The organism is Psychrobacter sp. AOP22-C1-C5, from assembly GCF_052378885.1.
Lineage (GTDB): Bacteria > Pseudomonadota > Gammaproteobacteria > Pseudomonadales > Moraxellaceae > Psychrobacter.
In genome coordinates this window covers 57,672-115,342 of the sequence record NZ_JBQSYC010000002.1, presented here as the reverse complement: position 1 = coordinate 115,342, position 57,671 = coordinate 57,672, and the positions used below count along the sequence as shown (strand labels likewise).

Sequence of the window (57,671 nt, the reverse complement as noted above, 5' to 3'; positions counted from 1 at the left end):
CCGAAGTAGCCTTTAGCAAGTTCATGAACGCTAAGAGCAGTAGTGTGATAAGTAGGTAGCGTGATTAAGTGATGGAATACACCTGCTTCACGTGATGCATCACGTTGGAAGTTTCTAGCCGCTTCGTCAGCTGCTGTATCAAGTTCAGTGCCATCGTAATCAGCACTCATCAAGTCATCTTTATTGTATGCAGAGATGTCTTTGCCTTCTTCTTCCCACTGGGCAATGACTTGCTTACGGAAGTTGAGCGTCCAGTTGAATGATGGGCTGTTGTTGTATACAAGCTTAGCTTTAGGCTGTTGATCTTTGATACGGTCAACCATCATTTTGATGTGTTCTACGTCTGGAGTTGGTGTTTCGATCCATAGTAGATCAGCACCGTTTTCTAGAGCAGTGACACAGTCAAGGACAACGCGGTCGATGTTCGTTTCTTCACGGAACTGATATAGACCGTTTGGTAAGCGAACTGGACGTACTAGTTTGCCGTTGTGCTTAAGTAAGCTGTCGTTTTCTTTCGCGTTTTCTAAAGTCACTTCTTCCATTTCGATGAAGTCGATGTATTTAGAAGCAAGGTCGCCTGGCTCATTTGATACTGGGATTTTCTGAGTCAATGACGCGCCTTCAGAATCCGTACGAGCAACGATAATGCCGTCTTCAACACCAAGTTCTAAGAATGCATAACGAATGGCATTTAGTTTAGAGATGAAGTCTTCATGTGGTACGGTAACTTTACCAGCTTGGTGACCACATTGCTTGGCATCAGATACTTGGTTTTCAACCTGAATGGCACAAGCACCCGCTTCAATCATTTGCTTGGTCAATAGATAAGTGGCTTCTTCGTTACCAAAACCTGCGTCGATGTCAGCGATGATTGGCACAACGTGCGAGTCAAAGTTTTCGATTTTTTCTAAAATAGCTGAGGTATCTTGACCAGCTTCTTCAGCAGCATTTAGCTCACGGAAGTAATCATTTAGTACTTTGGCATCTGCTTGACGTAAGAAAGTGTAGATCTCTTCGATTAGCTTAGGCACTGACGTTTTTTCGTGCATAGATTGGTCAGGAAGTGGACCAAATTCAGAACGTAGAGCAGCAACCATCCAACCTGACAAGTAGATATACGTTTTAGACGTTGTACCAAAATATTTTTTCTTAGCATACATGGTTTGCTGAGCCACAAAACCATGCCATGCACCTAAAGACTGTGTGTATTGAGACGTATCATTGTCATAGTCTTCCATGTCTTGACGCATGATTTTTGCAGTATATTTTGCAATATCCAAACCCGTTTTGAAACGGTTTTGTGACATCATACGTGCTGCATCGATTTCGCTGATATTTTGCCAGTTACCGTGCTTTTGCTTTAATTCACGTACTAAGTCGATCGCTGATTTATATGCAGTTGACATCTATAGTCTCCTTGGTGGGTATAAAAAACAAATAAATTAAATGCTAAAATAATGACGATTGGGCATGACTAAAAATTTCGCATTTCTAAAAAATTGCTTCTAAAAAAGTGTTGCTAAAAAACTGATTAACGTCTTATTTACTCTAAACAAACCTATCCACGAATACAAAATAATTGCTGAACTCGATAGTTAAAAATAATTTGTGCTATATGAAGGATTATTGAGCTTGTTCATATATTCTAAGGCGCACGCGGTATTTATCATTCTATAAAGACATAACTGGCAATAGGAGATGTTACAATGACAAGCGACTTAGGTAGTAAATGGCTTATTACTTTTAATACATCTAGTGTACTTAGACCTTAAATCAACAAAATTTCGCTGTAGATTAAAGCCACTAATATATTAGATAATTACGTAATCTAAATGATTACAATCGCTCAATACTTTTGAGCTTTATCGTCTGTGTTACAAATTACCCTTGAGACTTACTATAACTGGCTCACTAAGATTTATCTAATTTATGATAGTTATCTTTGGTATTTTTAATAATTATAATCTATATAAAACAATATCTTGCGTTGGGTAAAATGCGTTATAATTGATGGTAATCGTATAAATCTGAACGAAAAATAGAAAAATATTGCTGTGATAAACCATAAGCGATTAAAACAGCATCAAAAATACCAAGCTTATAATGGTATTTATTCAAAAGGCTAAGAGAACTGAATATGAATTTGCAGCGGGTAGATTTAAACTTACTGGTACATTTAGATGTGCTGCTACGAGAAAAAAACGTCACTCGTGCGGCTGAGCAGCTTGGTATTACCCAACCTGCGATGAGTAATATTTTGCGTCGTCTTCGAAAATTGTTTAACGACCCATTATTGGTACGTTCTTCTGAAGGTATGACACCGACCGAGCGGGCTTTAGAGTTACAGCCTCGTATCCGTGAGATACTTGCTGACCTGACGCAAGTATTAGAGCCACGTACTGAGTTCCGTCCTTATAGTACCTCACGCGTCTTTCGTATTATGACGTCAGATTATGCGGAAGCGACATTAGTACCCAAATTGGTCAAAGCATTACGCTCAGAAGCGCCCAACGTCATTTTGGACTTCTTGACACCATCGGACGTCTCCTATCGCGACATGGAACAAGGCCGTGTGGATTTGGCTATTAATCGTTTTAACGAGATCCCTCAAAGCTTTCATCAGGTCTTGGTATGGCGCGATACTTTTAGTTGTTTGTTATCTTCAGAAAGCCCGTATGCCAATCGTTTTAATTTAAAAAACTATCTAAAAGCTCAGCACGTTTGGGTGTCCAAAACAGGTATGGGAGTAGGGTTTGGGGTCAATCCAGAAAAATCTGGTGGCCTCGGTTCTATCGATCAAGCTTTACAACGTTTGGGTCAAAAGCGCCAAATCAGTGTCTTTACTCGTCATTACCAAATGCCTGCCATGCTCGCCGCAAACAAAGACTTGATTGCAACCTTGCCCACTCGTGTAGCGAAAATGCAGGCTAATAACGACAGTATTAAGATGGAAGAGCCGCCATTTTTTATTCCTGAATTTGAGCTAACAATGGCATGGTCTCCTCTATTACAGCATCATCCAGCGCATCGATGGTTACGCCAACTCATCATGCACGTGGCACGTCAAATTGTTGATGAAGAAGAGAATCCACCGCAGGATATTCCTGTGATGAATCATTTATTTTAGTAGGGGTTGTTTCTTTACTACAGGTAATCACATATTCTGAGCCACTTATCTCAAATTTTGGATTTATGATCTACCAAACCAGCCTCCCAGCTGGTTTTTTGTTGGGCAAAGCTTATTAAGAGTTGTATGCTATTTCGGACAGTGCTTAATAAGACAGTCACATTATTAACATCTTACGCACACTTCTTCATAACTTGTAAAACTACTTCTCGAACAGTTTGCTATGATGATTGCACATTAAGAAAAAAGATAATTAGAAGGTCCATTGTTAAGCTAAAAGACACTATCGGTATTTAGAGAAATGCCACTAGGCTCTAACAATGTAAGATCCAACTATATACCTTTTCTAAATTATAACGCTCAAAACCAATAAAATACTCCAATAACTAAGGACCATCCTCATGGCAGATATTACCACTGTAAACCCAGCGACGGGCGAAGACATCCAAGAATACAATTATATGAGTAAAGATGAAGTCAATAAGATCGTTGACGCATCACATGAAGCATTTTTAGAATGGCGCAAGACTAGCCACGAAGAGCGTGCAAAGGTCATCAGTTCTATTGGTGAAACTTTGATGAAGTATAAAGAAGAGCTGTCTAAATTGATGACAGAAGAGCGCGGTAAGCTCTATAGCCAAAGTCTACAAGAAGTAGATTTATGTAAAGCCATCTGTGACTACACTGCTGAAAACGGTATAGCTGCATTGGCTGATGATGAGCGCGATATTGAAAAAATGAAAAAAGGCCTCGTAACTTATCAGCCCATCGGTGTGATCTACGGAATGCAGCCTTGGAACTTCCCAGCATATCAAGTGTTCCGCTACACGATTGCCAACTTAATGGCAGGTAACAGCATTTTGCTTAAGCACGCAGCAAACGTGACTGGCTCTGGCTTATTGATTGAAAAAATCTTCCATGAATCTGATCTACCTAATGACTTGTTCCGTACGATACTAATCGATCACGATCAGTCAGAAGAATTGATTGCCAATGACAAAGTACGCGGTGTAACGCTTACAGGTAGTGACGGCGCAGGTAGCATCGTCGGTCAGCAAGCAGCCAAAGCGATTAAAAAAGCTGTGCTAGAGTTGGGTTCAAATGATGCGTTTATCGTATTAGAAGACGCAGATCTAGACGTAGCAGTAGAAACTTGTGCTCAAGCCCGTCTCATTAATAACGGTGAAACTTGTGTTGCAGCGAAACGCTTTATCGTCGTTGACAGCTTATATGACGAGTTCCGTGAGCGTATTGTTAGTAAGTTTAAGAGCCAAAAATCAGGCGATCCAATGGACGACAGCTCTGACATCGGTCCATTAGCGCGTAAAGATTTGCAAGAAAAATTGCATGAGCAAGTAGAAGAAAGCGTGAATAAAGGCGCTACTATCGCCGTTGGTGGTAAATTGCCAGAAGGTAAAGGCAGTTTCTATCCAGCGACCATCTTAGAGAACGTCGAAAAAGGTCAGCCTGCTTATGATGATGAGCTGTTTGGACCAGTTGCGTCACTGATCCGTGCAAAAGATCAAGACGATGCACTACGTATCGCCAATGATAGCCGTTATGGTTTGGGCGGTGCGATCTTCTCGAAAGATGAAGAAAAAGCCATTCGCCTAGCTCGTGAAGAGTTTGATACTGGTATGGTCTATATCAATGGTTACGGTCTTGCCAATCCAGCATTGCCATTTGGCGGCGTAAAAAACTCAGGCCACGGCCGTGAGCATGGTGGATTTGGTATCAAAGAATTTGTAAACATCAAAGCAGTACATGTGTTTGATGGTAAGTAATATTTAAAAGCGATAGAGCTAAGACTCTTTGAGTAATTTCTAAATAGTAGATAACAAAAAGCCCAGTCATAAGTGACTGGGCTTTTTTATACACAATGATTTATTAGCATTTACTTATAACTGATGACTAATGGTTTTGCTATGACATTAACTGTCTACATATAGCTTTAAAGGGAGTAATGGCATACAAGTTTTTTGCTGAGTGCCAAGTTGATCTTGCTCCAAAGACAATACGCCCTTTGCCAACAATAAAACCGTCCAAGGTAGCAGCTGATGCTCAAGCTTTTGCACACGTTTTTGCAAACCATCAGCCGTATCTTTTTGATTCACCTCTAACACTGCTTGGGTTAAAACAGCACCAGCGTCAAGCTCAGCGGTGACAATATGAATACTACAGCCATGATGCCGCTCACCTGCCTGTATGGCGCGTTGATGGGTATCAAGACCTTTGTAAGCAGGTAGAAGAGAGGGATGCAAATTAATCATCGGTGCTGGCGAGCTATTGATAAATGAGCCGCTCAGTACTCGCATAAAACCCGCTAGGACGATAAGATCTGGCTGCCATGCTTGCAACTGATCGTTGGCATGTTGCTCGAACGTCTTGATACCCATGCGTTTGCCACTGGCAACGTGTGACAAGATCGCAACTGGAATAGCGGCGGCGTTAGCACGAGTAACGGCATAAGCGTCTTCACGATTGCTGATCACACCGACGATTTCGATAGGTAGCGTGCCTGCTTGCATGGCATCAATCAGCACTTGCAAGTTGCTGCCACTACCAGATACCAAAACGGCCACTCGTAGCGGTTTGTTAGGGAGACTCACATTATCGACTGATTGGGTTTTAATCGATATAGTATCAACAGACATTAACGGTATACCACCGCATCCGCCTCGCGTTTGACCATCTCACCCAGTTGCCAAGCGTTCTCGCCAGCATTCTTTAACGTGTTGATTGCGATCTCAGCTTTGTCTTTAGGAACGACAATGACAAAACCAACGCCGCAGTTAAAGGTGCGGTACATCTCGCTTTGTGCAATATTGCCTTGCGTTTGCAACCATGTGAACAGCTCTGAGAACTGCCAGCTGTTGGTATCGATGCTGGCTGCCAAATTCTCTGGCAACACGCGAGGTAGGTTATCGGTCAAACCACCACCTGTAATATGTGACATCGCATGTAATGCTGAGCTACCGAGAGTATCTTGCAATGCTTTAACTGCTTTTACATAGATGCGAGTAGGGGCCATCAATGTATCTTGAATCGGTTGACCGTCTAGTTGCTTATCACTGTTAGTCACATCAACACCGCTTACTTCGATGACTTTTCGTACCAATGAATAACCGTTAGAATGCGCACCACTTGAGCCAAGCGCAATCAATACATCACCTTCAGCGACGTTTTCGCCAGTGATGACTTCGCTTTCTTCAACTACGCCGACACAAAAGCCAGCCAAATCATAGTCATCATCTTGGTACATACCTGGCATCTCAGCAGTTTCGCCACCGATCAGGGCACAGTTTGACAGCTTACAGCCTTCGCCAATACCGGTTACAACGGTCGCTGCTGTATCGACATCGAGCTTACCCGTTGCATAGTAATCTAAAAAGAAGAGTGGCTCTGCACCGCACACCAACAAGTCGTTTACGCACATAGCGACTAAATCAATGCCGATTGTATCATGACGATTTAGTTGTAATGCCAGCTTGAGCTTAGTACCGACGCCGTCAGTACCTGATACCAATAAAGGTGAGGTATAACCCGTTGGGATACGACAGAGCGCGCCAAAACCGCCAAGTCCACCTACGACCTCAGGACGAGAGGTGGCTTTTGCCACTGATTTAATACGTTGAACCAACGCATCGCCAGCATCAATATCAACGCCAGCATCTTTGTAGCTTAAAGAAGGCTTGTTACTCATGGTCATCTCACAAATTTTATAAGGAATGAAGGTCAGTAGAAAAGCTAGTCGGTCATGTTAATTTTGCAGATAGTGCGCGCATTATACCCAAAAATGACCCGCACTCGCAAAGCAACTTACCGATATTTGGCTGATATTTGATTGATATTCGAATAGCATTCGCTTTAAGGCATAAATAATGAGTTAAGAAACAAAAAAATGACTGAATTGTTGTTGGACTCTGCGATAATGAGACGCTAAATTTATTACCAATAACGGTTCGTTATTGTGATGGTATTGCCTAACAGATATACGATCAATCCAATCACGCCATTATTTTAAATCAGCCCAATCATAGGATTGCTTATCATGATAAACCAACGAATAGATCCCTTTTTTCGGCGCTTATTTATAGTCGTTGGTTTGGTAGTTGCTGTTTTTTTATTATATTTGATGTTGCCTGTCATTGTACCGTTTGTCTTTGCGTTCGTACTCGCTTATTTATTCAATCCGTTGGTCAGACGCTTATCAAAGTATCTTAAACGTTGGGTGGCGATTATCATCGTTTACTCTACCATCACCTTTGGTATGGTAATGCTACTTTGGTGGTTGATACCGACACTGTGGTATCAGCTGCAAGCCGCTTGGGAGTACTTGCCCAAAGTATTAAATTGGTACAATCAAGTGGTACGTGAATGGTTTGTGAACAATAGCGCCATTCGTCTGCCAAGGCTTGAATCCAAAGAGTTCTCCGATACTTTGCTAGATTACATGCAAACGAATTATAAGTTTTCAGATGCCAGCACATTGATGAGTCAAGTTATTGCGTCCAGTATGAGCTTCATTAACAACGCAGGCCTCATTGTGCTTGTGCCAATTCTAACATTCTATTTCTTGTTCAATTGGGATAAGCGCTTGCACACATGGAAAATGGCGATTCCTGCCACTTATTGTGAGAGAGTCATTAATATTGCCCAAGAATGCGATCGTGCGCTGATGGCGTTTATTAAAGGTCAATTATTGGTGATGGTGTTATTGGGAGCTATTTATGCGGTGCAGCTACAACTGATTGGCCTTGAGCTTGGACTAATCATTGGTATGGTTGCAGGTATCGCAAGCTTCGTACCTTACTTGGGTTTTGGTATTGGTTTTATCGCTGCCATTATTGCGTGTTTATTCCAGTTTGGATTAAATTGGACATATCTGTCATTAGTTGTTGGGGCATTCTTAGTTGGACAAGCGGCAGAAGGCTATATTCTTCAGCCGTTGCTGTTGGGTGATAAGATTGGCCTGTCACCGCTATGGGTCATCTTTGCGGTACTGGCAGGAGCAAGCCTATTAGGCTTCGTTGGTATGCTAATCGCGCTGCCTGTCTCGGCGGTTCTCAATGTGTTGTTCCGTCATTTATACAATTACTACCAGTCCACCGATTTTTATAAAGGTCGTAAACAATTGGTATTGTTTGAAAAGAAGTAGATGATTCTCTATTAAATCAATCGAGTAGTTAGCAATTGACTGATGGTGACTAAAAGGGCAGACATTACTTGCTGTACCTTAATCAGTAAAAGACTTGTCAGTCATTTTGCAAATATGTTATATATAGGCGCAGTATCGACAGTATTAATCTTTATTAGATGGGTCACTTACAAGAGTCATTTTAATAACACATTCTTATCATTTAGATGTGGTAAGAAAGACAATCTACCAAGAGAGTATTTTATATCAGGTAGTTTGTATTAAGCTGTTAGTATGTATGAAGTGATCTAAGAACACATCAAAGAAAGTTGTTGATAATTTACCCTTTTTTTATATTGCATTACGCAAAACGAGTTGATGATTCATGGCAGAAGCACAGCTAAGTCTCAATCTGGACATTAAGCATGATGCAAGTTTAAGCGACTTTGCCGGTCCTGGTTGGATGTCGATTATTGATGCAGTACGGCAATTACATGTTGGCCTGATCGGCCAGCTATATCTTTTCGGCAGTCCTGCTACTGGTAAGTCCCACTTACTCTCCGCCATTTGTGAATCATTTATCGAGATGGACAAGTCCGCGATTTGTTTGTCACTTAATGAGTTGATTCACACGGACGTTCATGTGCTTTCTTCTCTAGAAAATTTTGATCTGATTGCAATTGATGATCTAGAAGTACTTGAGCAAAGCAGTCAGTGGCAAGAGGCATTGTTTCACCTTATTAATCGTAGTCGTGAAGGGCAGCGTCAGTTATTGTTTGCAGCCAATACGCCTGCGGGTGATTTGCCGTTTCAGCTTAGGGATTTGATGACACGTCTGGCTCAAGCGCCTACGTTTAAAGTACCAAATGGTCATGATCTGGCTGACCGCCAAGCATTGTTACAGTCTATTTTACGCAGGCGAGGTTGGCAGTTTGATGATCGAATCATTGATCATTTGCTAACCGAAGGGCCACATCGTATCGGCGCTATGATGGAAGTGCTTAATTATATCCAGCCCATGTTCTCTAACCTTGGGCGTAGTAACATATCCAAAGCAGTCATCAGTGACGCTCTACGTACTATTGATGAGCAAACGCTAGCAGCAGAATTGGCTGACATTGCTCAAGAAACACAAGTAGATAATGAAGTGGCTGATCAAGAACAACACACGATGCCACTCGATTTTTAGCACTAAAAACTCAACCCTTTCTATTCAAAACGCTTTTACTACTAATGGAATGACTTATGAAACCCAATGCTTCTTTGCTAAAAAAAATGACCCTCAGCACGTTGCTTATTGGTGCTGCCACTATTCCTATGCTGTCACAGGCAGCCGTAAATTTGGTGGTAGGTGACCATATGAAAGTAACGGCTATTAATGGTCAGGAATTGCAGCAGAGTCTTTTTCAAGAATCGGCCAAAGAATTCACACTTGAGCCTGGTCGTCATGCTATTACGGCTAAATATGATCGCTTGTACGACTTGAGCCGCGATGAACATGACTATTTACGCTCAGGTAATGTAAGCGTAGTAGCGGACTTGGCTGACAATCAGACTTATCGTCTCACTATGCTTAATCAACCAGAAGAGTATGCAGCTGCAAAAGAGTATGCTAAGCGTCCAACATTGGCCATACAGCAGGGCAATACAGTAGTCGCTAGTCAACAAGGAATGGGAGGCAATCAAGGTGGGTTGTTGTCAGGTCTAGGTCGCGCCTTGGGCGGTGTGTTTGATGGTGGAAATGATGCGGAACAACAAAACCAAAGAGTAATTGCTTCATTGAATCAACCATCTACAACTGCTTACAATGCAACTGGTGTAGCAACTACAGTCAACCAAACTGCAAGCGTTGGTTCATCTGCTGATGCTCTCGATCAATTTATGCAAATTTGGTTAAAAGCAACGCCTGCTGAACGTGAAAAAATGCGTCAATGGATACAGAAATAAGTCATCATTTTTATAAAAGTTCAAAGCAAAAAAAAGCACCTATTTAGGTGCTTTTTTTATTTCAAACAACGGGTTCTTTATTTTAATCTATTAATGATTAGCCTAAAAACGCGTTATACATCCAAACGTGTTTTTCTTGTTGTTGTACGTACTCATCTACCAAGTCAGCAGTACCTTGATCGTCAGCATCTTGTGCAGTAGCTGATACTTCACGCTGCTCTTCAATCAGTGCTTGTAAACCAGTTACGATTCCTTTTACGCAAGCATTGCCATCTTTGACGTTTTTATCTTCTTTGATGCTGGTGTGTTGCGCAAAGTCACTATAGGCGTGAAGCGGTGTGCCACCTAACGTTAAGATACGTTCTGCAAGTTCGTCAATTTGAAGTTGTAGCTCAGTATAAAGCTCTTCAAACTTAGGATGTAGCGAAAAAAAGTGCTCTCCTTTCACATTCCAGTGATAACCACGTACATTGATATAGAACGTATGATAGCTTGATAATAGACCGTTAAGCTTTGTGATTATAGCGCTCATATCTGCTTTTTCTAGGCCGATCTGATTAGTGTCATTATTAGTATTACTCATAATATTATCCTTATAGTGTGAGTGTTAGTATAAAAATTCAAAGAAGGTTAAAAGTGTAGCAACTCATGTGCTGCTTTACTATACTCGTTAATATATTAAAGCCTTTTAGACTTAAAAATTAACAGTGTAATACAGCGAGGTAAAGTTAAATCTAGTTAAAACAAATCATATCAACTCTGTTAAAGTTTACTAAGACTCTTATGTTGCTTCTCTTGATGTTCATTATAATAACAAATGACAAATGATAAGTTAAATTAAATAAATACAATAATACGATTGGTTATACAAAACTATATATATTTAGTCAGCATACTTTTAAACGACAACAGGTTCTCAATAATAAAGCCAGCCTCCTTAATTTCAAATGAATGAAAGATAAAGAGGCGGTTGCTTTTTAAGCAGATGGTTTTAAGTTTTCAGGGTTCAAGCCTTTGACAGCAACCACTTCTTGCAGATGCTGACGCACGGTATCAATCGGGAATTTTTGTGCTTGCAGGCGTTTTGGCAAGATTTGGCTGCCTTGCTGACCCTTCATTTCAAACATCATAAAGATATAGTCATCTGTCTCATCCCAGCTTTTAATCGCCGTCCAAGGAATGACGGCTTGCTGAGTTGAGCCTGCACGCATCTGCATACCGCGCATTTGATTGCTCTTAATCATATCAGGCTGATTGACGGGCATCGCCATAACCAAACCGTGCTTTTGTACACCAAGTTTCATTTGACGCATCTCATCTGGCATTTCTTGATCCGCCACTTGTTTTTCAAATTCTCTTTTGACATACCATTTAAAACCAAGGGTACGAACCAGTAGATAAATCACGACCGCTACCAGCATTAACCAAAAAATAATGGTCGAATAACCGGTAACAAAGGCAAGTCCTGCAATCGCTAAGACCACAACCACCGCCATAATGGCCCATTCCTTTGTCTTAATGCTTTTTAAACCAAAAGAGGGACTGGCACTGGCAAACAGTTCGTACTGTGCTTGATGAAATTCGGCCTCGGTTATGTTTAAGGCGACAGGTTGCAGCGTGTAGGGGTACAAGGCCATAAAGGTTTCTCAAATACTTGTATTAAAAGCGTTGGGTTTAAATCGCCGAGTGAAGGCATTAATGCCATACTTGGCTAAAGACGGAAAAACAGTATGCGCTTATCTTACCGAAAAGTACTCCTAAATGAAACAGATAAGCCGTCCTGTTCACGGATAGAGACCACATTATTGCTATTAACTCAGTGAGATGGTGCTGATTGAGAATAAGCGTAGGTGTAAGCATGCCTTATTGTTAAAAATGGTTTGTGGTGAATTTAGAACGTTAAGTGTGATAGCTTAGCTGAAAACGAGCAAAACCTATTCAAAACATGGTCAAATCTTCTGGGTCTTGGTATGATAGCGGCTACCGTGTACTCTGATAAAAGATAGGGCAGCAATATAAGATAGGCATTGGGCTATCAAGCTTAATGAAAAATATCAGCTGACCAATGATTATCTTCATAGTATTTAACATGGTATTTAACCTTCTTATTCACTCTCAGCGTTACAGGCAACTATTATGATTGATCCGAAACTCTTACGTGGCGATTTAAGCGATTTACAGCAACAACTGGCCTCTCGTGGCTACGCGCTTGATATGGAGTTTTGGCAATCGGTTGAATCCGAGCGTAAATCCTTGCAAGTCAAGACCGAAGAGCTACAAGCGAAGCGTAATGCAGGTGCCAAGCAAGTCGGCGCGCTAAAAAAATCTGGTGCAGATGCCACTGACCTGTTAGCTGAAATGCAAAATGTTAGCAGCGAAATGAAGACAGCTGAAGAGGATCTGCGTACCTTACAAGATCGTATCACACAAGCGGCACTACAAATTCCGAATATCCCAGCAGCCGATGTGCCAGTAGGTACTTCAGAAGACGATAATGTAGAAGTACGCACATGGGGGACGCCGCGCACGTTTGATTTTGAGATAAAAGATCACACGCATATTGGTGAAACGCTTGGGATGCTGGATTTTGAAGCAGCGACTAAGCTGACGGGCAGTCGTTTTAATGTGCTTAAAGGGCAATTGGCGCAAATGCATCGCGCGCTCATTCAATTTATGCTAAACACGCACACCGTCAAGTATGGTTACACTGAAATGTACGTGCCTTATATTGTCAATTCAGAAAGCTTAAAAGGTACAGGTCAGTTGCCAAAGTTCGAAGATGATTTGTTTAAATTGACCAATCATACGAACAATGACGACATGGATTTTTATCTTATTCCGACAGCGGAAGTGCCAATGACCAACTTGGTGCGCGGCGAGCGTTTGGATATCAAAGAGTTGCCATTAAAATTCACAGCGCATACGCCTTGTTTCCGTAGTGAGGCAGGCTCCCATGGTCGTGATACGCGTGGTCTGATTCGTCAGCATCAGTTTGAAAAAGTTGAGATGGTCAATATTGGCACTGCGGAGCAATCTGATGAATTGCTAGAGGCCATGACTGGACAAGCAGAATATGTCTTGCAGCAGCTTGAATTGCCACATCGTGTGGTGCAATTGTGTACTGGAGATATGGGTTTTGCTGCACAAAAAACGTATGACATCGAAGTGTGGTTGCCAAGCCAAGACACATATCGTGAAATCTCTAGTTGTTCAAACTGCGGCGACTTCCAAGCGCGCCGTATGGGCACGCGCATTAAAGATGGCAAGCAAACCAGTCTGGCTCACACGCTAAATGGTTCAGGTCTGGCGGTTGGACGTGCGCTACTTGCCGTTATGGAAAACCATCAAAACGCAGATGGTAGCATCACCGTTCCAAAAGTGCTGCGTCCATTTATGGGCGGTGTTGAGCGTATTTCAATTTAATAAGTATTTAATTGTATAAACTGCGGGTCACTAACGTCACTCGCAGTTTTCTACTTTTAGCTTGTTACTTTTTTCTGTATCACTACATATTGTTGTGAACGCTATCTCAGCATTAGTCGTTTAACAAAACTGATATGAGTCATTGCTAAATACAAACGGTCCTGTGACGGCATTTTTGCCGTGGCCCATAGCAAATATGTTAATATTGGACTTTAATTTTATAGCTTATCTATCAATAACACCTATTGCGTTTTTGATGGATTTTATTCTGAGCCAATCCTCCTCTTATCCTCCATACTTCTTATTCGAATATTAGGACACGCTATGCCAACCCCAATTAACGAACGTAAATTAGCCAATGCCATCCGCGTACTGTCGTTTGACGCGGTGCAAAAAGCCAACTCTGGACATCCGGGTGCGCCGATGGGTATGGCTGATATTGCCGAAGTTTTATGGCGCAAATTTTTGAAGCACAACCCAGCTGACCCTAGCTGGCACAACCGTGACCGTTTTGTCTTATCGAATGGTCATGGTTCGATGCTGATTTACTCACTACTGCATTTATCAGGCTATGATGTCAGCGTTGATGACTTGAAAGGCTTTCGTCAGTTGCATTCAAAAACTCCAGGCCATCCTGAACTTGGTTATACTCCAGGTGTTGAGACGACCACTGGCCCACTAGGTCAGGGTATTGCGAATGCGGTTGGTTTTGCGATTGCTGAAAAAACACTTGCGGCGCAGTTCAATCGTGACGGTCATAATGTGGTCGATCACCATACTTATGCGTTCTTAGGCGATGGTTGCTTGATGGAAGGCATCAGCCATGAAGTATGCTCATTGGCTGGCACATTAGGTCTTGGCAAGCTGGTATTCTTCTATGATGACAACGGCATCTCAATTGATGGCAATGTTGAGGGCTGGTTCACTGACGATACTCAAGCGCGTTTTGAATCGTATGGCTGGCAAGTCATCAAGGTCGATGGTCATGATACTGACGAAATTACTCAAGCGACTGAGCAGGCCATTGCCGAGACGACTAAGCCAAGTCTAATCATTTGTAAAACCACGATTGGTGCTGGTAGCCCGAACAAGCAAGGTCTAGCGGCCAGTCATGGTGCGCCATTAGGGGATGACGAAATCATATTGACTCGTGATGCATTGTCTTGGACGCATGCGCCATTTGAATTAGATGATGAAATCTATGAAGCGTGGGATGCCAAACCAAAAGGCGACGTACAACAAAAGAACTGGGAAGCAGATTTTGCCGCTTATGAAAAAGCCTATCCAGAACTTGCCGCCGAACTGTCACGTCGTCTAAATGGCGAGTTGCCAGCGGACTTTGCAGACCAAGCACAAGCGTATATCCAGCAAACGCAAGAAGCGGGCGGTGATGTTGCCAGCCGTAAAGCCAGTCAAAACGCGATCAATAGCTTACAGCCATTATTACCAGAATTGCTTGGCGGTTCAGCAGATCTAGCAGGTTCAAACCTTACGTTATTTAAAGGCGCGAAAGGTATTGAGACTGATGCTGATGGTAACTATATCTATTATGGTGTGCGTGAGTTTGGTATGACCGCGATTGCCAATGGTATCGCATTGCATGGTGGTTTTATCCCTTACGTAGCGACGTTCCTCATGTTTATGGAATACGCGCGTAACGCGGTACGCATGGGCGCATTGATGAAGCAGCGCGTCATCCATGTCTATACCCATGACTCCATCGGTCTGGGTGAAGATGGCCCAACGCATCAGCCCGTTGAGCAATTGACTAGCCTACGTACTACGCCAAACCTACGTACATGGCGTCCTTGTGATGCGACCGAATCTGCTAGTGCTTGGGTTGAAGCAATCAAATCAGAAAACAATCCATCAGCACTGATCTTTAGCCGTCAAAGCTTGCCACATCAGCAGCGTGACAGCGAGCAAGTGGCGAACATCACCAAAGGTGGCTATGTCTTAGCGAAAGAGCAGGGTGAGCTACAAGCTATTATAATTGCAACAGGTTCAGAAGTCGGCCTTGCGATGGAAGCGTACGACACGTTGAGCGCAAATGGTGTGGGTGTCCGTGTGGTCTCTATGCCATGTGCTGAGATTTTCGTAGAGCAAGAGGCTAGCTATCGCGAAGCCGTATTACCTGCCAATATCCGTGCTCGCGTGGCAGTAGAAGCGGCACACGTGGATTACTGGTACAAGTTCGTTGGCTTAGATGGCAAAGTCATTGGCATGACCACTTATGGTGAGTCAGCGCCAGCAGATGAGCTGTATAAAGAGTTTGGTATCACGACTGACGCTGTGGTTGATGCGGTGAATAGCTTGGTATAATAAACTTGAGTTAGTTAGCGTTTAAAAAAGAGCCACTAGAGAAATCTAGTGGCTCTTTTTTATGTGCATAATATTAGTTTCGGAGCTATTCCTGCTTTTCGCTACTATCTACCCGTTTGAGTGAAGCAATGGCTAAGGTTTGGCGTATCTCTTGCTCCGCGTAGCCTCGCCAAAACCAAGTGCTCGCAACTCATTCAACCATTCAGCATAACCACTGCAATCAGGGTTAAACTACATCTCAAGGCAACGATTGTGTGATAACTAAGCTAGAATTGACTTGGATTTCGAGGTAGAGTGTACTCTGCGTGCCTTTCGTGAGTTATGTTTTATCGCTACGAATTGTACTTCTAATGCTTTTATCAAAAATCATAGAGCGGGGTAGGTTGTTGTCGAGGCACAAGACCAAACATGACGGTTTAGTTTGATATTAATTGTTGGGCTTAATCCTTCAACCAAATCAACACGCCTGTATCTCTTTTTTAATTTAAAATAAAAGGGTTTATTGAATGGAAGATAATGACGTAATATCGAATATGACATGGTTGCAGCAAGTAGGTATAAGCGAGGGCTTAGCAGCAGCTTTTATTATTGGATTATTAGGGTTGTGCGGTGTTTTAATAACTCAATATTTTGATCGGAAAAAAGAACGCCGAGCCTTTCTCAGAGAAAAATTTGAGGAGTTAGTTCTCAGACTTGCAGATTTTGCTACGCTTGTAAAAGAGAATGAAACTCAGCGTTTTCAAGGTAAGGATAGTACAAGCTTTGACCTTAGTAAATTTGCTAATGAAGGAGGAAAAATTGAAATATTAACAATATTATATTTCTCTGAGCTTGAGTCTAAATGCAAAAAATTCTTGCAAGCTGGATTGGACTTATGTGTCGCTCAGCGAGCACATGAGATGAATCCTAACGATGAAAATTTTAATAAACTTAAGAATCGTCAAACGTCTTTCGAGGATGTTTACGATAGCTTTTATGGCGATATAAAGAGGTGCATTCCAAAATATACTTAAGTATTAAGGCTCGTTTAATTGTTTTTGCTATTGGGATAAGTTGATAGTTAAAAGTCCAAACTCTATGCCTCTTTATTAATAGAGATTTACTTCATCGGCAGGCACATTAAATCTTATAACCACTCAATACTAATCTCCGAAATAATAAGCCGAGTCAATGAGCCCTGATAAAATCTTCGGATACATAATGTAAAAGCGCGAAGGCGTAATTCTAAAAGCAAGCTAAGGTGAGATTATCAATGTTAAGCAAGATTTTAGTCAATTGAATGTGCTGAATAGCTATCAATAAACCTTTATCAGATTCATTTACTAAAATAGTTGAGCACATTCAAGAAAGCTACGATAGAGCAGTGCTCAATTATGCTAAGAAGAAAAAGACGATTGAGTATAATAAATTGCTTTTGCCGTTATCTGACTGAGCTTATTAGCTTATAAAATACTGAAAACTAAAAGGCTTATTGAAATGATTACTGTATAATAAATCCAACTAAATTTGAGTAAAGCAGCTCTACTCAAACGCATTATATACCTTGATTCTTAGAGAGCCTTATGAATAAACGTCCAACATCAGTAACTATCATTAGTTGGTTTCTAATAGTCACTAGCCTAATTACCGTTATAACTTCAGTAGTAAATATTAGCAATCCAGATGTAAAAGCAATAATGCAGTTAAGCGTGATCCCATTAGAGGTTCAATATTTAATAATGGCTATTGGGCTGATTATCTCTATTAGCTGTGGCTTGTTGATGCTTGCAGGAAAAAGTTTTGGTAGAAAATTATATGTTGGTTGGACTATCCTATCCATCGCTATTTCTCTGTTCACCTCACCTCTAAAAACCCTACTTATCCCAGGTATTATATTCTTTATTGTAATTGCATTTTTTCTTTATAGACCAAAAGCTAATCAGTATTTCTCAGACTCAAAGGCAGTTACCAAGTGATACGTAACGTGCTGGGCATACTTATGCTATGCATTTCTGGGTTTTCTATGGTCACAATACAAATTATAAGTTTTATAAGTTTGGCTGATGTCGCCTCGCAAAAACTTATGATGATGAGTGTATACGTTTTAATTATGCTATTGTTTCATTTATTAGGCATAACTTTATATAAAGTAGTAAATTGGAAAATATCGACTTATCTTACGATATGGTTTGCTACTGCTTCGAGTGTATTAGTTATTATTGCTGTACTTGCTATGAGAAGTACTAAAGAGCTAACAAAAATAATAGATACTCAAGTCTTCAACTATTTTAATGACTATAGCTCTGGTGTAATAGTGATTTTGATATTTATGGGTTTAAGTTTATATCTCTACGCAAGCTCTAAAAAAGAGGCTTTGAAAAAGATAAAGGTCGTTTAGGCTTGTATATAAAACGCGTAAAAGAGTGATTAGAACTATTCTACGCGCCCTTTTTTTGACTCTTTGTTAGCTAATACATGTCTTACTAACCACTACTTAATAATAAAAGCGACATCAAAATCATGTGTTGGCATAAAATTAGATTCTTTAATTTCAAACGTCGTTGGTCCAATTTTCTTAACTTTGCCTTTACCTTTCCAACAAAACGATACTAGTTCGTTAGGGTCGCGCTCTACAGTCAGTTTAAAGTTGGTTATAGGTTTGGCCCAGTTCGCTCCCGTAGTTAGAATATAGCTTAAAGCTTGATAAGGACGTGGGCCACTCTTATTCAATCCTTGCTTAGTGGAAGCATCTACGCAAAAATCTGCAAACTGCTCTTCTCCCAAATGTACCGAGCCACCCACTAACGGTGTATAAGTGTGCTTAATCTCAGTAACAGTATTTGCTTTAAATTTTTGTTCCCAACTATAAATTACTTGCGAATCCCAATCTATATATGGGTCTTCTCTATCGTCAATAAATCGATCTAATTTCTTATTATTACAATTCAAAAGCCGTTGATTGACGTATTCAGTTTCAACTTGATACGTCCAAGGTCCCCTCATATCAGCCTCGTTAAGACCACAGAATTTAAATATTTCAGTGGTATCGACAGACGTCTCAGAATAGGTTCTATCGCCATCTTTGACTACAATTGGACGCATGAAAGTACGAACATGCAGGTCAGGATTGATAAGCTTACCATTTACCCAAACTTGAAAACTATCATAAGTGGCATTAGTGTCAGCGTAATCTGAGTCTGTAAAACTAGGTATCGCTGGCATAGGAAAAAGAATAGTTTCGGTAATATCCTTGTTACTTAGATTTTCAAACTCATAATTAACGCGAATTTTATCTTTTGAGATATATAAGTCTTCACTATGCATGCTGATGTTCTTATTCTTAATATACTCAACCCCGCCCGTACCGACATATCCAGTAGAGTCGTTCGCTTGGGCAGCAGTTACAGTTATCAGTAGAGAGCAAACTAACTTAATGCTAAATATAAAATGGGCCTTAACTGCATCAACGTTTTTATTTTTCATTTTAGATTCACTCAATTTTTTTATTAGATTATTCTTTATTTCATAGATTAATCGCGTATAAGATAGCTTAATAATACTTAACCCAAAGACGATGCGCTATAGCAAGAACAAAATAAAGTTGATTAGTGCATTGTGAGAGCGCATGGCTAGTTTAAAACCAACTATGTGTCAGCATACTAATGCTATTAATAAGTTTTAAAATGAAAACCTGATAGCTGCTTTAAAATGTAGAATCTGTACAGCTGTTTGACACGCTATCGATATTAAAGAACAGAGTGACGTATTCTCTAACTACCCAATAACTACCTGAAAATATAAGATTGCCCATGTCCCTAAAATCCACCTTCAAAGGCTTTCTAGGCGAAACTGTCATCAACGTAGCCATGTGGCTCAGGTTAGATAAAGACGTCTATCATCGCCTAAACAACATCACCTTACCATTAGCCAATGGTGGTAGTACGCAAATCGATCACGTCATCGTCTCCGTATACGGCATCTTTGTTATCGAAACAAAAAACTATAAAGGCTGGATATACGGAAAGGAGACGCAAAGACAGTGGACACAAGCCTTTCCAAATGGAAGTAAATTCAAATTCCAAAACCCGTTACGTCAGAACTACCTGCACATCAAAACGCTATCTAATCTACTAGAGTTGGAGATGAGCTACTTTCACTCAATGATAGCTTTTATCGGTGAGTGCGAGCTGAAAACCCGAAATGAGCTACCTGAGCACGTATTGACAAGCGGCATGGCGTCTTACATAAAGAGAAAGCAGGACAAGATACTTACCGAAGAAGAGGTAAAGTCCATTGTCGAACAAATTGAGAGCAACCGATTCACCAAGTCGTGGCGCACCAACAGGCAGCATAAAGCTTATCTAAAAGACAAACACACTAACTCAAATAAATTATCAAATAATCACTCAGATTCGGATTCGATAAGTAAACCTGCGCCCATATTAGAATCAACGTCTGAACCTAAAAAAGTCCTAAAAAGTAGAGAAGTGAATCGATGGTCTGGTCAGACTGAGATTGAATCTGAAGATTTATTAATTGATAATTTGAATACTCAGCAGACAGTCACACCGCATACTAGTACGTCACATGATATGGCCAATAAAGTATTTCTTACACCGTTTGAAGTTATAGAGCCTGAGCCACAGGTGGAAAAACCTGCGATACTTGAAACGGTAGACAATACCGCTAAATTCGTCCAAACGCCAACTTGCCCAAAATGTAGCGGCGAGATGATTAAGCGGGTTGCTAAAACAGGCGCGCGTCAAGGTCAGCCTTTTTACGGTTGTCACCAGTTTCCTAAGTGCCGCGGTGTAGTGAATGTCAGCTGATAATAAATACTCAACTTGGTATTTCAAATACCTATTACCCAAATGCCTTTAATATCTTTGTCATCAATAGCGACTTTAATGAAATTAATAATGCCTGTTAAGTAATTTACCATTTCATTCTGATGCTTATAGCGAATGCGACGAATAGTTAGAATCTTTTTAAGCTTCTTTGTAAGATACAAATCTAGCTTATGAACCGTTTCTAGGTTTTTATATTGTTGGATACCTTGCTGTAACTCTATAATCTGTCGCAAAATAATCTCAAGACTATTTAGATCATGATAGTTAAGTCCCCAGTGGTAATATCGTTGCTGTTCAGGTGTCCTTTCTGTAGATTCATTAGTGCTAAAGATAGGCTCAATTAGAAAAAAAGCTTCCTCTTGTACAAAAATAGAATCTATAAAATTAAAGTCTTCTAAGTTGTGATCACTTCTGTTGTCACTTTTATCATAAACGAACTGGAAGGTTAGACGACCTGTAAGTGCGCTTGATTTTTTTATTCTAAAGTCAATCATCTGTATTTATCCATATAATGAAAATATTATGTAAACCCTTCTAATCGATTAGAACAAGCAATCAACCAATCTGCCACCGCTCTGACTCGTGCTGAGCGTCTTACGTCTGGGTGCATGACTAGATAAAGGGGGTACGATTGAGCCAGTGGAATAGGTGAGTGTGTATCTAACTGCTCAGGTTGTAATGGTTCAGCCGCCGCGTAATTGTCCACTGAGGAATGAGTTTCCAAGTCGGTTAAGGTTAATTTGTTAATAGGATCTAGCGCTGTCAGTTCTGGATACTGACGGGCTAAAAAATCAGGTAATAGCGCAAACCCTATTTTTTGACGAGCCGCGTGACACGCCATATATAAGTCATTGGTACTAAACGCAATCGTATAGTCTTGCTGCTGCATGAACGCTTGCGACCAAGCAAGCACTCTGGCGTTGGCTTGAAACTCTATGAGTTGCCATTGCTCAGGTACGGTGTCTTTGAGGTATTTATCATGGGCATAAAATCGATAAGTCGATGAACCTAATGTACGGATTACCAAGTCTTCTTGGGTTGGACGACGCGTGCGTATAGCGATATCAGCTTCTCGTTGATGTAAATTGCTCATACTTACATCGCCGCTTAAAGCCAATACGATATCTGGAAAGCGCTGGCGAAAGTCAGCCAAAGCAGGTATGAGCACCTCATTTGTCCATACAGGCGGGGCGGATACCACCACTTTGCCTTGTAGAGCGTTCTGATCAATCGCCATTCTTTGAAAAGTAACCATCTCTTTTTTGACTTCTACTGCTTGGTGGTAGAGCCGTTCGCCCTCGATAGTTAATGTGTAGCGTTTGCCCAGCCGATCAAAAAGATTGATGCCGAGCGTTTGCTCAAGATGTTCAATACGCCGAGCAACCGTGCTGTGCTGTACATTCATTTCTTCAGCGCATGCAGTCAGTGTTTGTTTTTCTACCAAGCACACAAAGTAAGCCAAATCATCCCAGTACATATTCATTCTCTTATTTTAATCATCTCTTATCTTATCAAATTCCATTGTGCATATTTGCACAGTCTATGTGTGGGCGTCGTCTGTTTATCTACTATGCCTTTCATTAGACTGGATATTACTCGCTGGTAGCCTAAAACGCCGTGATTTATTTTGTCCATAATATAGAGAAAGCATATGCAAACAACATCAAATACCCAAACGCTTGACCAGTTTATCGCTCATGTTTTTACAGGGGAGTACGAGCAAGCAATGATGCTATGTGATACAGACGTTAAATTTGTGGTCTTTCGAAAGCAGAGTGATAGCCAAGTGCCTATTTATGGGACTCACATTGGTCAAGCAGCAGGCACTACGTTCTTCAAAAATCTGGCAGAAATGTTTGAGTTTGGCACCTTTGAGATGGAAGACTCTATTGCAAGCGACAACTACATTGTCAGATTTGGAGAACTTGCGCATACGGTCAAGCGTACTGGAGATGTATTCAATAGTCTTTGGACGATGATTGTACGCTTCGATGAGGCAGGCAAGATTTGCTTATACCGCATGCATGAAGATACGGCGGCGTTAGAAGCGGCAATGCAGATTTCAAGATAGGTGTTGCTATGAAATAAGCGTCAGTAAAGGGCAGGGTAAATTGAGACCATTACAATCAGGTCACTATTAAAGAAAAACAGCGTGATAGGGACAAATTTTTTGCTGCCTCTGTCGGTGCAGGCACAGCAAGCAAGAAAAATTTTACTAGTCATGCATTATTACATTGTGTAGCCATTTCATGATGGAAAAACTCAAAACCGCCATGACGGCGGTTTTTTTTAATTACAATCTCTTACCCATGAATCTCTTCTAAACGCAAACAGGCAACCAAACGGCCGTCCCATTCTCGCAGCTGCGGCTCTATTTCACTGCATTTTGGTTTGGCGTAAGGGCAGCGTTTGTGAAGTGAGCAACCACTTGGTAGATTCAACGGGCTTGGTAGCTCACCTTGTAGAGTTAAATCATTCTTATGACCGTTCACTGTGGGTGCCGCTGCTAATAAAGCCATGGTATAAGGATGTTTTGGCGCATCATAAATGGCTTGTTTTGGCCCGTGTTCGACCGCCTGACCTAAGTACATCACCATCACATCATCAGCGACATGGCGCACGACGGATAAGTTGTGCGAGATAAAGACGTACGCGGTATGATATTCGTCTTGCAAATCCATGAACAGGTTCAATACTTGAGCTTGAATCGATACATCGAGCGCCGAAGTGGGTTCATCAGCGACGACAATCTTTGGGTTCAACATCATTGCACGCGCGAGGGCGATACGTTGGCGCTGACCACCCGAAAACATATGCGGATAACGACCCGCATGTTCGGGACGTAGACCAACATTTTTCATCATCTCATTTATTTGGTCACGCTTGTCTTCTTTTGACAGCTTAGTATGAATGTCTAATGGCTCCGTCAATTGATAGCCAATGGTGTGACGTGGGTTCAAGCTGCCATAGGGGTTCTGGAAGACCATCTGAATCTCGGTACGTAGCTCTTTTAGCGCACGTCTGCTATAGCCAGTCGTCCCTTCATCATTGATAAACAGCTCACCGTCCGTTGGTTGCTCGATGAGGGTCAGCTGGCGGGCAAGGGTGGATTTACCGCAGCCTGACTCACCAACGACCGCCAGCGTTTTGCCAGCTCTAAGCTCAAACGATACGCCATTTAATGCTTTGACTTGCGCTTTGGCTTTACCCAAACCTTGGGATACGGGGTAGTGCTTGTGCAAATTGTCTGCCTTTAAGACCACTTTATTACTCATGCTTGGGACTCCAAAGTAGCAGCGTCAAAAGGAGAAGTACCAGCAGGTATGCTTGGTAGATCGGTATGAATGCAGCGCACCTTACCATTGGGCGTATCTAAAATAGGCGGCGGTACTTCACACGCGGCTTCTTTATAGGGACAGCGAGGAGACAATAAGCAGCCGCTTGGGCGATCATATTGGCTGGGAACCACACCTGGTAAGCTGTGCAATCTGTCCTGACCGATAGCCAGCTCAGGAATTGCTTGTAGCAAGGCTTCGGTATAAGGATGAGCAGGATTTTGGAAAATCTCTGGCACCGTATTGGTTTCGACCACTTGTCCGGCATACATGACGGCAACATCACGCGAGTTTTGCGCAACCAAACCCAAGTCATGAGTGATCAGTACCATCGCCATTTGTTTTTCACGTTGGAGTCGACCAAGCAAATCCATGATTTGTGCTTGTACGGTGACATCCAGTGCCGTAGTTGGCTCATCTGCGATAAGCAATTTAGGCTCACAGGCAAGCGCCATGGCAATCATCACTCGCTGACTCATACCACCTGACAACTGATGAGGATAGACTTTAAGCCGGTTTTTGGCGTCGGGCATCTCGACCAATTCCAACAGCTCCAATATGCGTGTGCGTACAGCCGAACCACGTAAGCCAAGATGCTTGCGCAGTACTTCGCCCAATTGCATCTCAACGGTAAAGCTTGGGTTCAGGCAAGACATTGCATTTTGAAAGACCATAGAGATGTCTTTACCAATGATGGCGCGTCGCTCTTTTGGGGACATGTTGAGCATGTCTTTATTATCAAACATCACACGCTTAGCACGGACGCTCGCATAAGGCGGCAACAGTCCCATCAAGGCCATCATAGTGACGGACTTACCTGAACCAGATTCACCCACAATCGCGATTACCTCGCCTTGTTTGATCGTCAAAGATACATCATCGACCGCGCGAAAGGCACGCGCCCCTGTACCAAAAGTAACCGATAGATTTTCAATGTCTAATAATAAGGGGGCTTCGTTGATTGATGAGCGATTCATCGACGCATTGGGATTATGTAAAGTATCAGTCATCTTAGTTTACCTGCTTCAATTTGGGATCGAGCGCATCACGTAGGCCGTCACCTGTCAGGTTGATAGACAAGGCGGCTAAAAAGATAGCGACACCCGGCCAAATAGCGAGCCACACATTACTTTGAATATATTGCCGCGCCGTACCAAGCATTGCGCCCCATTCGGCATCTGGTGGTTGTACACCAAATCCTAAGAAACCAATCGCACCTGCTTCTAGAATGGCAGATGAAAAAATCATCGTTGCTTGTACGATAAGTGGTGCCATACAGTTGGGCAAAATCGTCACGAACAATAGCCTGAGCACGCCAGCACCCATCACTTGGGAGGCGATAAAGTACTCGCGTTGTAGCTCTACCATGGCAGTGGCGCGGGTCAGACGAATAAAAGGCGGCGTACAGACGAGGGCAATCGTAATGATTGTATTGGTCATAGATGGGCCTAAGATTGCCGCAATAATAATGGCTAACAACAAGCTTGGATAGGACATCAAAATATCATTGACCAGCATGACCGCTTTGCCCCAAACCTTTGGCCAAAACGCGGCGCTGAGTCCTAAAGAGACACCGACCAACATAGCAAGGGTGGTCGCGCTCAGACCGATAAATAAGGAGTAGCGCGCACCATACATCACTCGAGACAAGGTATCTCGACCAGCATCATCAGTGCCTAGCCAAAAAATGGTATTGCCACCACTCAAAAACGCAGGGGGCAATTGCTCTTGACCAGTAAATAACTCATAAGGGTCATGAGGAGCAAGCGTTGGCGCGAGTATGGCAACGATAACCATCAATGCTAATACGATAAAGCCAAGTACGGCGCCTTTGTTTCGGCAAAATGTTGATAAAAATAGCTGCCAAGATGACGGAGGAGTGGCTGCCATAAGTTTAGTATCAGAGGGAAGAACAGTAGGCTTCATGAGCAGTTCCTATAGTGGCGAGCGCGTTGAAAGTGGCTAGAATCTCATTCCTAAAAAGGAGTCAGATTTTGCTAAAAGACTCTAAAACCCACTCAAGCGTCAATCGCCCCTATTTATAATATGAGTATTTATCAATGTTGAATTAAGAAGTATGGCGAATACGCGGATTGATAAGGCCATACAAAATATCAATAAATAAGCTAACCAAAATCAAGGCGGTGGCCACCAATAAAATACCATTTTGTACGATTGGATAATCACGGGTGAAAAAGCCATCGAGCAGCCAATTACCAACGCCTGGCCAGCTAAAGATAGTCTCGGTGATAATAGCGCCTGCGAGCAATGTTGCCATCTGCAAGCCAACCACTGTCACAACGGTAATCAATGCATTGCGCATCACGTGTATCAATATCACTCGGCGCGGGGACAAACCTTTGGCGCGAGCCGTACGCACATAGTCTTCATCTAACACTTCTAGCATCGCAGAGCGTGTCATCCGCGCAATCATCGCTAGTGGAATGGTTGATAAAGCAATGGAAGGCAATATAAAGTGTTTGACCACATCCCAAAATGCACCCGGTTCTCCGGAGGTCAGAGAGCCTAATAACCATGAACCGTATAATGGCTGAACATCTAAAAATTGAGCAACAGAGATCACACCAGCGACTGGTAATAGACCTAAGTAATGGGCAAATATACCAGTGAGGATAGGGCCCAATAAATAGATGGGCATGGAGTAGCCTGCCAGCGCACCTGACATCAATGTATAATCAATCCAAGTACCACGGCGTAAAGCGGCAAAAATACCTAAGCTGACACCAACGATACTAGCAATGATAATTGCGCACAGGGCCAACTCTAAGGTTGGTACAAAATGCGCAAAAAAGTCTTGTAAAACGGGGGCGCGTGTCCGAAAGGACGCCCCAAAGTCACCTGTTAAAATACCGCTCAAGTAATCCCAATATTGAACGATGAGAGGTTTATCCAATCCAAGTCTTTCTAAGGCGCGAGCATGTAGCTCTGGATCGACCATACGCTCACCCATCATAATCTCGACGGCATCGCCCGGTACGAGACGAATCAGAGTAAAGGTTGATAGCGTTAGGCCAAGATAGACAGGAATGAGAATGGCAATTCGACGCAAAATATAAAGTAGCATAAGCCGCTCGACAGTTGTGGTTCGATGATTAGAGTGGTAGCAGTGATGAGACTGTCCGCAACAAGCCCCTGAATTGGCATTAGGTACGGCTGAAACAGACAGTCTGATCCAACCGAATACAAATGCAATAATAGGACTTGTCGTACCGGACTTATCTAGGTAGCGTTATTCTACCTTTACACCATCGAAACGTACTTGACCAAGTGGACTGATTTTATAATCAACAACGTTTGGTGCTGTGAATACGGTTACCACCGAATGCGCCATCGTCGTCCAAGGCAGTTGCTCTTTGAATATCTGCTGAGCTTGTACGTAGTCATTTACACGCTCATCTTGATTGGTAATCTGACGCGCTTTGGTCACCAAACTGTCAAAGTCTTTATTACACCAGCGTGAGTAGTTGTTACCGCCAACAGCGTCACAAGACAATAACGAACCAAGCCAGTTGTCTGGATCCCCATTGTCACCCGTCCAACCCGCTAGGATGACATCAGGCTCACCTTTAGCGGCGCGTTTTAGATACTCGCCCCATTCATAGGTTACAAGCTTGGCATCGACACCAATCTTCGCCCAATCTGCTTGCAGCATTTCGGCCATTAGCTTGGCATTGGGATTGTATGGGCGTTGAACTGGCATATACCATAAATCGATGGCAAGGTTCTCTGCACCCGCTTCTTTGATAAGCGCTTTTGCTTTTTCGACGTCATAAGGCGCATCTTTGAGCGATTTGTCGTAACCCCACTGCGTAGGCGGCATAGGGTTAGAGGCTTTGATACCTTCGCTCTGATAAACCGCGTTGATAATGGCATCTTTGTTGATCGCCATATCTAATGCTTGACGGACTCTAAGATCGCTCAGCTTTGGTTTTTCAACGTTGTAGCCGACATAGCCGACGTTAAAACCTGGTTGATTAAGAACTGTCGCTTTACCAGATTTTTTGACTGCTTCAATCTCGGCAGGTTTTGGATAAGCGGAGACATGACATTCGCCCGCTTGGACTTTTTGAGCACGAACAGCAGAATCTTTGGTGATGACAAAAACAAGATTGTCGATATAGACGTCGTCTTTTTTCCAATAGTCTGGGTTTTTGGTATAACGGATTTGGGCATCTTTTTGATAGGACGTAAAGACGAAAGGCCCTGTACCGACAGGTTTGTTATTGATATCAGGCTCGTTGCCAGACGCCATCAGTTGGTCAGCATATTCAGCAGAACTAATATAAGCAAAAGGCATCGCTAGGTTCTGTAAAAATGGCGCATTGGTTTCGCTCAAAGTAACTTTTACAGTATGCTCATCAATTTTTTCGATATTTGAGATGATATCAGGTAGTCCCATGCCAACTGAGTATGGAAATTCAGCAGGGTAGGCCTTATTAAACTCAAAGTCTGGGTTGGTAATACGTTCTAGCGTAAAGACCATGTCGTCTGCGTTGAAATCGCGGGTTGGGGTGAAGTAATCCGTCTTACCGAATTTGACGCCTTTTCGAAGATTGAAGGTATATGTCTTGCCATCTTCGCTAATATCCCAGCTCTCAGCCAATCCTGGCTGAATCTCGGTCTCAGCTCTTTTAAATTCTACTAAGCCGTTGTAAATAGGATAGGCGCTGGCGTCAAAATCAGTCCCTGAAGTGTATTGCGCTGGATCAAAACCAGCAGGGCTGCCTTCTGAGCAATAAAGTAAGGTTTTAGCAGCTTTGGCATCTGAGCCAGCATCGGCACCAGAAGCTGAATTGGTTTTGTTGTCGCCACTACAGGCACTAATACCCAAGACAAGCGTAGCCAACATCGTCATTTTGAAGAGTGATTTTTGCATTCTTACATCCTATGTAATGATAAGTCGTCGCCCCTATATTTATAGGTTCGTATTCAAACCCTGAATACCATTAGCGAGCGCCTAATTCCCTTTAAAGTATTTATTTATATCGTGTTTTGAACCTAAAAAATAAAAAAGAATTCAGCTTGTGTGAACCCCAATTCAGGTTTGCAGAAAACATCAATATGAATAAGTCGTCTGAATATACTCCTTTAAATAGTGGTAGTGCAAGGGATATATAAAAAAGTTTTGATACATATGTGAAATAGTTTGGATACAAAGCGTTCGTTTGTAATTGCTCCATTATTGAATATGGCAGCCGTTATCGCAGCCTTAACTTGACTGTATTTTGCACAGCGGCTTGTTTAAACAGACGCTATTTTATTGTGAAAAATTCTGCTATCTATACGGCACAAATTTCTGAGCGTACGATGAAGCGCTTACCTTCAGGTATCTCAAGCGAAAAGCTTGCACCGCGCCCATTGACGACATCAATGGTCAAATCGGTATGTTGCCAGAGCTTGTACTGGGCTTTACCCATATAAAACGGACAACCTGCCAGCTCACCGATCAAAACATCTTGTCCACCCACCTTGAACTCACCCAATGGGTAGCACATAGGTGAGCTGCCATCACAGCAGCCGCCTGACTGATGGAACATCAGATCGCCGTGTTTCGATTTGAGTAACTCAATTAAGGACTTGCAGGATTCAGTCGCGGTCACTTTCATGATGATTTCCTTATCGTTGAAAACAGGAACGTTAGAAGCATTAATATTGAAAGAATGGAGATATTAGAATACAAAAAGTCGCATCATTTTCTCTCACATCACGCAAGGCATGTGATTGAACGTGACGCGACCTGTTGTTTTTGATGAATCTACTACTTTTAAATTAGAAAAATCCCATCGCTTTTGAACTATAAGAGACCAGCATGTTTTTGGTTTGTTGATAATGATCGAGCATCATCAAATGGTTTTCGCGGCCGATGCCGGATTGCTTATAACCACCGAAAGCGGCGTGTGACGGATAAATATGATAACAATTGGTCCATACACGGCCTGCTTGAATACCACGTCCGAAGCGATATGCCTTATGCACACTACGCGTCCAAATACCTGCGCCTAACCCATACAAGGTGTCGTTGGCAATTTGCATGGCTTCATCGTCGTCTTTGAAGGTAGTGACGGCAAGTACAGGTCCAAAAATCTCTTCTTGAAACACGCGCATGTCGTTCGTGCCTTCAAATATAGTCGGTTTGACGTAGTAACCGTCTGATAGATCGCCATCGTGCTGGGCTTGCTCGCCACCCACCAAGACTTTTGCGCCTTCTTTTTTGCCGATATCCAGATAAGATAGGATTTTTTCTAACTGATCTGAGCTGGCTTGAGCACCAATCATCGTGTCGGTATCTAACGGGTTGCCCATTTTGATGGCTTCGACGCGCGCGATACAGCGTTTGATAAATTCATCATAGATGCTTTCGTGCACCAGTGCTCGTGAAGGACAAGTACAGACTTCGCCTTGGTTTAGCGCAAACATCACTAGACCTTCGACGGCTTTGTCTAAGAAGTCATCGTCTTCATCCATTACATCGGCAAAGAAGATATTGGGACTTTTGCCGCCCAGCTCCAGTGTCACTGGGATGATGTTTTCACTGGCATATTGCATGATAAGGCGACCAGTGGTAGTTTCACCAGTGAAGGCAACTTTATTGATACGTGGGTTGGATGCCAATGGTTTGCCTGCCTCGACACCAAAACCATTGACGATATTTAGCACACCTTTTGGCAACAAATCAGCGATACCGATGGTCTCTAACATAAATAAGACAGAGGCTGGGGTCTGCTCAGCAGGCTTCATGACGATGCAGTTACCAGCAGCAAGGGCGGGCGCAATTTTCCAAACCGCCATCAATATAGGAAAATTCCACGGAATAATTTGACCGACGACGCCAAGTGGTTCGTGAAAATGATAGGCAACGGTGTCTTCATCAATTTGGCTGATGCCACCTTCTTGCGCGCGAATGGCACTGGCAAAATAACGGAATTGATCGATGGCTAAAGGAATATCTGCCATCAATGTCTCGCGCACAGGTTTGCCATTCTCGTAGCACTCTGCGATAGCGATGGCTTCTAAATTGGCTTCCATGCGGTCAGCGATTTTGAGCAGGAGATTGGCACGGTCGGTAACGCTGGTTTTGCCCCACGCATCTTTGGCAGCATGAGCCGCGTCTAGCGCTTTTTCGATATCGGCTTCTTTTGAGCGAGCAACTTGGCAAATGATTTTGCCGTCGATAGGGCTTGGGTTATCGAAGTATTCGCCATCGATTGGCGCGACCCACTCACCACCGATGAAATTGTCGTATTTTTCGCGGAATTGCACAGGGCTGTTTTCGGTATTGGGATAGGCGTATAACATTAACGACTCCTTGTTGTGTATTATGATCACTTGGTGATAAATAGTTGGCCTTCCTAACCAAGTATCACTCTATCGTACTGAGCTTTAGTTCAGAGGAATAATGACTTTTTATAATGATATATTTTGTATCATATAACTTAAAGTTATGTGCTGTATGATGGTTATAATCGTCCGCAAAATGGGTACAGCTGTTATAATCATGGTAGCTATTTTTGCTCATAGTCAATACTAGGTAAAATGCTTCCATGTCATTGCAACGCGTGACTGGGACAAGTTTTTCTTGCTTATTGTGCTGTTGCAGACAAAGGCTATAAAGAATTTATACCAGTCCCGCTGTCTCTTTTTCTTTTATTATTACTACTACTCATCTAATTGGTTTGGATATATGCGTCAATCTTCTGCTCTTGATATCTTAAAAACAGGTCAAAATGTCTTTTTAACGGGCTCAGCAGGTTCAGGTAAGACCTATACGCTCAATCAATATATCGATTATTTGCGCGCGCGCCGTGTCCCTGTTGCCGTGACGGCCAGTACTGGTATTGCGGCAACGCATATGAGCGGCACGACCATTCATAGCTGGTCGGGTATTGGTATTAAAGATGAGCTGTCAGAACGTGATCTGACCAATTTATCGCGCAAGCAGTTTTTGGCAGACCGATTAAAAGACACGGCAGTATTGATTATTGATGAGATATCGATGCTGCATGCCAAGCAGCTCAATTTGGTCAGTCAAGTGCTCAAGCATGTGCGCAAAAATGACAAAGCGTTTGGCGGCATACAGGTCGTGGTGGCAGGCGACTTTTTTCAGTTGCCGCCAATCGGTAGTAAGGGAGAGACCAACCGTGAGAAGTTCGCTTTTATGTCAGAAGCGTGGCTCGATGCCAAGTTCCATATTTGCTACTTGAGTGAGCAGCACAGGCAGGTAAGCGAGGCGGCCAATGGCGGTCTTGATTTGGATGATATTCTCAATCAGATTCGTCGTCAGGAAGTCACGTTTGAGGCGATTGCGGCACTAGAAGCAACCTTTGATCAAAATGTCGATGTCAAACGCACGCGTCTTTACACGCACAATCTAAACGTCAACAAAATCAATGATACGGAGCTTGCCGCGCTGTCAGGCGAGATGAAAAGATTTGACGCCACTTCTACAGGCGATAGTAAGCTGGTTGACACGCTGAAAAAAACTGTTCGTACGCAAGATGAGCTGATTCTCAAAGTGGGTGCCAAGGTCATGTTTATCAAAAACAACACTGAGCTTGGTGTCTCTAATGGCACAATGGGTGAGCTAATAGGCTTTGCCGCTGTTAAGGTTGATGACAGTCAAGACACCACTGATGCTTTGATTGAAGAGGAAGATGCGGACAAAGATGAAGAGTCTGCAAAAGGCAAAACCAAAAAAGACAAAGACAGTGATAAAAAGCAACCAAAAGCCAAAAAGCCCGCCACACAAAAAATGCCATTAGTCAGGCTCAATTCGGGACGCGAGGTCATCGCCGAGCCTGAAGAGTGGATCATCGAAGATGAGACAGGTGATGTGCTGGCAAGCTACGAGCAAGTGCCATTATGTCTGGCATGGGCGATTACTATTCACAAATCGCAAGGCATGACATTAGAAGCCGCTGAAATTGACTTGTCTCGTACGTTTGAGCTGGGACAAGGGTATGTGGCGCTATCACGACTAAAATCGCTGTCAGGATTACAGCTGTTAGGTATGAATGACATGAGTTTGCAGCTTGATCCTTTGGCACGCGGGGCGGATAAGCGGTTTTTGGTATTGTCTGAAGAAGCCGATGCCAACTATGCCATGCTTGATGAAGAAAGTATGACGCAGGCGCATGAGAAGTTCATTTTGAAATCAGGCGGCACGCTGAGCAAATCTGTGATAGAAGCCTACGTCAATCTACAAAAAAAGCGCCGCGAGCAGCAGCAAGCGCAGATAGATAAAAAACAAAAGCTGGGCAATCAAGTATCAGATAAATCCGATAGTACACTCTTAGCAACACGGATATTATTAGAAGAGAGTCTGTCTATTGCTGAAATTTCACAAGAGCGTCAACTTTCGCAGTCTACCATTATGCGTCACATCGGTGAGCTAAAATCGCAAGACCCAAGTTTGATGTGTGATCATCTGCGTCCAGATGACGAGGTGATGACGGCCGTGGGCAATGCTTATGTCGCCATCAAAGTTGCCAATAATCCAAACGACTTTAATGATGATGGTAGTATCAAGCTGCGTCCGATATTTGACCATCTCAAGCAGAGTATTGATTACAACACCATTCGTTTGGCCTTAATCTTTATCACTCCGTAGCATTTTGCAAATCATAAAAACCATCTACTGTTTTATTGCCTTGTAACGCTCACTTTTATTTATCCTTTGAAAGCGATAGTCTGTTATGCCTGATTTTTCTAGTGCCACTTATCAATTGACATCCGACCCATTAGTAGCCGCATTTCATACCACAGGTGAGCATACACAGCCGCTGCGAATCGCGATTAATGGCTTTGGTCGCATCGGACGTAATGTGCTGCGCGCTTTGCTAGAGCGCTTTGAAGTATTGGGCCGTGCTATTCATGTGGTTGCGATTAATGATTTGGGGTCGTCAGATATTTTACTGCATCTATTGAAGTTCGATAGTACCCATGGGCGCTTGAGTCGGCTTGGGGTCAGTGCTGAGGTGATAGAAACCAGAGTCGACAGCGTTAGCAAGACGCAGCTATGTCTGACTAAGAACAATTTGACTTATTGTATCAATATGCTCTCAGAGCCTAATCCAAAAAACTTACCATGGCAGGCGCTTGGTGTCGATGTGGTGCTCGAGTGTACAGGGCACTTTCGTTCTTATGAGCAAGCAAGTTTGCATATCGAGGCGGGCGCACAGCAAGTAATTATCGGCGCCGCTCCTTTTGATGATGTTGACGCTTGTATCGTCATGGGCGTGAATGCGGATACGTTGACACGAGAGTTGCCCATTATCTCAAGCGTCTCTTGCACCACGCAGGCACTGGTACCACTGATTGATACGCTCGACAAAGCGTTTGGCGTCAAGTCTGCCATGATGACAGAAATTCATGCGGTGACGGCGGATCAAACGGTGCTCGATCAAGCGCACCGTGATCCAAGACGCGCGCGGGCTTCTGGTTATAATATTATTCCAACCACTTCTAGTAGTATCGCGGCTACAGAGCGCGTATTACCTGCGATGACTGGCAGAATAAATGGTCATTCGATACGCGTGCCGACCATCGACGTTGCTGCCATTGATGTGACCTTTGTATTTGATACAGCTAATGTGAGCGTTGAGACAGTGGGTGAGGTGCTCAAATCTGCCAGCCAAGCGCATTTGCAGGATATTATGGCGTATACTGACGAACCTCTGGTTTCAAGCGATTTCATTCATCAGACTGAATCGCTTATTATCGACGGTCAACAACTGATGCGAGTGGGCGATCAATACAAGGTTTTTGCTTGGTATGATAATGAGTGGGGGTATGCCAATCGATTGCTAGATATGTGTCTCCATCTCGCCTCAAGCAAGCATTAAAGATGTATTTTGAAATAAATTGAATTTTTTTGGAATACCCCCTTGCATTATAAAATGATATCTATATAATGATGCACCAATGGAGACGTGGCAGAGCGGTTGAATGCACCGGTCTTGAAAACCGACAAGGGTTAATAGCCCTTCGAGAGTTCGAATCTCTCCGTCTCCGCCAAATTCGAAAACCCCCTAATTAATTACTAATTAGGGGGTTTTTTTATGCGTCTATATAAAGACTTTGAAACCTTGAAGAGCTGTAATTTGCGAATTTATTTTGCACTAATTTGTAAATTATTCTGCACTAAGTTTTTGTAAATTATTCTGCACTTGGCGTTTCACCCAAAAAAAATAGTGCGGTGACGTTACAAACGTCCCGCACCATCACTATATAGTTAATAACTATATCCTACTTAAACAGTAATAAATCCTGTTAGATACTGAACCGCATTGCCAGAAATAATCACTCTATCGCCTTCCACAATACACTCAAGTATCCCGCCCCGACTTGACGCTTGATATGCTATCAGCTCATTTTTACCCAAACGTTCTGCCCAAAATGGTGCAAGTCCAGTATGAATTGATCCAGTTACTGGGTCTTCATCACCACCATTAGCAGGCCAAAAGTATCGCGAGATAAAATCGTAAGACTTGAGATTTTCTGATTGAGACTGACAAGTAACAACTACGTCTAAAGGCGCAAGCTGTTTCAAAACTTCATTATCCCGTATTACGTTTAAAACATCGGACTCAGTATTGTAAATAACAAAATAGGCTTGTGAATTGCGATAGACTTCAATAGGAGCAATAGATAGACCTGCTAATAAACTATCAGGAATACTAGCTATCTTCTCAGGCTTAGTATTTGGGAAGTCCATTTGTATTTTACCAATGCTTGTTTGCACAATTGTTAAGGCGCCAATTGCTTTTGCTGAAAGCTTAATCGTTTTTAAGGTAGGATTCTTATTAAATAAGACAAAAGCAGAGGCTAAGGTTGCATGACCACAAAAAGCAATTTCAGTTATTGGAGAGAACCAGCGAATATAATAATTTGTTTTTTCATTTGACTCACCTGGTACTAAGAAAGCAGTTTCGGATAAGTTATTTTCCATTGCAATAGATTGCATTAAGTCTGCACTTAGCCAACTGTCGGTGATAATAACTGCTGCTGAATTTCCCTTAAAAACCGTATTGGTGAAAGCATCAATGACGTTAATTTCGAGTTGCATTCTCTTTCCTTTAACAAATATAGAGTTTAATTAGCGTACCTATTTCCTTTTGAAAAGTACATAGCTACGTATAAAGTACTAGCTCACAGCTATATCTGTAATGCGTGGTTTAGTATTTTTATAATATGCTTAGGTTCTTAAGGAATGAATTTACCATAGTACTTATGAATCATATTTTTATTGCTGTGCCAAGTTGTTTGACTAACCACTCTGCAGTGATGACGCCAATTGATAAAAATTGACGGGCACAAGTTTGCTATTAATTATTAAGTGATCGGTAGTCTACATCGGTACGCTCTAAATAATCTGACTAATAGATTTATTCATTTTATTGGAATTTTTAGCAGGAAATTCTTTTTATAGGCTACCAATTACGCTAAATTAATGATTCAACATTTGGGATGTGAATAAGAAAAACAATGTTTACCTCATTACTAAAGTTGACACCCATCAACACAATAATTCGTCTGTAAGGATAAGTAGAATGAAAATTGAAATACGTCATGCTGAGCCAGAAGATGCAGAAGCGTTGCAAGCCATTCATGCCGATGAGGCCTTATATGCCGATACTTTGCAGTTGCCTATGCCGTCCAAGACCCTGTGGCGCAAACGGCTGGCGGATATCCCTGACAATATGCATTTCTTAGTGGCTGAAATTGAGGGTGAATTGGTTGGGTGTCTAGGGCTTGAGACCATGGTATCAAAGCGTCGACGCCATGTAGCAAGCTTTGGGGTCAGTGTAAAAACCGCGTCACAAGGCAAGGGTGTGGGCCGAGCGCTGATAACCGCAGCGCTGGATTTAGCCGATAATTGGCTGGCTACGAGACGTATTGAGATTACTACTTATACCGACAACATCGGCGCCATTGGTTTATATGAAAGCTTGGGCTTTATCATAGAAGGGGAGATGGTGGATTACGCTTATCGCAACGGCGAGTATGTCAATGCCTATCAAATGGCAAGAATTCGAAAAGCTAAACATGGATGATGATAATAAACTTCTCCGTCTCCGCCAAATTCAAAAAACCCCCTAATTAATTACTAATTAGGGGGTTTTTTTATGCGTCTATTTTTAATATTAATACTACTTGCTTTTGACCGCGCCAGTTTTTTATAGTGCTTGTATTTACTAGCCACTTTTTTGAGAGCGTCTAAATGAATGCTTTTAATAGTATTGGCATTTTTAATAATCTCGTTTATTTAACAAGCGACTGAGCAAATTCAATAGTTTGACCGTCTTCTAATACCAGTATGCCTTCATTGATCTCAATGGTCATGTCTTTGGTATTTTTTATCGCGCGCATGACATTAATGTCTTCGATACTACTTTCAATGATGATTTTGCCAGATTGCTCTGGTTCGATAGGTGGTTCAAACTGTATCAATGGGACATTGAAGTTTTTGCCTTGCTTTAAATTGACATCTTGCATTGTCAGCGTACCCTTAAAGCTCTGAATGGCGACCTCGCCGTGATTTGAGAGCATAAATTGCAACTTCACTTGGTTTAGACTGTCGCTGTCACTGCTCTTAACAGGGAGAAGGGCAACAGGATAATGTGCGGCAGTTGCAGTAGGCTGGCTGGTAGTAATGGGGCTTTTCTTGCCCGTTGGGTTATTTGGGTGCAAGCGTTCGTATTCGCGTTGCTGTATCAGAGCTTTTTCAATAGTCGTACGCGGCATAGCGCCTGACTCATAGGCATCACTAAGCTTCATTCGTAGCATATACCTGCTCAGCAATTGCTGATCAGATTCAGGCAGTTGCTCCAAAGTTGAGCCCAGCTTTTTTTGCCATTGGTCAGAGTCAGTCGGTATGGTCTGTTTGGTTGGATCTGTCTGCGGCGGAGAGCAAGCAGGTGCAATGGCTACCATTCCTAAAGTAACTGTTAATAATAGCGCTTTGTTTGAAAACTGATATAAATTCATTATCGTACACCTCTTAGTAAACGCTCATCAATAGTGACGACTATTTCCTTAATATACCTCGTTTGACAGGGTGTTGTGTTTAATTATGGCTAAATACTGTAGTAAAGTTAACATAAAAAAATAAGCATACGTACGTCTTGATAACGCTGCATTCGTGATACATCAGCTAAACTATGATCATAAGTAGACAGTAGACTGTACTATCACTTAATAAAAGCAAAAAAAGACCAGATCCTCATCAGAGCATCTGGTCTTTTTTATGAAATCTATGAGCAGTCACTCTCACGCAGCCCAACAATAACAACTTCTGTCAGTACTTTTAATCGTTGTCTTGCAGCTCAGATAATGGATGAGTCGTATTATTATTATGCGTCACAATAATTGCTTCATCAATGATATGTTGACTTACGCCGCGTTTACGCAAAGTTTCGATAAAAACCTCATCATGCGCCAGCGTATAATCCTGATGGTCACGATCAAGACCTTGACGAATATACAGACGAATTAGTCCTTGAATGCGCTTAAACCCCAACTCTTCTGAAGTTGATTCTAATAGTTCGATCATCTCTTCAGACAGGCGAATACTGACCGGGCGCATGATTTTTTGCGGATGGTCAGAAAATTTATTTTTTACACGTACAGGTATCATAATAAACCATTACTTTTAGTGAGTAGGAGTGAAACGCTCAAATAACAACGAATCCAATCAAAACTAAGCTTACCATACAACAAATATATCTAAAAGAACACCACGGCCACGCTAATATTATCGTTGTAGAATATAAGTGTCAGAAAAGTAGAAGCCAGTCATCAAGCATAAAAGTCGCAACAATAAAAAAACCTTCATCAAAATAGTGATGAAGGTTTTTAGTATATGGCTCTCCAACCTGGGCTCGAACCAGGGACACACGGATTAACAGTCCGTTGCTCTACCAACTGAGCTATTGGAGAATAAGTTGTCATAACAGCAAGTACTTTAAGCGTTGTACAAGAAGCTTTAAATAAGGATAGCTACTTGGCTTGTTTGCGTTATGTGGGGCACATTTTAGCCAAGTAGCTAGGGGCTGTCAACCTTATTACGCCATTAATTTTTAATATTGTTGAAATATATCAAAACTGAACCTGTCTCTCTTACTCAGTGCTTAATTTTATAAAGAGAATTGTTTAAAATTTTTATTCGTTTATTTAGCTAATCAAAGCAGTTGTTGCGCGCATTATTTATTCAAATTTGCCCTTTCAAAGAATTGCTTATTACAGTCGGATATCGACTTATTAAGCTGTATTCGATTGGCGATATGGGTTATCTTTTTGAATAATAAGCCAATCCTTACACCCATTAAAATAAAATTCTTAAATCTTCCCTTCACATTGCTACAATATTTCTATAAAATACCGACCGTGTGGTTTCTTTCACATAAATTATTAACCTATGTTCTATTTGAGATAAGTCACATGAATATGAACCCTATCATTATTGCTTATGGCTATCTTGCCATGGCCATTATTTGTGAAGTGATGGCCACTACTTTTTTAGTAAAGTCAGAGCAGTTCACGCGTTTGGTGCCGACGCTGATCATGGGTGTGCTTTATGCCATCTCGTTTTATCTGTTGACACAAACGCTCAAAACCATACCACTTGGTATTGCTTACGCGCTGTGGGGTGGGCTGGGAATTATACTGACTTCGCTCATTGGCATCGTGTTGTTTAAGCAAAGCCTTGATACGGCAGCTGTGGTGGGTATCACTATGATCGTTAGTGGAGTGGTGGTAATGAATTTATTTTCTAATGTTGTGGGGCATTGAGATGGAAGTAGAAAATGCTTATAAGCGTAAGAAGCAGCCAGAACTGGTGCGTCGTGCGCTATTAGATCAAGCCGCGCGGATAACGTTAGAGCAAGGGTTGTCTAAAGTCACGTTTCAAGCGGTCGCTGATGCGGTCGGGGTAACAAAAGGCGGCGTAATGCATCACTTTACTACCAAAAACGCGCTGGTTCTTGAAGTGTTTAATGATGCGATGGCCAAGTTCGAGGCAGAAGTAGATACGGCTATGGCCAAAGACCCTGTACCTTATGGTTCTTTCACACGCGCCTATATAGATGCCACCATCAGTTTGGGCGAAAAAGGGCAAGCAGAGTTTGACAATCAAGCGACCTTGTATGTGTTGATGCTAGGTGACAGTGAGCTGCGTGAGTTGTGGGCACAGTGGGCAAATGAGCAATTGAAGAAGCATGAGGCAACTGATAATACCGAAACATTATGTATGGTGCGTCTGGTTGCGGATGGCATTTGGCTCTCTGATTTTTCAGGCATCAATATATCGGACAAGACGTCATTACGCGAGCGTTTGATAAAAATGACACAGTCTGACTTAGATCAACCTGAATTCTGATTAATCCGAATTCTAGTTAATATGAACGTTGGTTAATAGCTAAATGAACAGTTAGTAAGTTAAGAAAGCACGTAAATTTTATTTTAATACTTAAACAATGGCGAATAATTTGGTTTGAGCACTTTTAAAAGTGGCTGCCCATCGTCAAAAGGAGAACCCATGACAGATTCAAAAAATTTAACAGAGATCATCGATTTAGGACAAGTACAAACGGCTTATATCAACGGTCGTTATCTGGCGGTTGATGAATCGTTGTCTACTTTTGACGATATCAATCCAGCGACTGGTGAAGTATTGACAACCATTCAACAAACGACCAATGAGCAGATCAATGAGGCAGTAGAAGCTGCCAAGCAAGGGCAAAAAATCTGGGCGGCGATGATGCCAGTTGAGCGTAGCCGAATTTTGTTAAACGCCGTTGACATACTGCGCGCGCGCAACGATGTACTGGCATTGCTCGAAACGAAAGATACTGGTAAAGCCTACTCTGAGACGAAATATGTGGATATCGTCACAGGTGCTGACGTTGTTGAATATTATGCAGGCCTTGCGCCAACGATAGAAGGCCGTCAGATTCCGTTGCGTGACAGTAGTTTTGTCTATACCCGTCGTGAGCCTCTGGGCGTAGTCGCAGGTATCGGCGCATGGAATTATCCTATTCAGATCGCTATGTGGAAAGCAGCGCCAGCACTAGCCGCTGGTAACGCGATGATTTTTAAGCCATCAGAAGTCACGCCTTTAACGGCGCTCAAACTGGCAGAAATCTTTACAGAAGCGGGATTGCCAAATGGTGTCTTTAACGTCGTGCAGGGTAACTATGAAGTGGGCGAGTCGCTGACTCAGCATCCTGATATCGCCAAAGTATCGTTCACAGGTGGCGTACCGACGGGCAAAAAAGTGATGTCGAGTGCAGCATCATCGTCTCTCAAAGACGTGACCTTGGAGCTTGGCGGTAAGTCGCCACTGATCATATTTGATGATGCTGATATTGATACCGCGGCTGATATTGCCATGATGGCGAACTTTTATAGTAGTGGTCAGGTCTGTACCAATGGCACGCGCGTATTTGTCCCTAAAGCCTTGCAAGCTAAATTTGAGCAAGCCATTTTGACACGTGTCGAGCGTATTAAGTTGGGCGATCCGATGGATGAAAGCATCAACATGGGGCCATTGGTAAGCTTCCCGCATATGAAAAGAGTGCTGGATTATATTGAACAAGGCAAAGCCAGTGGCGCACGCCTGCTAGTTGGTGGCGAGCGCGTCACAACCCCATCGCTTGCAAATGGCGCGTTTGTCGCACCGACGGTGTTTACTGATTGCAGCGATGAGATGAGTATCGTGCGTGAGGAAATCTTTGGTCCTGTCATGTCGATATTGACGTATGAGACTGAAGAAGAAGTGATTCGCCGTGCCAATGATACCGATTATGGTTTGGCAGCAGGCGTTGTAACCGCTGATTTAACCCGAGCGCATCGCGTCATTGCTCAAATCGAAGCGGGTATCTGCTGGTTAAATACGTGGGGCGAGTCTCCAGCGCAAATGCCAGTTGGTGGCTATAAGCACTCAGGTATTGGTCGCGAAAACGGCATTGAAGCCCTTGAGCACTACACTCAGACCAAGTCCATTCAAGTAGAGTTGGGCGCGTTTGAATCTGTATTTTAATAATTTATAGGTTAACAACCCATATTTTGACAACTTATATTTTAATAATTATTGAAAAATTTTCATCAGTTAGGGTGTTTGAAGCTTGTTTTATTAGGACTTATGTGTCCTTTTTATGCCACATGACTGATATTAAATGAATTATTTTTCAATACTGAGCTTTTTAAGATTACGGAGCAGTTTATGACATCAAGTACTCCTGAGTACGACTACATCATTGTCGGCGCAGGTTCAGCAGGAAATGTGCTGGCCACGCGTCTGACCGAAGATGCCAATATTAAGGTATTGCTGTTAGAAGCAGGTCGTCCTGATTATCGTTTGGACTTTCGCACGCAGATGCCAGCGGCACTCGCCATGCCTTTACAAGGAACCACTTACAATTGGGGTTATAAAACCGACCCTGAGCCTTATATGAATAACAGAGTCATGGACTGCGGTCGCGGCAAAGGACTTGGCGGCTCATCGCTGATTAACGGTATGTGTTATATCCGTGGTAATGCGTTGGATTTTGATGACTGGGCGAAACTAGACGGTTTATCGGATTGGACGTATTTGGATTGCCTGCCGTATTTTAAAAAGTCAGAAAACCGCGATATTGGCGAGAATGACTATCATGGCGCGGGTGGTCCAGTTGAAATGACCACGTCAAAGCCAGGGGTCAATCCGTTGTTTCAAGCCATGATTGAAGCTGGCGTGCAAGCTGGGTTTCCGGCTACTGACGACTTAAACGGTTATCAGCAAGAAGGGTTTGGTCCGATGGATCGCTTTGTCACGCCTAATGGTCGCCGTGCTTCGACCGCTCGAGGCTATCTCGATCGTGCCAAGCCCCGTAGCAATATCACGATTTTGACTGGGGCGCTTACCGATGTAATTTTGTTTGATGGTAAGCGCGCTATCGGGGTCAAAGTCGAGCATCAAGGTCAGACTAAAAACTTTTATGCGGCTCGTGAAGTCGTTGTTTCATCTGGTGCAATTGCCTCACCGCAACTACTGCAACGTTCAGGCATTGGCCCTGGTCAATGGCTCAAAGAATTGGGTGTCCCTGAAGTACTAGATTTGCCGGGCGTGGGCAATAACTTGCAGGATCATTTGGAACTGTACATGCAGTATGAATGTAAGCTGCCGGTCTCCATTGCGCCTGCCAATAAGTGGTGGAATAAACCTGCCATTGGGGCTGAGTGGTTATTCAATGGTACAGGACTTGGCGCGTCAAATCAGTTTGAGGGTGGCGGCTTTATCCGTACCGATGAGAAGTTTACCCATCCCAATATCCAGTATCATTTCTTACCACTTGCCGTTCGGTATGATGGTCGAAGTGCCAGCGATTCGCACAGCTTTCAAGCGCATGTTGGCTCATTGCGTTCGCCCAGTCGTGGCCGTGTCAAGCTGATGTCAAAAGATCCAAGCGCCCATCCGAGCATTTTATTTAATTACATGTCTCACGATCAAGACTGGCAAGAGTTCCGTGCTGCCATGCGTATCACTCGTGAGATTATGCATCAGCCAGCACTTGACCCTTACCGCGGTCGTGCCCTCTCGCCAAGTGAAGATTTGGTGACCGATCAGCAGCTAGATGACTATGTGCGCGAACATGGTGAGACCGCTTACCATCCTTCTTGTACGTGTGCGATGGGTGAAAGTAATGATGCGGTGGTGAATGGTGAAGGACTGGTGCATGGTATTGAAGGTTTGCGTGTCGTCGATGCATCCATTATGCCCAATATCATCAGTGGTAACCTCAACGCGACCACCATCATGTTGGCAGAAAAAATCGTCGATAAGATGCGAGGCGTGCAGCTACCACGCTCGACGGCAGACTATTATGTTGCCAATGGTGCACCATTGAGAGCTGAGCCTATGCGTCATTATAATTCTACGGCGCGTGCTACTGTATAAGAGGCGGGACAAATAACTATATATAAGACAATTCCACAAAAAAGACCTTTCTCAGTAAAGGCCTTTTTCATCAATACTGACATAGTAGAGTGATGAATACCGTTACGGTTAAATCTGTTTGTCATTCTATTTACTTTTTACTTGTTGATATTGCTTTGTCTCTCCGATCCTCATGACGGACAAAGCAATGTCAGATAGTGTTTCACTTATCTATTGAGGTCTTTTATGTACAGTTCGCCATCACAAGATGCGACGAAACCCCTGAGCTTAAATAAAACCGTATTTTTAGGCTCAGCTATTATTTCTATTTTATTAATAGTCTGGACGATTGCTTTTCCAGATTATAGTGAGTCTTTGCTCAGCTCAGGCATGGCGATGGTATCAGCGAGTTTTGGTTGGTATTACATGCTGGTGGTTGCTGCTTATAGTATTTTTGCCTTATTTGTTGGTTTTTCTAAATATGGTGACATCAAACTTGGTCAAGACCATGAAAAAGCCCAGTTTCCCTTTTTAGCATGGGCAGCCATGCTGTTTTCGGCGGGTATCGGTATTGATTTGCTGTTCTTTGGTGCGTCTGAGCCGTTGATGCATTATCTGACACCGCATACAGGACTTGAGCCTGCCAGTGCAGAAGCCATGCGCCAAGCACTGTCACAGACCTTTTTACATTGGGGACTGCATGGTTGGGGTATTTATGCTCTAATCGGTATGGCGTTGGCTTACTTTGCTTACCGTAAAAACATGCCACTGGCACTACGCTCGCCGTTGACCCCAATATTTGGTGAACGTTTAATCAAAGGCTGGCTAGGTGATGGCATTGATACTTTTGGCGTTGTATGTACGCTGATGGGTATTGCGACCAGTTTAGGTATTGGTGTGTTACAGGCTAATGCGGGACTGACGCACGTCTTTGGTATTGAATCTAGCAAGACGGTTCAGACCCTTATTATTATTGGGGTTGTAGCCGCCGCTGCTATCTCTGCAATGACAGGTGTTGAAAGGGGCGTACGCCGTTTATCTGAATTTAATATGTTGGCATCGATATTGCTATTGCTGGCGATATTGGTCATGGGTAACACAGTCTACTTATTGAATACTTTTACTCAAAACATTGGTCAATATTTTCAAACAATCGTTGCAAAAACTTTTGACGTTTATGCCTATGATGGCGCTGCTGGCGCGGATTGGAAATCGGCATGGACGATATTCTTTTGGGCGTGGTGGGTTGCTTGGGCACCGTTTGTGGGCTTGTTTATTGCCCGTATCAGCCGTGGTCGTACCCTGCGTGAATTCGTGTTTGGTGTGATGTTTATTCCGCTCGGCTTTATCTTTGCATGGTTTTCAATCTTTGGTAATTCGGCGATAGATTTGGTCGCCAATGGTGCGACCGAGCTTGGTGAAATCGCGGTAAATGATGCTGCAATGGGTATGTTTGCCTTGTTTGAGTATTTCCCGTATAGCAATGTATTGTCATTTGCTGGCGTTATCATCGGTTTGGTGTTTTTCGTGACCTCAGCGGATTCAGGGGCTTTAGTATTGGCAAACCTGAGCTCAAGAGGGATGACCAATGACACCGATGCGCCAGTCTGGTTGCGTTTGTTTTGGGCAGCGGCAACAGGGTTTATCACTCTAGGCTTGTTGTTCGCTGGTGGCTTTGCATCGTTACAGTCCGTGTCTGTGATTGCAGGCTTGCCGTTTTCTCTTATCCTCGTGCTCTATATGATGTCGATGTGGAAATCACTGAAGGAAGAAGGCAACAAACGCAAAGCCAGTACGATTGGGACGGCCAATGTGCTGGACAGTGGTAAGAATTGGAAAGCGCGCTTGCAACGTATTGTGAGTTTCCCTAGCCATTCGCAGGTTGAAAGATTTTTGCAAAACGTGGTTATGCCAGCGATGACTGAAGTCGAAAAGGAATTCAAAGCAGGCGGTCTCAAAACCTCTTTGGACGTCCATAATCTGGCTAGTATTGGTAAGGACATAGATGCAGGTATGAACCAAGACAGCGGTCAGATTGATGGTTTAAAACTGCGCGTTGGTCATGGTGATGAAGATGACTTTATTTATGAGGTCAATCTGATAAAAGCTGAGCGACCTAACTTTACGTTAAACACGTCAACCAAAAATGCAGAATTTTATTATCGTGCTGAGGTGTTCTTAAGTGAGGGCTCGCAAGAGTATGATTTGGTTGGTTACACCAAAGAGCAAGTACTGGTCGATATCTTGAACCAATACGAGCGCCATTTGCAATATCTGCATTTAGAACGTTAATGAGCACATTACTACGCTATTAACATGAATGTGGTGGATCTTTAGCAAAAGCATTGATGAGAAATAACCCCATAAGCTGAACGCAGCTTATGGGGTTTTTTATGAAGAACACAATAAATTTATATAGGGTAAAATACACATCGTTAGTTCAAAATAAAAGTATGATGTAAAAAACAATTTGCTGGTATAAACTTTTTTGCTTGCTGTGCCGTTACAGAAAGAGGCTTCAAAAAATCCATCCCAGCGACACTGCTTTCTTTTTAAATTAAATTTACCATAAAGATAAAACGAATAAGCCAAAGCACCGATAAAGGATACATTCGTGACCACATTAAAGTACATTGCTCATTACTCTGAGCAAATCCAGACTCAAGCCGCACAGCTCATCAGCGATGGCAGGCTGGGAGAGTATCTGGAAAAAAAGTATCCCAATCAGCACCAAGTGCAAAGTGATAAGGCGCTTTATCATCACATAAATGATATAAAAAACCAGTACATGCGCAAAATCGGCCCGCTATCGAATGTCAGTTACAGCAGCAAACTAAAAGTTCTTAAACATGCGCTAGGTATTCATACCACGCAATCTCGAGTACAAGGCAGTAAGCTCAAATCGCATAATAGCATCACGGTGGCCAGCTTATTTAAAGAAGCCCCGCCGGAATTTTTACGAATGATTGTCGTGCATGAGCTCGCACATTTTAAAGAGCATGAGCACAACAAAGCCTTTTATCAATTGTGCTGCCATATGGAACCTGATTACCATCAGTTTGAGTTAGACACACGCTTGTGGTTACACTGGCGAGAGCTATAGTTGTGTACAATTAAACCAATTTTATCGATCTTTTAAAAAGCCCATTACTATAACCAAGCATGCTAAGCTTGCATGTATTAATACCTTTATTGACAAGTAATGACGTAATAAAACACGTTTCGTCACCACACCAAAAACAGAGAAAAAAATGATCAATACTAAAATATACAAAGCCATTTATAAGTTAGCTGAAGAATTACTAGAAGCAGACCGCAAAGGCAACCAAGCGGCATTTAACGCGTTTTATGCTGAACTCAAAGCCCTATGTATCGACAACGAAAACACCGATAAAGACCATCCCGAACAGTGGGAAACGCTTGCTGACTTTACTGAAGATTTGGATGAGGCGTTGGTTATTTATGACAAAGCGCTGGCAAAAGCCACTGCCATGAATTCAAAAGATCATATGTCATCGATTGCTTTTTCGATGGCGGTTTTACAAATTGAAATGGGTGAAAAGGACGCTGCTATCAAAAATCTACAGAACGCCAAAATCAGTGCCAATAAGATTGAAGATAAAGAGTTTAAAGTTGAGATAGACGAGCTGCTTGCGACGTTATTGGCTGAATAACTTCAAATCAAAAAAGTCGCTATGTTATCTAAACCATGTAATCAAATAGGGTAGCGAATGAATGATGCTTCAAAGCCACGAATACTTCCCAACAAGAATGCTTGGCTCATTCCTTTCGTTTGTCTGTTGGTTGGCGGCGCATTAATAGGCATCTCAACCAATTTGGCAAAATACGCTGGTGAAATAGGTCTCACGCCCCTTGCTTTTTTATTTTGGTCAATCACTGGCGCGACTATTATCTTACTGCTCGTTGCCATCATCAGAAAAGAGCTGCCCCCCTTAAATACACGTAGTTTTGAGTATTATTTTGTCGCAGCACTGGTCAGTGTCGCAGGTTCCAACTTACTGCTGTTTTCCGCTATTCCGCATGTCGGTGCAGGTTTTGTCGCGCTCATTATCTCGCTGCCACCACTGCTTACTTATCTTGGCGCACTCACGCTGCGAATGGAGAGGTTCAACATCATCCGCGCTTTTGGCGTCGCAGCGGCACTTACTGGAGCTGGAGTACTAGCAGCACGTAAGTTTGCCGCGCCAGATGCTAGTGTTTTTTGGATTTTAATCGCACTTTGTGGCCCTGTTCTGCTGGCCATTGGTAATATCTATCGCACATTACGCTGGCCAGATAAAGCCTCTCCGAGTGCGCTTGCTCCCGGTATGTTAATTGCGGCTGCGTTGCTGTTACTTGGATTTAGCGTGTTGCCTAATTTTTCAATTACCGTGCCGCTTGGAGAATGGTTGCCGCTAGGTTTGATTATCATACAAGCAGGCGTGTTCGCTGCTCAGTTTTTACTGTTGTTTGTCCTACAGAAGACAGGCGGTCCTGTTTTATTAAGCTTACTTGGCTCAGTGGGCGCGGTCGTTGGTGTTCCTGTCGCTATTTTTTTACAAGGCGAGAGTCCACCAGCAGGTTTGTTTTTGGGGGCTTCATTGATAGCACTTGGTGTGGCTTTGGTGACATGGGGCGGGGTAAAAATGACGGCACAAAAGGATTAAAAACAGTTAAAAAACAATGTGTCAGCTTATATTATTCATAAAGATTCTATAATATTTTGATGGTTCTTGCCCTAATCTATAGACAATTATAGGCTCTAGACAATTAATAATTGGTTACGATTATCTAGAAACATTTTTTGTGAATAGAGATAAAAAGGAGTATAAATAGCGGGTTATTTCCATTACGGACTAAGGCTATGAATGCAGCCACGCGTTATCGATTGTTAAATAATTTTATGATTTTCATTAGTATTATTGGCGTCGCAGTTGCTTTACTAGATAGCGGTTTTACATTACCAACGTGGTTACAGCAAGTTTTTCATATCTTTTATTTAGCCATTATCTTTTTAGGCTTTATCCTGACAGCAGGTCGCTATATCTACACCAAAAAACCGCTCACCTTAAACAAGGTAGCGGTTTTTGATTTACTGACCAGCATCGCGATTGTCATTTTGTTGGTAGCACATTTTACGGACTTGGTGCGCTCAGGGCTGTCTGGACCCGTCGATGGTTTCGTTGCCATAAAGATCGCTGTATTTGTGACCTTTATCCGTGAAATTTCTGACCACGATTTTAATCTCAATCGTACCTTTTTAAACCCTGCACAGTTTTTTATCCTAAGCTTCTTATCTGTGGTCTTGGTTGGTGCTTTACTGCTGATGATGCCCAATGCCACCACACAGCCATTGTCTTTTATTGATGCGCTTTTTACGGCGACAAGTGCGGTTTGTGTGACTGGTCTCATCGTGGTAGATACTGCGACCTATTTCACGACATTTGGGCAGGTGATTATCATGGGGCTGATACAAATCGGCGGCTTGGGCATTCTGACATTTGTGACTTATTTTAGTTACTTTTTTAAGGGGGGTGTCAGTTACGAGACGCAAGCCAGCATCAGTGAGATGTCCTACATGAGCGGTATGCGCGATGTGGTATCGACCCTCAAATCTATCTTATATGTGACATTTGCCGTCGAGGCAGTAGCAGCCGCACTCATTTATGTCAGTATTTATGATATTGCCAATATGGATTGGTCTGAGCAGCTGTTTTTTTCGGTTTTTCACGCGATCTCTGCGTTCTGTAATGCTGGGTTTTCGACATTTAGCGCAGGATTGTATGATGATTCGCTACGTTTTAATTACCCGTTACAGCTGATTATTGCCGTCACGTTCATCTTTGGCGGTATGGGTTTTACCATTGTGGTCAATGTGCTGCGCTACTTGCGCTATCGTCTTGAGCGGCTCATATATCGTAAGGATCAACGCTACGCCTATCAGCCTTGGTTGCTTAATATCAACAGCCGTATTACTTTGATTACGACAGGTGCGTTATTGCTGAGTGGCTTCATCGGCGTGATGATCTTTGAATACAACAATGTGCTCGCTGAACATACCAGTTTTTTTGGTAAGCTTGTGACAGGGTTTTTCACAGCTGCCACGCCGCGAACGGCTGGCTTTAACAACATCGATATGGGTACGCTCGCGTTTCCGACGATTATGTTAACGATATTTTTGATGTGGATTGGGGCGTCGCCAAACTCGACAGGTGGTGGTATTAAAACCAGCACCTTTGCTATTGCGCTATTAAATACCTTGAGTTTGGCTCGTGGGCAGACCAAGGTGGAAGTGTTCAAACGACAGATCGCTGATATCTCGATACGTCGCGCGTTTTCTATTATGTGGCTGTCATTGCTCGTTATTGGTACGGGTGTGACGCTCATCAGTTACGACCAGCCAGAGCTTGATTTGATCAAAGTGGTCTTTGAGTGCTTTTCGGCTTATAGCACGGTGGGACTCAGTTTGAATTTGACAACAGAGCTATCAGACTTTAGCAAAATTGTGGTTTCAGTCATTATGTTCGTTGGTCGCGTGAGTATGCTAACCATCTTTATCGCCCTACTCAAAAACAGACGTCCGCGCAATTATCACTATCCGACAGAAGAGATTACGATCAACTAATTTAACGCTGCTAGAATAAATTAAATTGTTGCAGTCTCTGTCTGTATAGGCGCAGCTGGCAAAAGATTAACAAAAACTAAAAAAGGCAATAGGTCATGAAGTACATTATCGTAGGACTAGGGAATTTTGGTTCATCGCTCGGCATGGCGCTGACTCGTCAAGGTCACGAAGTGATTGCTATTGATAGCAGTATGCAAAAGGTTGAGGCTTATAAAGAAGTCATCTCTCATACTATTTGTATGGATGCGACGGATGAGTATACAGTCAGTGGTTTACCGATTGCCGATACCGACATCGTCATCGTGGCGATTGGGGAAGATCAAGGCGAAAACGTCATGGCGACGGCGCTGTTCAAAACTCTAAAAGCCAAGCGTTTGATTAGCCGCAGTATCAACCCATTACATCAAAAAGTGCTGCAAGCCATCGGTGTCGATGACCTTATTCATCCTGAAAATGAGGCTGCCAAGCGCTGGGCGAAAAGGCTGTCGCTACGTTACTTTGTAGACTCGTTTGAGCTGAGCGATCACTTTAGTATTGTAGAGATCAGTATTCCAAGCGCTTTGATTGGTCGAACGGTGGATGAATTACAGTTAGAGTATAAGTTTAACATTCGATTGCTTAGTACCATGCGCTATGAGTATTATGAAGACAGCTTTGGTCGTACTCAAAGTAGGCCAAGCATTCAAGGATTGGCGGTTCCTGAGCAACTATTGAAAGAAAAAGACATACTGATTATTTATGGTGCTAACAAGCATATCAATCAGTTCTTGCGTAGTGTTGGTGTCAAAATTAACTGACGGTTTGCACTATAGTAGGTTTACTCTAAAACTGATACAGTGAGTGCTGCTGCTATAAATTTTTTGAAGCCTTTGGAGTGATGAAGTCTCTGGAGTCAAAACATTTATATCAGTAGCAACGGCTATCAACGTATCGATTTTATTTTATAGTGACTGTCGCATTGCTCTAAGAAAACAGAGGCAAAATATATGAATAAGCGCTATATCTCCGTCTTATTGATCGCTATGATGACACTATTATCAGGGTGTAGTCCATCTGCACAAGACCCAAACGTTGTATTGTCTGAGGATCATCAAGATCCGATTCAAGAGTTAGAAGTAACGGCAGACGTCGATCACAGCCAACTTGGCTACAAGCAGACTTTTTATGTGCCGATTTACTCAGATATTTATACAGATAAAGACAATAGCAAAGTCTTATTGTCAGCGACGCTCAGTGTACGCAACACTACTCTAAAAAAATCGCTTTATGTGAATAAAATTGATTACTATGATACTGGTGGGACGTTGGTCAAATCCTATTTAACCAAACCCATAGAGCTTCCTGCCATGGCAACGCTTAACTATATCGTTGAAAAAGAAGAGGATAAAGGCGGGTCGGGGGCTAATTTTATCATCGAAGTTGAAGGCATAGATGAGAGAGTCAAACCAGTGATTGAAGCGGTTATGATTGGTAACTTTAGCAACAAAGGGTTTGCGTTTAGCACAGAGGGTACGCCCGTTGTGCATTGATAGATATCGCAGTCGTACTGTATCGCTTTTAAAGTAAAGTGACTATAAAAGGATACACCTTAACAAGGATCGTTTAGAAAGGAGGCTGTGTGTCTGCAACCAAAGAAGAAATCGTCGCTTTTATGGCAGTAGAGTTTCCACAAACCAAATGCGTGATTGAAGCAGTAGATGAGACTGGGGCAACTTTATCGCACGATATCGGGATAAATGAGCTGCGCCCGGGCGGCACTGTCTCAGGACCTGTACTGATGAGCATTGCCGATGTCGCCATCTATGTGGCGATACTTGGTAAAATTGGTATCGTGCCATTGACCGTCACGACAAGTCTTACGATTAATTTTTTGCGCAAACCTTCAGCGGAAGCCCGTATCATGGCTGAGTGTACTTTAATGAAAGTAGGACGCACCCTTATAGTCGGTGAAGTCTCTCTTTATTCAGAAGGTTCTAGCGATTTAGTGGCGCATGTGGTGGGCACGTATTCTGTACCGCCCAAGCCTATTTGAAAGATATAAAGTGCGACCTTTACGCCATGCACCTTCAAATATTCCATCAAAAGTATTCTATTAAAAGTTACTTACCTCAAATAGGACAAATACGTCTCGTATGCAAACATCGATATTGTTAACTGAATCTTCAAATATTCGTCCAATAGCAAATGATAATAACGCTGATATAAATAAAGTCAGTAAAGAAGCAGCTGCTTTTAACAACTTGCCCGCCAATATCCAAACTGCCCTAAAACAAAAAAAGCGCATCGTATTTATCGCAAACAATCCTTCTATCAGTACTGAGCAACTCGAAGAGCTACTACGGCCAGATGATGTTTTGGTATTGTTTAATGATTTTATACATGCAGATTTTTTTGCCAATCATACCTTGATAAGCACGCTACCTAAGCTCCTGTTTTTTCGTCAAATTGGCGATAGCAAACTGCATTTTGGCTTACCACCTAGAAGCAACAATGTGTCGGTCATGAAGCGAATGGCGAAGGCTGCGCCGTTAGGTTTATTACTTAGCAATCGCTCGTATCAATTTCCTACTCCAGAGGACGACCCAAGTCCTCACGATGATCCCATCACGGCTGAGCGAATACTGACCATTCCACCCGCAATAGAATCATTGTTGCAAAGTGAGAGGTATCATAGTGTCTTATCAGAGCATCATCCAGTCGTTGACGATTATCCATCTTTTAAAGACATTCATTCATCAGCGCCTTCATCTGGGTTTTTATTGTATCGGTTACTGCTTGCAGCACGAGCGCATTTACAAGACATTCAAAAAGCAGAGTTACCACTACAGCTATTGATGCTTGGTTTTAATGACAACGATAAGACAGCTCACTTTTGGCAAGGGCACAATTGGGAATTTGAACGTCAAGAAATGAGTTCACCGCCACCAGAAGTAGAGGTTATTCGTCAATATTAAGTATGAATAGTAGACGACCTAAAACCATTCACTCAACTGGACCATTTTACCTAAACAGTTAGCATTCAACTTTTAAACATAAGGTGCGTCGGGACAATGCGCTTGCTCTGTTTCGTCAGGGGTGGGCTGCCGTATCGAAACAATTGGCGTGGATTGCTCAGCCTGCCAATGGATCAGTCCCATATCTGCAAATGGTAAAAGCCATCCTGACATCGGCCAGCACTGCCATTTGCGATAGAAGCGGTTGGCATTGATGACAATGCTGTCTAAATGATTAAGCGGCGGTCGATAAACACTGTGTTGCTGATGATAAACGACATCGGCGGTAAGGTAAAAATCAATGTTCAACTGACGTGCCGTAAATGCAAAATCAGTGTCTTCTGCACCATACCCTGTGTATTGAGTGTCAAACCCGCCAATTTTATCAAACTGCTCGCGTGTAATAGCAAAGCACAAACTCCAAAAAGCCCCGTAATCTTCTGTCTTTTTAGTCGCTGTCTGCTTCACCGCTGCCTGACTTGTGATTGCAGGATTCGACTCAGCATCATCAAAATTATCACGATAAGGGTTATAAACAGACAGCTGGTTTAAACAGGTAGGCGTGAGCGTGCCACTTTGTAAGTCCACGCTTTCTGTCTCTGACAAAGGTCGCGTCAGATAACGCGGTTGTCCCATCAAGAGAGCTTTGGACTGCTTTTGCAGTTTTGCGCTTAATCGCTCAATGAACGTCGGCGCAACGATGCAATCCACGTCCAAAAATATGAGCACATCATGTGTGGCGTGTGCGGCGCCAAGGTTACGATTGTGACCAATATCAAATGCTGTTTTAGTCGATGTATCAGATAAGTTATTGGCTGATACATTAGCGGTCGTGGCAATTTGAACAATATTTAGATCAAAATCTGCTAGACGTGCTGGGTCGGCATCGTCATTCACAATGATGACTTCTTCAGGTTTGATACTGCCATGCATCAGGCTACTTAATAGATTATAAAGGTGACGATTGCGTCCGTAGCAAGTCGTGATAACCGTTACTGGAATATGCTCTGAGGTAGAAGAAGTTTGTATTGCTGGTTTTGTGGTCATCGGTCATTACCGTTATTTTTATAGTTTGAAATTAAACATCAGGTTTTAGCGCAAGCTTTGGCAGCAGCCATTCATTGAACCAAGACTTGGTTGTTGAGTAGTTGGTTGTGCTATCCATAAATGCTTGGGCAGCAGACATATCATTAGTCGATTTTTGCTGCGGCACCAATGATTTGTCAGGATTAGCAAGAATGTCTTCAGCACTTATTGAACGTTTAAACTGCTCCCAGCTTAACGCTCGTCCTTGTGCGACCAACGCTTGTGCCATCATTTCTTGCTCTTGATGCGGACGGTCATCCGGCAGAACCACCAGTGGCGTTGCATAATAATAGACCTGCGCTACAGCATTAAGACCGCATGCCATCAGCAGATAGTTACTGTGTTCTATAAATGGCGTTACGTTGTTTACGTGAGTAGCAATATCTACATAACTGCGCATGGTATCGTCTATTGGTCCAAGCGAGACGATAAAGGCATGGGGTAGCAAACGACGCAGTTCAGGCAGTTTTGCATCAATGGCTTCATGCCCGCCGTAGCCTTTAATCACGGTGACAATCTGTGCGGACGTAGACAGAGCGGCAAGCGCTTTATCGTCATCAGTCAACGTCATGAGCATTTTGACAAAATCTTCATGGCTGGATGTGTCGTTTTTGGCCGGATTGATAAAATCAAGATATAGCGTCTTTTGTGATACCCAGTTCGATGTCATAGCAGCTTCGAGTACTTGAGGATAAGGGGCGAGTAGAGCAAGTGCACCAGCAAAGGCTTCAAGGTGCGGCGTGTCATCACGAAGACCAGGAAGCCTTACATAGAGATAAGGCACACTTGCAGCTCGGCACAGCATAGCCACTTCAACACTCACGTCTATAATCATCAAGTCAATATGGCGCTGATAGATCGTATCTAATATTTGATGACTGCGTTTTTGAATATCGGTATTACCGACAGGAGAGTAATGTAGACTGGCGGGTTGCCAATGAGCACCTGCACGTCCCTTTAGTACATCATCTGTACGCTCATCTTCCGCATGGAGACGGACGACTTGTTGCTCATCGATATTAGCAAAGATATAAGCCTCGGGTGTTAAACTGGTAAATACCGTCAATTGCTGTCTATACTCAAGTGGTAATAGAGCGGCAAGCTTGTCTATCTGCCGACAATGCCCCGAGCCGTGATGATGCGCGTAACAACCAATACGCATTATCTTTCTCCAGAGCTTAAGGCGATGGTTTCATTGTCTGAGTCAACCAAATCTGAGCCAGCCCAAGGCTTTCCTCTACCATTTAAGTTATTAAAAGTGCTCAAGGTTTGATGAGCGTCTTTTTGATGGTTTAAGCGTTGCTGCTGTCTGTTATCGACCGCTGCTTCATATAATGCTATGTATCCTTCTACCATCGTTGCTACAGAACAAAACGCCAAAGCACGTTTGCGGCATGCTTGACGCGATATATTTTTAATCTTAGCAAATGCTTGTATAAACGCCGCTTTGTCTTCTTTGGGTACGATAACACCGGTATCTGGTGTGACGATTTCGGCACTGGCGCCCACATTGAATCCAATGACGGGCGTACCACAAGCCAAGCTCTCAGCCAATATCAATCCGTATGGCTCGTCCCATGTGCTGGTAAATAGCATGGCAGTCGCTTGGCACAAGTATTGGTTAATCTCATCCTTTGTGACATGGCCGACATAATCGAACAGCGGTGGGTCATTACTGCTACGATCTTTAGCCAATAATGGCGCCACTTGTTCATTAAAGTAACCTTCATTACTTTTGGGCCCTGCAATGATCAGCTTCTTGCCCGCTTCCATACAGTACTGCATCGCTAAATGCGCTCCTTTTTCAGGGCAGATACGTCCGTACCAAAAGTACACCTCATCACTGTTGTTAACTGTGCGCGTATCAAAAGCGCGATCAAAATCAGTTGTGGACTCAATATTGGCCATAAAAGATTCTACATCGATACCGTTATACACCACATGTGAAGGTACGAACTCCGAAAACAGTCGCTGCTGGTGCTGACTAATCGCAGTAAATTGAGTTTTTGTCCCATGGCGCAACGTCAGAAGAGCCAAGCGTAATTGAGGGAAGATAGGCGTGTGAAACGTAGTAAAAAATCGTGAGCCAAATACTTGACCCGTCATCATCGGAATATGATGCAGACTATGATTGTGAACGACATCAATCTCACCGCGCTCGTCACGCTCGATAATGTCGCGTAATGCGCTTTGATAGACCAAATACTGATACATCTCCTCACGGCTCATCCCTAATGAATCGTGCTCATTCTCATAGACCGTTGCATCAAACTCAGCCCGTGTTAAGAACGGTAGTAACGTCGCTTGTGTTTGACTGTCTTCATGTGCATAAAGTAGAACGTCATGACCTTGCGCCACGAGCTCATCACATAGTAGCTGGGTAATCATCTCAAGCCCGCCCGCGTAGGGCTGGGCAATCGGATATAAACAATGAGCGATGATTGCTATGCGTAATGGGCGCAAAGGTTTATTTGAAAGAGAAGTATGTCGGGTATTATTATGGTCAACAGCGTCTGAAAAAGAAGTAGGGGTAGCTAAGGACATACAAACCTCAAAGTAAAAATAGCAACTGGTTTAAATCAAATGACTAAACCATGGTAATAGGTAATAACGGTAAAAGTCTGACAGAGAGCTGGCATGACGGTTTTTGAAGGCGAATAGGTTTTAATAATTAATCGTTTTTTTGTCTTTAAATACCGCCGTCATGTCAGGCACTTTTATGGGTTTGACTTGTTTATAAATGGTCGTAATAGCAGGCCTAGATTTGGTGCTGATGCTGGGTACTTCTTGCTCAGTAGCAACAAAATTGTCCATCGCGACTTTTGCTGCGCCCAATTTTAATAGGCAAACCGCCATTGCAAAGCCAAACAATACTGGCGAATAAAACGGAGAAAAAGGGGCTACCATAATAGCT

Annotated in this window: 50 protein-coding genes and 2 tRNA genes (2 of these 52 cut by a window edge); 29 read left to right on the top strand and 23 right to left on the bottom strand. The window is 42.8% G+C overall.

The window, feature by feature from the left end:
• On the bottom strand, nt 1–1,406 hold the 5' portion of the coding sequence (locus tag ACT3TH_RS02940) for an isocitrate lyase (RefSeq protein ID WP_444754361.1). It extends 181 nt beyond the left edge of the window; only the first 1,406 of its 1,587 coding nucleotides appear in the window; it begins with the start codon at nt 1,404–1,406; the stop codon falls past the left edge of the window.
• Nucleotides 1,407–2,137: 731 nt separating this feature from the next.
• Between ACT3TH_RS02940 and ACT3TH_RS02935 the strand changes: the two genes are divergently transcribed.
• Together ACT3TH_RS02935 and ACT3TH_RS02930 are read left to right on the top strand one after the other, a co-directional pair.
• Nucleotides 2,138–3,127 (top strand): LysR family transcriptional regulator, encoded by a 990-nt coding sequence (locus ACT3TH_RS02935; protein ID WP_193006117.1) that lies wholly within the window; start codon nt 2,138–2,140, stop codon nt 3,125–3,127.
• A 401-nt stretch (nt 3,128–3,528) separates the two neighbouring features.
• A complete protein-coding gene (locus ACT3TH_RS02930; protein WP_444754360.1) occupies nt 3,529–4,911 on the top strand; it encodes an NAD-dependent succinate-semialdehyde dehydrogenase in 1,383 nt (460 codons plus the stop codon).
• Nucleotides 4,912–5,058: 147 nt separating this feature from the next.
• Here ACT3TH_RS02930 and purN read toward each other — a convergent pair whose 3' ends face one another.
• Nucleotides 5,059–5,781 (bottom strand): phosphoribosylglycinamide formyltransferase, encoded by a 723-nt coding sequence (purN, locus tag ACT3TH_RS02925; protein WP_444754359.1) that lies wholly within the window; start codon nt 5,779–5,781, stop codon nt 5,059–5,061.
• Nucleotides 5,781–6,830 (bottom strand): phosphoribosylformylglycinamidine cyclo-ligase, encoded by a 1,050-nt coding sequence (purM, locus tag ACT3TH_RS02920; RefSeq protein WP_444754358.1) that lies wholly within the window; start codon nt 6,828–6,830, stop codon nt 5,781–5,783. Before purM ends, purN begins: the two co-directional genes overlap by 1 nt.
• Nucleotides 6,831–7,178: 348 nt before the next feature.
• Between purM and ACT3TH_RS02915 the strand changes: the two genes are divergently transcribed.
• From ACT3TH_RS02915 to ACT3TH_RS02905, 3 genes are all read left to right on the top strand, one after another.
• On the top strand, nt 7,179–8,285 hold the full coding sequence (locus tag ACT3TH_RS02915; protein WP_444754357.1) for an AI-2E family transporter: 1,107 nt from the start codon (nt 7,179–7,181) through the stop codon (nt 8,283–8,285).
• Between the two features lie 364 nt (nt 8,286–8,649).
• Nucleotides 8,650–9,453 carry a DnaA regulatory inactivator Hda gene (gene hda / locus ACT3TH_RS02910; protein ID WP_444754356.1) on the top strand — a complete coding sequence of 268 codons (804 nt, stop codon included), beginning with the start codon at nt 8,650–8,652 and terminating at the stop codon, nt 9,451–9,453.
• 56 nt (nt 9,454–9,509) lie between these two features.
• Complete coding sequence (locus ACT3TH_RS02905) at nt 9,510–10,211, top strand: DUF2057 family protein (RefSeq protein ID WP_444754355.1); 702 nt, start codon at nt 9,510–9,512, stop codon at nt 10,209–10,211.
• A 97-nt stretch (nt 10,212–10,308) separates the two neighbouring features.
• Here ACT3TH_RS02905 and ACT3TH_RS02900 read toward each other — a convergent pair whose 3' ends face one another.
• Nucleotides 10,309–10,794 (bottom strand): Dps family protein, encoded by a 486-nt coding sequence (locus tag ACT3TH_RS02900; protein ID WP_444754354.1) that lies wholly within the window; start codon nt 10,792–10,794, stop codon nt 10,309–10,311.
• 394 nt (nt 10,795–11,188) lie between these two features.
• Nucleotides 11,189–11,848, bottom strand: a complete 660-nt coding sequence (locus ACT3TH_RS02895; RefSeq protein WP_444754353.1) for a YcxB family protein — start codon at nt 11,846–11,848, stop codon at nt 11,189–11,191.
• 499 nt (nt 11,849–12,347) lie between these two features.
• Here ACT3TH_RS02895 and serS point away from each other — a divergent pair, with 499 nt between their 5' ends.
• The 5 genes from serS (at nt 12,348) to ACT3TH_RS02870 (ending at nt 18,333) form a co-directional block, all read left to right on the top strand.
• Entirely contained in the window at nt 12,348–13,634 is a 1,287-nt protein-coding gene (serS, locus tag ACT3TH_RS02890) for a serine--tRNA ligase (protein ID WP_444754352.1), read from the top strand.
• A gap of 324 nt (nt 13,635–13,958) precedes the next feature.
• Complete coding sequence (gene tkt / locus ACT3TH_RS02885) at nt 13,959–15,956, top strand: transketolase (protein ID WP_444754351.1); 1,998 nt, start codon at nt 13,959–13,961, stop codon at nt 15,954–15,956.
• Between the two features lie 506 nt (nt 15,957–16,462).
• Entirely contained in the window at nt 16,463–16,969 is a 507-nt protein-coding gene (locus ACT3TH_RS02880; RefSeq protein ID WP_444754350.1) for a hypothetical protein, read from the top strand.
• 549 nt (nt 16,970–17,518) lie between these two features.
• The gene (locus ACT3TH_RS02875; RefSeq protein ID WP_444754349.1) at nt 17,519–17,911 is read left to right on the top strand and encodes a hypothetical protein; all 393 of its coding nucleotides are present in this window, start codon (nt 17,519–17,521) and stop codon (nt 17,909–17,911) included.
• A gap of 47 nt (nt 17,912–17,958) precedes the next feature.
• On the top strand, nt 17,959–18,333 hold the full coding sequence (locus ACT3TH_RS02870) for a hypothetical protein (RefSeq protein WP_444754348.1): 375 nt from the start codon (nt 17,959–17,961) through the stop codon (nt 18,331–18,333).
• Between the two features lie 92 nt (nt 18,334–18,425).
• Here the strand turns inward: ACT3TH_RS02870 and ACT3TH_RS02865 are convergent, their stop codons facing one another.
• Complete coding sequence (locus tag ACT3TH_RS02865) at nt 18,426–19,418, bottom strand: DUF4424 family protein (protein WP_444754347.1); 993 nt, start codon at nt 19,416–19,418, stop codon at nt 18,426–18,428.
• A gap of 326 nt (nt 19,419–19,744) precedes the next feature.
• On the opposite strand from ACT3TH_RS02865, the gene ACT3TH_RS02860 reads away from it, so the two are divergent.
• The gene (locus ACT3TH_RS02860) at nt 19,745–20,764 is read left to right on the top strand and encodes an NERD domain-containing protein (protein WP_444754346.1); all 1,020 of its coding nucleotides are present in this window, start codon (nt 19,745–19,747) and stop codon (nt 20,762–20,764) included.
• Nucleotides 20,765–20,787: 23 nt separating this feature from the next.
• Here ACT3TH_RS02860 and ACT3TH_RS02855 read toward each other — a convergent pair whose 3' ends face one another.
• A complete protein-coding gene (locus ACT3TH_RS02855) occupies nt 20,788–21,279 on the bottom strand; it encodes a hypothetical protein (RefSeq protein WP_131392442.1) in 492 nt (163 codons plus the stop codon).
• Nucleotides 21,280–21,305: 26 nt separating this feature from the next.
• Nucleotides 21,306–22,262 (bottom strand): LysR family transcriptional regulator, encoded by a 957-nt coding sequence (locus ACT3TH_RS02850; protein WP_444754345.1) that lies wholly within the window; start codon nt 22,260–22,262, stop codon nt 21,306–21,308.
• A gap of 174 nt (nt 22,263–22,436) precedes the next feature.
• On the opposite strand from ACT3TH_RS02850, the gene ACT3TH_RS02845 reads away from it, so the two are divergent.
• A complete protein-coding gene (locus ACT3TH_RS02845; protein WP_444754344.1) occupies nt 22,437–22,856 on the top strand; it encodes a nuclear transport factor 2 family protein in 420 nt (139 codons plus the stop codon).
• 232 nt (nt 22,857–23,088) lie between these two features.
• Here the strand turns inward: ACT3TH_RS02845 and ACT3TH_RS02840 are convergent, their stop codons facing one another.
• The 7 genes from ACT3TH_RS02840 to exaC form a co-directional block, all read right to left on the bottom strand.
• On the bottom strand, nt 23,089–24,060 hold the full coding sequence (locus ACT3TH_RS02840; RefSeq protein ID WP_444754343.1) for a peptide ABC transporter ATP-binding protein: 972 nt from the start codon (nt 24,058–24,060) through the stop codon (nt 23,089–23,091).
• The gene (locus ACT3TH_RS02835; protein ID WP_444754342.1) at nt 24,057–25,130 is read right to left on the bottom strand and encodes an ABC transporter ATP-binding protein; all 1,074 of its coding nucleotides are present in this window, start codon (nt 25,128–25,130) and stop codon (nt 24,057–24,059) included. The genes ACT3TH_RS02840 and ACT3TH_RS02835 overlap by 4 nt, the downstream gene beginning before the upstream one ends.
• 1 nt (nt 25,131) lies before the next feature.
• Nucleotides 25,132–26,046, bottom strand: coding sequence for an ABC transporter permease (locus ACT3TH_RS02830; RefSeq protein WP_444754341.1), 915 nt, complete (start codon nt 26,044–26,046; stop codon nt 25,132–25,134).
• 142 nt (nt 26,047–26,188) lie between these two features.
• The gene (locus ACT3TH_RS02825; RefSeq protein WP_444754340.1) at nt 26,189–27,205 is read right to left on the bottom strand and encodes an ABC transporter permease; all 1,017 of its coding nucleotides are present in this window, start codon (nt 27,203–27,205) and stop codon (nt 26,189–26,191) included.
• Between the two features lie 165 nt (nt 27,206–27,370).
• On the bottom strand, nt 27,371–29,017 hold the full coding sequence (locus ACT3TH_RS02820; RefSeq protein WP_444754339.1) for an ABC transporter substrate-binding protein: 1,647 nt from the start codon (nt 29,015–29,017) through the stop codon (nt 27,371–27,373).
• 403 nt (nt 29,018–29,420) lie between these two features.
• Nucleotides 29,421–29,747, bottom strand: coding sequence for a DUF779 domain-containing protein (locus tag ACT3TH_RS02815; protein ID WP_444754338.1), 327 nt, complete (start codon nt 29,745–29,747; stop codon nt 29,421–29,423).
• A 163-nt stretch (nt 29,748–29,910) separates the two neighbouring features.
• Nucleotides 29,911–31,437, bottom strand: a complete 1,527-nt coding sequence (gene exaC, locus ACT3TH_RS02810) for an acetaldehyde dehydrogenase ExaC (RefSeq protein WP_444754337.1) — start codon at nt 31,435–31,437, stop codon at nt 29,911–29,913.
• A 385-nt stretch (nt 31,438–31,822) separates the two neighbouring features.
• Between exaC and ACT3TH_RS02805 the strand changes: the two genes are divergently transcribed.
• The 3 genes from ACT3TH_RS02805 (at nt 31,823) to ACT3TH_RS02795 (ending at nt 35,154) form a co-directional block, all read left to right on the top strand.
• Nucleotides 31,823–33,748, top strand: a complete 1,926-nt coding sequence (locus ACT3TH_RS02805) for an AAA family ATPase (protein WP_444754336.1) — start codon at nt 31,823–31,825, stop codon at nt 33,746–33,748.
• 85 nt (nt 33,749–33,833) lie between these two features.
• A complete protein-coding gene (locus tag ACT3TH_RS02800; RefSeq protein WP_444754335.1) occupies nt 33,834–34,982 on the top strand; it encodes a type I glyceraldehyde-3-phosphate dehydrogenase in 1,149 nt (382 codons plus the stop codon).
• 81 nt (nt 34,983–35,063) lie between these two features.
• Nucleotides 35,064–35,154: transfer RNA gene (locus tag ACT3TH_RS02795), tRNA-Ser, on the top strand.
• Nucleotides 35,155–35,389: 235 nt separating this feature from the next.
• Here ACT3TH_RS02795 and ACT3TH_RS02790 read toward each other — a convergent pair.
• Nucleotides 35,390–36,205 carry a PhzF family phenazine biosynthesis protein gene (locus ACT3TH_RS02790; RefSeq protein ID WP_444754334.1) on the bottom strand — a complete coding sequence of 272 codons (816 nt, stop codon included), beginning with the start codon at nt 36,203–36,205 and terminating at the stop codon, nt 35,390–35,392.
• 484 nt (nt 36,206–36,689) lie between these two features.
• On the opposite strand from ACT3TH_RS02790, the gene ACT3TH_RS02785 reads away from it, so the two are divergent.
• Nucleotides 36,690–37,193, top strand: coding sequence for a GNAT family N-acetyltransferase (locus ACT3TH_RS02785; RefSeq protein ID WP_444754333.1), 504 nt, complete (start codon nt 36,690–36,692; stop codon nt 37,191–37,193).
• A 208-nt stretch (nt 37,194–37,401) separates the two neighbouring features.
• On the opposite strand, the gene ACT3TH_RS02780 is transcribed toward ACT3TH_RS02785, so the two are convergent.
• The 3 genes from ACT3TH_RS02780 to ACT3TH_RS02770 all read right to left on the bottom strand — a co-directional run bounded on the left by ACT3TH_RS02780 (nt 37,402) and on the right by ACT3TH_RS02770 (nt 39,078).
• Nucleotides 37,402–38,127 (bottom strand): hypothetical protein, encoded by a 726-nt coding sequence (locus ACT3TH_RS02780; RefSeq protein WP_444754332.1) that lies wholly within the window; start codon nt 38,125–38,127, stop codon nt 37,402–37,404.
• Nucleotides 38,128–38,446: 319 nt separating this feature from the next.
• Nucleotides 38,447–38,776: a CopG family transcriptional regulator gene (locus ACT3TH_RS02775; protein ID WP_444754331.1), complete on the bottom strand. Its 330-nt coding sequence runs from the start codon at nt 38,774–38,776 to the stop codon at nt 38,447–38,449.
• Nucleotides 38,777–39,002: 226 nt separating this feature from the next.
• Nucleotides 39,003–39,078: transfer RNA gene (locus ACT3TH_RS02770), tRNA-Asn, on the bottom strand.
• A 507-nt stretch (nt 39,079–39,585) separates the two neighbouring features.
• Here ACT3TH_RS02770 and ACT3TH_RS02765 point away from each other — a divergent pair.
• From ACT3TH_RS02765 to ACT3TH_RS02705, 13 genes are all read left to right on the top strand, one after another.
• On the top strand, nt 39,586–39,930 hold the full coding sequence (locus tag ACT3TH_RS02765) for a DMT family transporter (protein ID WP_444754700.1): 345 nt from the start codon (nt 39,586–39,588) through the stop codon (nt 39,928–39,930).
• Nucleotide 39,931: 1 nt separating this feature from the next.
• A complete protein-coding gene (locus tag ACT3TH_RS02760; RefSeq protein WP_444754330.1) occupies nt 39,932–40,516 on the top strand; it encodes a TetR/AcrR family transcriptional regulator in 585 nt (194 codons plus the stop codon).
• Nucleotides 40,517–40,675: 159 nt separating this feature from the next.
• Nucleotides 40,676–42,178, top strand: a complete 1,503-nt coding sequence (gene betB, locus ACT3TH_RS02755; protein WP_444754329.1) for a betaine-aldehyde dehydrogenase — start codon at nt 40,676–40,678, stop codon at nt 42,176–42,178.
• A 183-nt stretch (nt 42,179–42,361) separates the two neighbouring features.
• Entirely contained in the window at nt 42,362–44,074 is a 1,713-nt protein-coding gene (gene betA, locus ACT3TH_RS02750) for a choline dehydrogenase (protein WP_444754328.1), read from the top strand.
• Between the two features lie 225 nt (nt 44,075–44,299).
• Nucleotides 44,300–46,345, top strand: a complete 2,046-nt coding sequence (gene betT / locus ACT3TH_RS02745; RefSeq protein WP_444754327.1) for a choline BCCT transporter BetT — start codon at nt 44,300–44,302, stop codon at nt 46,343–46,345.
• A gap of 322 nt (nt 46,346–46,667) precedes the next feature.
• A complete protein-coding gene (locus ACT3TH_RS02740) occupies nt 46,668–47,156 on the top strand; it encodes a M48 metallopeptidase family protein (RefSeq protein WP_444754326.1) in 489 nt (162 codons plus the stop codon).
• A 148-nt stretch (nt 47,157–47,304) separates the two neighbouring features.
• Nucleotides 47,305–47,727 carry a tetratricopeptide repeat protein gene (locus ACT3TH_RS02735; protein WP_444754325.1) on the top strand — a complete coding sequence of 141 codons (423 nt, stop codon included), beginning with the start codon at nt 47,305–47,307 and terminating at the stop codon, nt 47,725–47,727.
• Nucleotides 47,728–47,784: 57 nt separating this feature from the next.
• Nucleotides 47,785–48,720, top strand: coding sequence for a DMT family transporter (locus tag ACT3TH_RS02730; protein ID WP_444754324.1), 936 nt, complete (start codon nt 47,785–47,787; stop codon nt 48,718–48,720).
• A 197-nt stretch (nt 48,721–48,917) separates the two neighbouring features.
• Nucleotides 48,918–50,678: a TrkH family potassium uptake protein gene (locus ACT3TH_RS02725; RefSeq protein ID WP_444754323.1), complete on the top strand. Its 1,761-nt coding sequence runs from the start codon at nt 48,918–48,920 to the stop codon at nt 50,676–50,678.
• Nucleotides 50,679–50,773: 95 nt separating this feature from the next.
• Nucleotides 50,774–51,475 (top strand): NAD-binding protein, encoded by a 702-nt coding sequence (locus tag ACT3TH_RS02720; RefSeq protein WP_444754322.1) that lies wholly within the window; start codon nt 50,774–50,776, stop codon nt 51,473–51,475.
• Between the two features lie 189 nt (nt 51,476–51,664).
• The gene (locus ACT3TH_RS02715) at nt 51,665–52,207 is read left to right on the top strand and encodes a DUF3124 domain-containing protein (protein ID WP_444754321.1); all 543 of its coding nucleotides are present in this window, start codon (nt 51,665–51,667) and stop codon (nt 52,205–52,207) included.
• Between the two features lie 89 nt (nt 52,208–52,296).
• On the top strand, nt 52,297–52,710 hold the full coding sequence (locus tag ACT3TH_RS02710) for a PaaI family thioesterase (protein WP_444754320.1): 414 nt from the start codon (nt 52,297–52,299) through the stop codon (nt 52,708–52,710).
• Nucleotides 52,711–52,810: 100 nt separating this feature from the next.
• A complete protein-coding gene (locus ACT3TH_RS02705) occupies nt 52,811–53,632 on the top strand; it encodes a hypothetical protein (RefSeq protein WP_444754319.1) in 822 nt (273 codons plus the stop codon).
• A gap of 72 nt (nt 53,633–53,704) precedes the next feature.
• On the opposite strand, the gene ACT3TH_RS02700 is transcribed toward ACT3TH_RS02705, so the two are convergent.
• The 4 genes from ACT3TH_RS02700 to ACT3TH_RS02685 all read right to left on the bottom strand — a co-directional run.
• A complete protein-coding gene (locus tag ACT3TH_RS02700) occupies nt 53,705–54,718 on the bottom strand; it encodes a glycosyltransferase family 2 protein (RefSeq protein WP_444754318.1) in 1,014 nt (337 codons plus the stop codon).
• Nucleotides 54,719–54,749: 31 nt separating this feature from the next.
• The gene (locus ACT3TH_RS02695) at nt 54,750–55,919 is read right to left on the bottom strand and encodes a hypothetical protein (protein ID WP_444754317.1); all 1,170 of its coding nucleotides are present in this window, start codon (nt 55,917–55,919) and stop codon (nt 54,750–54,752) included.
• Nucleotides 55,919–57,301, bottom strand: coding sequence for a glycosyltransferase (locus ACT3TH_RS02690; RefSeq protein WP_444754316.1), 1,383 nt, complete (start codon nt 57,299–57,301; stop codon nt 55,919–55,921). Before ACT3TH_RS02690 ends, ACT3TH_RS02695 begins: the two co-directional genes overlap by 1 nt.
• Nucleotides 57,302–57,421: 120 nt before the next feature.
• Nucleotides 57,422–57,671, bottom strand: the end of a protein-coding gene (locus ACT3TH_RS02685; RefSeq protein ID WP_444754315.1) for a glycosyltransferase family 2 protein. Its footprint extends 1,364 nt past the window's final position; 250 of the gene's 1,614 nt are visible here — the last part of the coding sequence; its start codon lies beyond the right edge, outside the window; it ends in the stop codon at nt 57,422–57,424.

Excerpts from the sequence above, each read along its gene's own strand:
- ACT3TH_RS02870 (WP_444754348.1), top strand. The coding sequence starts at position 17,959 with ATGGTCACAATACAAATTATAAGTTTTATAAGTTTGGCTGATGTCGCC.
- ACT3TH_RS02935 (WP_193006117.1), top strand. The coding sequence starts at position 2,138 with ATGAATTTGCAGCGGGTAGATTTAAACTTACTGGTACATTTAGATGTG.
- betB (WP_444754329.1), top strand. The coding sequence starts at position 40,676 with ATGACAGATTCAAAAAATTTAACAGAGATCATCGATTTAGGACAAGTA.
- ACT3TH_RS02865 (WP_444754347.1), bottom strand. The coding sequence starts at position 19,418 with ATGAAAAATAAAAACGTTGATGCAGTTAAGGCCCATTTTATATTTAGC.
- ACT3TH_RS02790 (WP_444754334.1), bottom strand. The coding sequence starts at position 36,205 with ATGCAACTCGAAATTAACGTCATTGATGCTTTCACCAATACGGTTTTT.
- ACT3TH_RS02715 (WP_444754321.1), top strand. The coding sequence starts at position 51,665 with ATGAATAAGCGCTATATCTCCGTCTTATTGATCGCTATGATGACACTA.
- ACT3TH_RS02895 (WP_444754353.1), bottom strand. The coding sequence starts at position 11,848 with ATGGCCTTGTACCCCTACACGCTGCAACCTGTCGCCTTAAACATAACC.
- ACT3TH_RS02725 (WP_444754323.1), top strand. The coding sequence starts at position 48,918 with ATGAATGCAGCCACGCGTTATCGATTGTTAAATAATTTTATGATTTTC.
- ACT3TH_RS02815 (WP_444754338.1), bottom strand. The coding sequence starts at position 29,747 with ATGAAAGTGACCGCGACTGAATCCTGCAAGTCCTTAATTGAGTTACTC.
- ACT3TH_RS02690 (WP_444754316.1), bottom strand. The coding sequence starts at position 57,301 with ATGTCCTTAGCTACCCCTACTTCTTTTTCAGACGCTGTTGACCATAAT.
- ACT3TH_RS02785 (WP_444754333.1), top strand. The coding sequence starts at position 36,690 with ATGAAAATTGAAATACGTCATGCTGAGCCAGAAGATGCAGAAGCGTTG.
- ACT3TH_RS02930 (WP_444754360.1), top strand. The coding sequence starts at position 3,529 with ATGGCAGATATTACCACTGTAAACCCAGCGACGGGCGAAGACATCCAA.
- ACT3TH_RS02805 (WP_444754336.1), top strand. The coding sequence starts at position 31,823 with ATGCGTCAATCTTCTGCTCTTGATATCTTAAAAACAGGTCAAAATGTC.
- ACT3TH_RS02780 (WP_444754332.1), bottom strand. The coding sequence starts at position 38,127 with ATGAATTTATATCAGTTTTCAAACAAAGCGCTATTATTAACAGTTACT.
- serS (WP_444754352.1), top strand. The coding sequence starts at position 12,348 with ATGATTGATCCGAAACTCTTACGTGGCGATTTAAGCGATTTACAGCAA.
- ACT3TH_RS02845 (WP_444754344.1), top strand. The coding sequence starts at position 22,437 with ATGCAAACAACATCAAATACCCAAACGCTTGACCAGTTTATCGCTCAT.
- ACT3TH_RS02830 (WP_444754341.1), bottom strand. The coding sequence starts at position 26,046 with ATGAAGCCTACTGTTCTTCCCTCTGATACTAAACTTATGGCAGCCACT.
- purN (WP_444754359.1), bottom strand. The coding sequence starts at position 5,781 with ATGTCTGTTGATACTATATCGATTAAAACCCAATCAGTCGATAATGTG.
- ACT3TH_RS02880 (WP_444754350.1), top strand. The coding sequence starts at position 16,463 with ATGGAAGATAATGACGTAATATCGAATATGACATGGTTGCAGCAAGTA.
- ACT3TH_RS02905 (WP_444754355.1), top strand. The coding sequence starts at position 9,510 with ATGAAACCCAATGCTTCTTTGCTAAAAAAAATGACCCTCAGCACGTTG.
- ACT3TH_RS02840 (WP_444754343.1), bottom strand. The coding sequence starts at position 24,060 with ATGAGTAATAAAGTGGTCTTAAAGGCAGACAATTTGCACAAGCACTAC.
- ACT3TH_RS02730 (WP_444754324.1), top strand. The coding sequence starts at position 47,785 with ATGAATGATGCTTCAAAGCCACGAATACTTCCCAACAAGAATGCTTGG.
- ACT3TH_RS02695 (WP_444754317.1), bottom strand. The coding sequence starts at position 55,919 with ATGCGTATTGGTTGTTACGCGCATCATCACGGCTCGGGGCATTGTCGG.
- ACT3TH_RS02855 (WP_131392442.1), bottom strand. The coding sequence starts at position 21,279 with ATGATTGACTTTAGAATAAAAAAATCAAGCGCACTTACAGGTCGTCTA.
- ACT3TH_RS02700 (WP_444754318.1), bottom strand. The coding sequence starts at position 54,718 with ATGACCACAAAACCAGCAATACAAACTTCTTCTACCTCAGAGCATATT.
- ACT3TH_RS02765 (WP_444754700.1), top strand. The coding sequence starts at position 39,586 with ATGAACCCTATCATTATTGCTTATGGCTATCTTGCCATGGCCATTATT.
- ACT3TH_RS02775 (WP_444754331.1), bottom strand. The coding sequence starts at position 38,776 with ATGATACCTGTACGTGTAAAAAATAAATTTTCTGACCATCCGCAAAAA.
- betT (WP_444754327.1), top strand. The coding sequence starts at position 44,300 with ATGTACAGTTCGCCATCACAAGATGCGACGAAACCCCTGAGCTTAAAT.
- ACT3TH_RS02705 (WP_444754319.1), top strand. The coding sequence starts at position 52,811 with ATGCAAACATCGATATTGTTAACTGAATCTTCAAATATTCGTCCAATA.
- ACT3TH_RS02915 (WP_444754357.1), top strand. The coding sequence starts at position 7,179 with ATGATAAACCAACGAATAGATCCCTTTTTTCGGCGCTTATTTATAGTC.
- ACT3TH_RS02900 (WP_444754354.1), bottom strand. The coding sequence starts at position 10,794 with ATGAGTAATACTAATAATGACACTAATCAGATCGGCCTAGAAAAAGCA.
- ACT3TH_RS02860 (WP_444754346.1), top strand. The coding sequence starts at position 19,745 with ATGTCCCTAAAATCCACCTTCAAAGGCTTTCTAGGCGAAACTGTCATC.
- ACT3TH_RS02735 (WP_444754325.1), top strand. The coding sequence starts at position 47,305 with ATGATCAATACTAAAATATACAAAGCCATTTATAAGTTAGCTGAAGAA.
- hda (WP_444754356.1), top strand. The coding sequence starts at position 8,650 with ATGGCAGAAGCACAGCTAAGTCTCAATCTGGACATTAAGCATGATGCA.
- ACT3TH_RS02835 (WP_444754342.1), bottom strand. The coding sequence starts at position 25,130 with ATGACTGATACTTTACATAATCCCAATGCGTCGATGAATCGCTCATCA.
- exaC (WP_444754337.1), bottom strand. The coding sequence starts at position 31,437 with ATGTTATACGCCTATCCCAATACCGAAAACAGCCCTGTGCAATTCCGC.
- betA (WP_444754328.1), top strand. The coding sequence starts at position 42,362 with ATGACATCAAGTACTCCTGAGTACGACTACATCATTGTCGGCGCAGGT.
- ACT3TH_RS02875 (WP_444754349.1), top strand. The coding sequence starts at position 17,519 with ATGAATAAACGTCCAACATCAGTAACTATCATTAGTTGGTTTCTAATA.
- ACT3TH_RS02800 (WP_444754335.1), top strand. The coding sequence starts at position 33,834 with ATGCCTGATTTTTCTAGTGCCACTTATCAATTGACATCCGACCCATTA.
- ACT3TH_RS02850 (WP_444754345.1), bottom strand. The coding sequence starts at position 22,262 with ATGTACTGGGATGATTTGGCTTACTTTGTGTGCTTGGTAGAAAAACAA.
- tkt (WP_444754351.1), top strand. The coding sequence starts at position 13,959 with ATGCCAACCCCAATTAACGAACGTAAATTAGCCAATGCCATCCGCGTA.
- ACT3TH_RS02720 (WP_444754322.1), top strand. The coding sequence starts at position 50,774 with ATGAAGTACATTATCGTAGGACTAGGGAATTTTGGTTCATCGCTCGGC.
- ACT3TH_RS02820 (WP_444754339.1), bottom strand. The coding sequence starts at position 29,017 with ATGCAAAAATCACTCTTCAAAATGACGATGTTGGCTACGCTTGTCTTG.
- purM (WP_444754358.1), bottom strand. The coding sequence starts at position 6,830 with ATGAGTAACAAGCCTTCTTTAAGCTACAAAGATGCTGGCGTTGATATT.
- ACT3TH_RS02760 (WP_444754330.1), top strand. The coding sequence starts at position 39,932 with ATGGAAGTAGAAAATGCTTATAAGCGTAAGAAGCAGCCAGAACTGGTG.
- ACT3TH_RS02825 (WP_444754340.1), bottom strand. The coding sequence starts at position 27,205 with ATGCTACTTTATATTTTGCGTCGAATTGCCATTCTCATTCCTGTCTAT.